At 70.3% G+C, this 55,646-nt stretch carries 53 protein-coding genes and 1 pseudogene (1 of these 54 running past the window's edge); 23 read left to right on the forward strand and 31 right to left on the reverse strand.

Annotated features, from left to right (window positions below; all coding sequences use genetic code 11):
- Window positions 1-103: 103 nt before the first annotated feature.
- A complete protein-coding gene (locus AB0I10_RS24525; RefSeq protein WP_363154750.1) occupies window positions 104-1,030 on the reverse strand; it encodes an NYN domain-containing protein in 927 nt (308 codons plus the stop codon).
- A 204-nt stretch (window positions 1,031-1,234) separates the two neighbouring features.
- Between AB0I10_RS24525 and AB0I10_RS24530 the strand changes: the two genes are divergently transcribed.
- Window positions 1,235-1,387 (forward strand): hypothetical protein, encoded by a 153-nt coding sequence (locus AB0I10_RS24530; RefSeq protein WP_099871903.1) that lies wholly within the window; start codon window positions 1,235-1,237, stop codon window positions 1,385-1,387.
- Between the two features lie 108 nt (window positions 1,388-1,495).
- Here AB0I10_RS24530 and AB0I10_RS24535 read toward each other — a convergent pair whose 3' ends face one another.
- The 4 genes from AB0I10_RS24535 to AB0I10_RS24550 form a co-directional block, all read right to left on the reverse strand.
- Complete coding sequence (locus AB0I10_RS24535) at window positions 1,496-2,101, reverse strand: MarC family protein (protein ID WP_363154803.1); 606 nt, start codon at window positions 2,099-2,101, stop codon at window positions 1,496-1,498.
- A gap of 170 nt (window positions 2,102-2,271) precedes the next feature.
- Window positions 2,272-3,126 (reverse strand): PHP domain-containing protein, encoded by an 855-nt coding sequence (locus AB0I10_RS24540; protein WP_363154751.1) that lies wholly within the window; start codon window positions 3,124-3,126, stop codon window positions 2,272-2,274.
- Window positions 3,127-3,270: 144 nt separating this feature from the next.
- Entirely contained in the window at window positions 3,271-3,909 is a 639-nt protein-coding gene (locus AB0I10_RS24545; RefSeq protein ID WP_363154752.1) for a DUF6758 family protein, read from the reverse strand.
- Window positions 3,910-4,292: 383 nt separating this feature from the next.
- Window positions 4,293-4,880 carry a suppressor of fused domain protein gene (locus AB0I10_RS24550; protein ID WP_363154753.1) on the reverse strand — a complete coding sequence of 196 codons (588 nt, stop codon included), beginning with the start codon at window positions 4,878-4,880 and terminating at the stop codon, window positions 4,293-4,295.
- A 529-nt stretch (window positions 4,881-5,409) separates the two neighbouring features.
- Between AB0I10_RS24550 and AB0I10_RS24555 the strand changes: the two genes are divergently transcribed.
- The 3 genes from AB0I10_RS24555 to AB0I10_RS24565 all read left to right on the forward strand — a co-directional run bounded on the left by AB0I10_RS24555 (window position 5,410) and on the right by AB0I10_RS24565 (window position 7,493).
- Window positions 5,410-6,534, forward strand: a complete 1,125-nt coding sequence (locus AB0I10_RS24555; protein ID WP_363154754.1) for a magnesium and cobalt transport protein CorA — start codon at window positions 5,410-5,412, stop codon at window positions 6,532-6,534.
- Window positions 6,535-6,652: 118 nt separating this feature from the next.
- Window positions 6,653-6,901 carry a hypothetical protein gene (locus tag AB0I10_RS24560; protein ID WP_363154755.1) on the forward strand — a complete coding sequence of 83 codons (249 nt, stop codon included), beginning with the start codon at window positions 6,653-6,655 and terminating at the stop codon, window positions 6,899-6,901.
- 52 nt (window positions 6,902-6,953) lie between these two features.
- Window positions 6,954-7,493, forward strand: coding sequence for a hypothetical protein (locus AB0I10_RS24565; RefSeq protein ID WP_363154756.1), 540 nt, complete (start codon window positions 6,954-6,956; stop codon window positions 7,491-7,493).
- A gap of 43 nt (window positions 7,494-7,536) precedes the next feature.
- Here the strand turns inward: AB0I10_RS24565 and AB0I10_RS24570 are convergent, their stop codons facing one another.
- Window positions 7,537-8,286, reverse strand: a complete 750-nt coding sequence (locus AB0I10_RS24570) for a hypothetical protein (protein ID WP_363154757.1) — start codon at window positions 8,284-8,286, stop codon at window positions 7,537-7,539.
- 247 nt (window positions 8,287-8,533) lie between these two features.
- Here AB0I10_RS24570 and AB0I10_RS24575 point away from each other — a divergent pair, with 247 nt between their 5' ends.
- Genes AB0I10_RS24575 through AB0I10_RS24585 form a run of 3 tightly spaced genes read left to right on the forward strand, consistent with a single transcriptional unit; the run spans window position 8,534 to window position 11,612 of the window.
- Entirely contained in the window at window positions 8,534-9,838 is a 1,305-nt protein-coding gene (locus tag AB0I10_RS24575) for a CBS domain-containing protein (protein ID WP_363154758.1), read from the forward strand.
- Entirely contained in the window at window positions 9,828-10,409 is a 582-nt protein-coding gene (locus tag AB0I10_RS24580; RefSeq protein WP_363154759.1) for a DUF1003 domain-containing protein, read from the forward strand. Before AB0I10_RS24575 ends, AB0I10_RS24580 begins: the two co-directional genes overlap by 11 nt.
- Window positions 10,410-10,451: 42 nt before the next feature.
- A complete protein-coding gene (locus tag AB0I10_RS24585) occupies window positions 10,452-11,612 on the forward strand; it encodes an Mrp/NBP35 family ATP-binding protein (RefSeq protein ID WP_363154760.1) in 1,161 nt (386 codons plus the stop codon).
- A 244-nt stretch (window positions 11,613-11,856) separates the two neighbouring features.
- Here the strand turns inward: AB0I10_RS24585 and AB0I10_RS24590 are convergent, their stop codons facing one another.
- The 5 genes from AB0I10_RS24590 to sigE all read right to left on the reverse strand — a co-directional run bounded on the left by AB0I10_RS24590 (window position 11,857) and on the right by sigE (window position 17,523).
- Window positions 11,857-12,504 (reverse strand): hypothetical protein, encoded by a 648-nt coding sequence (locus AB0I10_RS24590; protein WP_363154761.1) that lies wholly within the window; start codon window positions 12,502-12,504, stop codon window positions 11,857-11,859.
- A 117-nt stretch (window positions 12,505-12,621) separates the two neighbouring features.
- Entirely contained in the window at window positions 12,622-13,107 is a 486-nt protein-coding gene (locus AB0I10_RS24595; protein ID WP_363154762.1) for a sec-independent translocase, read from the reverse strand.
- Between the two features lie 131 nt (window positions 13,108-13,238).
- Window positions 13,239-15,110 (reverse strand): trypsin-like peptidase domain-containing protein, encoded by a 1,872-nt coding sequence (locus tag AB0I10_RS24600; RefSeq protein WP_363154804.1) that lies wholly within the window; start codon window positions 15,108-15,110, stop codon window positions 13,239-13,241.
- A gap of 701 nt (window positions 15,111-15,811) precedes the next feature.
- Entirely contained in the window at window positions 15,812-16,759 is a 948-nt protein-coding gene (locus tag AB0I10_RS24605) for a zf-HC2 domain-containing protein (protein ID WP_363154763.1), read from the reverse strand.
- The gene (gene sigE / locus AB0I10_RS24610) at window positions 16,756-17,523 is read right to left on the reverse strand and encodes an RNA polymerase sigma factor SigE (protein ID WP_363154764.1); all 768 of its coding nucleotides are present in this window, start codon (window positions 17,521-17,523) and stop codon (window positions 16,756-16,758) included. Before sigE ends, AB0I10_RS24605 begins: the two co-directional genes overlap by 4 nt.
- 176 nt (window positions 17,524-17,699) lie before the next feature.
- On the opposite strand from sigE, the gene AB0I10_RS24615 reads away from it, so the two are divergent.
- Complete coding sequence (locus tag AB0I10_RS24615) at window positions 17,700-18,383, forward strand: O-methyltransferase (protein ID WP_363154765.1); 684 nt, start codon at window positions 17,700-17,702, stop codon at window positions 18,381-18,383.
- Between the two features lie 153 nt (window positions 18,384-18,536).
- Here AB0I10_RS24615 and AB0I10_RS24620 read toward each other — a convergent pair whose 3' ends face one another.
- The gene (locus tag AB0I10_RS24620; protein ID WP_003985072.1) at window positions 18,537-18,704 is read right to left on the reverse strand and encodes a DUF3117 domain-containing protein; all 168 of its coding nucleotides are present in this window, start codon (window positions 18,702-18,704) and stop codon (window positions 18,537-18,539) included.
- 315 nt (window positions 18,705-19,019) lie between these two features.
- Between AB0I10_RS24620 and AB0I10_RS24625 the strand changes: the two genes are divergently transcribed.
- A complete protein-coding gene (locus AB0I10_RS24625; protein ID WP_363154766.1) occupies window positions 19,020-19,820 on the forward strand; it encodes an enoyl-CoA hydratase-related protein in 801 nt (266 codons plus the stop codon).
- Between the two features lie 395 nt (window positions 19,821-20,215).
- On the opposite strand, the gene AB0I10_RS24630 is transcribed toward AB0I10_RS24625, so the two are convergent.
- Window positions 20,216-20,821, reverse strand: a complete 606-nt coding sequence (locus AB0I10_RS24630; RefSeq protein ID WP_363154767.1) for a DNA-3-methyladenine glycosylase I — start codon at window positions 20,819-20,821, stop codon at window positions 20,216-20,218.
- Window positions 20,818-21,273 carry a DivIVA domain-containing protein gene (locus tag AB0I10_RS24635; protein WP_363154768.1) on the reverse strand — a complete coding sequence of 152 codons (456 nt, stop codon included), beginning with the start codon at window positions 21,271-21,273 and terminating at the stop codon, window positions 20,818-20,820. The genes AB0I10_RS24630 and AB0I10_RS24635 overlap by 4 nt, the downstream gene beginning before the upstream one ends.
- Window positions 21,274-21,365: 92 nt before the next feature.
- On the opposite strand from AB0I10_RS24635, the gene folP reads away from it, so the two are divergent.
- A complete protein-coding gene (gene folP / locus AB0I10_RS24640; protein ID WP_363154769.1) occupies window positions 21,366-22,226 on the forward strand; it encodes a dihydropteroate synthase in 861 nt (286 codons plus the stop codon).
- A gap of 48 nt (window positions 22,227-22,274) precedes the next feature.
- On the opposite strand, the gene AB0I10_RS24645 is transcribed toward folP, so the two are convergent.
- Together AB0I10_RS24645 and dapE are read right to left on the reverse strand one after the other, a co-directional pair.
- Window positions 22,275-23,024 (reverse strand): TIGR00730 family Rossman fold protein, encoded by a 750-nt coding sequence (locus tag AB0I10_RS24645; protein ID WP_363154770.1) that lies wholly within the window; start codon window positions 23,022-23,024, stop codon window positions 22,275-22,277.
- Window positions 23,025-23,149: 125 nt separating this feature from the next.
- Window positions 23,150-24,241: a succinyl-diaminopimelate desuccinylase gene (gene dapE / locus AB0I10_RS24650; protein ID WP_363154771.1), complete on the reverse strand. Its 1,092-nt coding sequence runs from the start codon at window positions 24,239-24,241 to the stop codon at window positions 23,150-23,152.
- Between the two features lie 40 nt (window positions 24,242-24,281).
- Here dapE and AB0I10_RS24655 point away from each other — a divergent pair, with 40 nt between their 5' ends.
- Window positions 24,282-25,232: a heavy metal transporter gene (locus tag AB0I10_RS24655; protein ID WP_363154772.1), complete on the forward strand. Its 951-nt coding sequence runs from the start codon at window positions 24,282-24,284 to the stop codon at window positions 25,230-25,232.
- Window positions 25,233-25,547: 315 nt separating this feature from the next.
- A complete protein-coding gene (locus AB0I10_RS24660) occupies window positions 25,548-26,021 on the forward strand; it encodes an ATP-binding protein (protein WP_363154773.1) in 474 nt (157 codons plus the stop codon).
- A gap of 91 nt (window positions 26,022-26,112) precedes the next feature.
- On the opposite strand, the gene dapC is transcribed toward AB0I10_RS24660, so the two are convergent.
- On the reverse strand, window positions 26,113-27,210 hold the full coding sequence (gene dapC, locus AB0I10_RS24665) for a succinyldiaminopimelate transaminase (RefSeq protein ID WP_363154774.1): 1,098 nt from the start codon (window positions 27,208-27,210) through the stop codon (window positions 26,113-26,115).
- A 180-nt stretch (window positions 27,211-27,390) separates the two neighbouring features.
- Window positions 27,391-27,711, reverse strand: coding sequence for a ferredoxin (gene fdxA, locus AB0I10_RS24670; RefSeq protein ID WP_033319951.1), 321 nt, complete (start codon window positions 27,709-27,711; stop codon window positions 27,391-27,393).
- A 140-nt stretch (window positions 27,712-27,851) separates the two neighbouring features.
- Here fdxA and AB0I10_RS24675 point away from each other — a divergent pair, with 140 nt between their 5' ends.
- Both AB0I10_RS24675 and AB0I10_RS24680 read left to right on the forward strand, forming a co-directional pair.
- Window positions 27,852-28,913, forward strand: coding sequence for a GNAT family N-acetyltransferase (locus AB0I10_RS24675; RefSeq protein ID WP_363154775.1), 1,062 nt, complete (start codon window positions 27,852-27,854; stop codon window positions 28,911-28,913).
- 17 nt (window positions 28,914-28,930) lie between these two features.
- Entirely contained in the window at window positions 28,931-29,791 is an 861-nt protein-coding gene (locus tag AB0I10_RS24680) for a transglutaminase-like domain-containing protein (protein WP_363154776.1), read from the forward strand.
- A 20-nt stretch (window positions 29,792-29,811) separates the two neighbouring features.
- Here the strand turns inward: AB0I10_RS24680 and AB0I10_RS24685 are convergent, their stop codons facing one another.
- From AB0I10_RS24685 to AB0I10_RS24720, 8 genes and pseudogenes are all read right to left on the reverse strand, one after another.
- Entirely contained in the window at window positions 29,812-31,008 is a 1,197-nt protein-coding gene (locus AB0I10_RS24685) for a PP2C family protein-serine/threonine phosphatase (RefSeq protein ID WP_363154777.1), read from the reverse strand.
- Between the two features lie 142 nt (window positions 31,009-31,150).
- The gene (locus tag AB0I10_RS24690) at window positions 31,151-31,756 is read right to left on the reverse strand and encodes a response regulator transcription factor (protein WP_363154778.1); all 606 of its coding nucleotides are present in this window, start codon (window positions 31,754-31,756) and stop codon (window positions 31,151-31,153) included.
- A 10-nt stretch (window positions 31,757-31,766) separates the two neighbouring features.
- Window positions 31,767-33,005 (reverse strand): sensor histidine kinase, encoded by a 1,239-nt coding sequence (locus AB0I10_RS24695; RefSeq protein WP_363154779.1) that lies wholly within the window; start codon window positions 33,003-33,005, stop codon window positions 31,767-31,769.
- Window positions 33,002-33,271 (reverse strand): annotated as a pseudogene (locus AB0I10_RS24700) (ABC transporter permease); the annotation flags it as partial. The gene AB0I10_RS24695 and the pseudogene AB0I10_RS24700, both read right to left, overlap by 4 nt.
- A gap of 220 nt (window positions 33,272-33,491) precedes the next feature.
- Window positions 33,492-35,777, reverse strand: a complete 2,286-nt coding sequence (locus AB0I10_RS24705) for a hypothetical protein (RefSeq protein ID WP_363154780.1) — start codon at window positions 35,775-35,777, stop codon at window positions 33,492-33,494.
- Window positions 35,778-35,981: 204 nt separating this feature from the next.
- On the reverse strand, window positions 35,982-36,491 hold the full coding sequence (locus AB0I10_RS24710) for a DUF6113 family protein (RefSeq protein ID WP_363154781.1): 510 nt from the start codon (window positions 36,489-36,491) through the stop codon (window positions 35,982-35,984).
- Complete coding sequence (gene mshB, locus AB0I10_RS24715) at window positions 36,488-37,471, reverse strand: N-acetyl-1-D-myo-inositol-2-amino-2-deoxy-alpha-D-glucopyranoside deacetylase (RefSeq protein ID WP_363154782.1); 984 nt, start codon at window positions 37,469-37,471, stop codon at window positions 36,488-36,490. The genes AB0I10_RS24710 and mshB overlap by 4 nt, the downstream gene beginning before the upstream one ends.
- 149 nt (window positions 37,472-37,620) lie before the next feature.
- Entirely contained in the window at window positions 37,621-37,815 is a 195-nt protein-coding gene (locus tag AB0I10_RS24720; protein ID WP_363154783.1) for a hypothetical protein, read from the reverse strand.
- Between the two features lie 232 nt (window positions 37,816-38,047).
- On the opposite strand from AB0I10_RS24720, the gene AB0I10_RS24725 reads away from it, so the two are divergent.
- From AB0I10_RS24725 to AB0I10_RS24750, 6 genes are all read left to right on the forward strand, one after another.
- Complete coding sequence (locus AB0I10_RS24725) at window positions 38,048-40,252, forward strand: prolyl oligopeptidase family serine peptidase (RefSeq protein WP_363154784.1); 2,205 nt, start codon at window positions 38,048-38,050, stop codon at window positions 40,250-40,252.
- A gap of 734 nt (window positions 40,253-40,986) precedes the next feature.
- Entirely contained in the window at window positions 40,987-42,018 is a 1,032-nt protein-coding gene (locus tag AB0I10_RS24730; RefSeq protein WP_363154805.1) for an ABC transporter permease, read from the forward strand.
- Window positions 42,019-42,107: 89 nt separating this feature from the next.
- The gene (locus AB0I10_RS24735) at window positions 42,108-43,904 is read left to right on the forward strand and encodes an ABC transporter substrate-binding protein (protein WP_363154785.1); all 1,797 of its coding nucleotides are present in this window, start codon (window positions 42,108-42,110) and stop codon (window positions 43,902-43,904) included.
- A gap of 115 nt (window positions 43,905-44,019) precedes the next feature.
- On the forward strand, window positions 44,020-44,997 hold the full coding sequence (locus AB0I10_RS24740) for an ABC transporter permease (RefSeq protein WP_363154786.1): 978 nt from the start codon (window positions 44,020-44,022) through the stop codon (window positions 44,995-44,997).
- Between the two features lie 10 nt (window positions 44,998-45,007).
- Entirely contained in the window at window positions 45,008-46,069 is a 1,062-nt protein-coding gene (locus tag AB0I10_RS24745) for an ABC transporter ATP-binding protein (RefSeq protein ID WP_363154787.1), read from the forward strand.
- Window positions 46,070-46,085: 16 nt separating this feature from the next.
- Window positions 46,086-47,255, forward strand: a complete 1,170-nt coding sequence (locus AB0I10_RS24750) for a dipeptide ABC transporter ATP-binding protein (RefSeq protein ID WP_363154788.1) — start codon at window positions 46,086-46,088, stop codon at window positions 47,253-47,255.
- A gap of 321 nt (window positions 47,256-47,576) precedes the next feature.
- Here AB0I10_RS24750 and AB0I10_RS24755 read toward each other — a convergent pair whose 3' ends face one another.
- Genes AB0I10_RS24755 through AB0I10_RS24775 form a run of 5 tightly spaced genes read right to left on the reverse strand, consistent with a single transcriptional unit; the run spans window position 47,577 to window position 53,396 of the window.
- The gene (locus tag AB0I10_RS24755) at window positions 47,577-48,674 is read right to left on the reverse strand and encodes a dipeptide ABC transporter ATP-binding protein (protein ID WP_363154789.1); all 1,098 of its coding nucleotides are present in this window, start codon (window positions 48,672-48,674) and stop codon (window positions 47,577-47,579) included.
- A complete protein-coding gene (locus AB0I10_RS24760) occupies window positions 48,658-49,830 on the reverse strand; it encodes an ABC transporter ATP-binding protein (RefSeq protein WP_363154790.1) in 1,173 nt (390 codons plus the stop codon). The genes AB0I10_RS24755 and AB0I10_RS24760 overlap by 17 nt, the downstream gene beginning before the upstream one ends.
- 11 nt (window positions 49,831-49,841) lie before the next feature.
- Window positions 49,842-50,819, reverse strand: coding sequence for an ABC transporter permease (locus AB0I10_RS24765; RefSeq protein WP_363154791.1), 978 nt, complete (start codon window positions 50,817-50,819; stop codon window positions 49,842-49,844).
- On the reverse strand, window positions 50,812-51,735 hold the full coding sequence (locus tag AB0I10_RS24770; protein ID WP_363154792.1) for an ABC transporter permease: 924 nt from the start codon (window positions 51,733-51,735) through the stop codon (window positions 50,812-50,814). The genes AB0I10_RS24765 and AB0I10_RS24770 overlap by 8 nt, the downstream gene beginning before the upstream one ends.
- A 29-nt stretch (window positions 51,736-51,764) precedes the next feature.
- Window positions 51,765-53,396 carry an ABC transporter substrate-binding protein gene (locus tag AB0I10_RS24775; RefSeq protein WP_363154793.1) on the reverse strand — a complete coding sequence of 544 codons (1,632 nt, stop codon included), beginning with the start codon at window positions 53,394-53,396 and terminating at the stop codon, window positions 51,765-51,767.
- Window positions 53,397-53,650: 254 nt separating this feature from the next.
- On the opposite strand from AB0I10_RS24775, the gene AB0I10_RS24780 reads away from it, so the two are divergent.
- The 3 genes in view from AB0I10_RS24780 to AB0I10_RS24790 are tightly spaced (each overlapping or abutting the next) and all read left to right on the forward strand, a layout consistent with a single transcriptional unit that may run on beyond the window.
- Window positions 53,651-54,007 (forward strand): hypothetical protein, encoded by a 357-nt coding sequence (locus tag AB0I10_RS24780; protein WP_363154794.1) that lies wholly within the window; start codon window positions 53,651-53,653, stop codon window positions 54,005-54,007.
- A complete protein-coding gene (locus AB0I10_RS24785) occupies window positions 54,004-55,341 on the forward strand; it encodes a hypothetical protein (protein ID WP_363154795.1) in 1,338 nt (445 codons plus the stop codon). The genes AB0I10_RS24780 and AB0I10_RS24785 overlap by 4 nt, the downstream gene beginning before the upstream one ends.
- A protein-coding gene (locus AB0I10_RS24790; protein ID WP_363154796.1) for a hypothetical protein crosses the window boundary here: on the forward strand, window positions 55,338-55,646 show its 5' portion. The gene runs 15 nt beyond the window's last position; only the first 309 of its 324 coding nucleotides appear in the window; it begins with the start codon at window positions 55,338-55,340; the stop codon falls past the right edge of the window. Before AB0I10_RS24785 ends, AB0I10_RS24790 begins: the two co-directional genes overlap by 4 nt.

The raw sequence follows: 55,646 nt of genomic DNA on the forward strand, positions 1-55,646 counted from the left end.
TCCTCCACACCTACAACCACCACCGCTGCCACACCGCACTGGACGGCAAGCCACCCATCAGCCGTGTGAACAACGCTCCAGGTCAATACACCTAGGGCCTGTCCTAGTACTGCCCCTGGACGTGCTCCCAGAAGCCGTCCCGCAGCACCCGCCGCAAGTCGGCGTGGCCGCGCAGGGAGTGCCGGAGCATCGCCTCCGCGGCGGTCAGCAGCTCCTGGTCGACGGTTCCCGGCAGGTACGGGTGGCCCGGCAGCAGCTCGGCCACCCACTCGCGGCCGTGTTCGGCCAGCCACTGGGCGGCCACCCGCGCACCCACGAACCGGACCTCGTCGCGGGTGGGCACCGGCCCCTCGGCCGCCGCCGGGTCGGTGTACTCGACGCCGGCCCGCCGGGTGACGTACGGCTTGCAGAATTCCAGGTCGAAGGTGCGCTGGCTGTCGACCTCCCACAGCAGCGGCTCGGCCTGATTGCGGCCGCCGGCGGCCTCGATGCCCCACAGGTGCACGCGCGCGCCGTACCCCTGCGCCGCCTCCACCGCGGAGACCAGGTCCTCGTCGCCGCCGATGAGCACCGCGTCGCTGATCGCGCGGTGCCGGGCCAGCGACTCCAGGTCCGTGCGGATGAGGGAGTCGACGCCCTTCTGCTGGTTGTTGGCGTTGAGGTTGCCGAGTCTGACCTTGACGTCCGGCAGTTCGGCGATGCGCTGCTGCTCCTGGGTGTGGATACGGCGGCGCGCGCCGTCGTACCAGTAGACGCGCAGCAGCCGGCTGTCCGGGAAGATCATCCGCGCCTTGTCGATGAACGCCTCGATGATCCCCTCGGCGTCCAGGTCGAACGCCCTGCGGTCCTCCGTACCGCTGACCAGCCGCCCCGCCGCGGCGTACACATAGCCCGCGTCGACGAAGGCCGCGTGGGTGGACGGCGTGGTGGCGACCTCCGCGAGCACACGCGTCAGCAGCTCATTGGTGCGCTCGATACCGGCGGCGAGCGCGGCGAGGTCGGTGGGGCCCGTGGGCTGGATGTTGCTCATACCGGATCCATTGTCCGGGCGGTCACTCTCTGAGCACAACCGCTCTCCTACCAGCGAGTATTTAGCCCGTCGAAAAATTTCTTTAGCGTAGGGAATGATTGGGGAAGGCATGTGGTTGTACCCGTACGGAACGCCCGGCAAGGAAGCCGGGCAAGCCCTACCAAAGAGTTCTCCGCAGGAGGATCAGACGAAGGGAGAAGCCGTATGCGCTTCGAGATCATGCGCCTGGACGACGTCGACGGCACCGCCGTGGACAGCACCGTCGTGGACGCCGCCTCCGTCAACCGGATCGTGCAGCAGGCCGCCGCCATAGGCCAGCGCATCTACATCCGCCCGGCCGACACCGCCGCCCGTTAACGGCTGTTCCGCGGCCCGCTGAGACCGGCCGCGACAAGACGCGCCGGCGCCCCCGTACGAACACGTCGTACGGGGGCGCTTCGTGTATCCGGGGCCGGCCGCGGGCCGTCAGGCGCCCTGGATCACCTGCGTGACGCCGTTGATGATCTGCTGCACGGCCAGCGCGGAGAGCATCATGCCCGCGAGCCGCGTCACCAGCACCACCCCGCCGTCCTTGATCACGCGGATGATCACCAGCGAGAACCGCATCACCAGGTAGAGCACCACATGGATCGCGACGATCGCCACCCAGACGGACAGCTGCGCGCTGAAGCCGTGCGCATGCTGCACCGCGAGGATCACCGACACGATCGCGCCGGGCCCCGCCAGCAGCGGCATGCCCAGCGGCACCAACGCCACATTGACGTCCTTGGTCTGGGTCGGCTCCTCCGACTTGCCGGTCAGCAGATCCAGCGCGACCAGCAGGAGCAGCAGGCCGCCCGCGATCATCAGCGCGGGCGTCGAGATGTGCAGCCGCCCGAGGATCTGCCGGCCGAAGATGCCGAAGACGGCGATGACGCAGAAGGCGACGGTGGCGGCCTGCCAGGCCATCCGGCGCTGCACCTTGGCCGGCCGGCCGGAGGTCAGGGCCAGAAAGATCGGGGTGATCCCCGGCGGGTCCATGATCACAAAAAGCGTGACAAAGAGGGTACTGAAGACGGCGACGTCGAACACGGTGATGGCCTTGCAGGAGGTGGTACGGGACGAACGGGACGCGGGCACGCGGGAGGCGGAGGCCCGTAAGGGGGGATGTCAGAGAGCGGCGCGGGGACCGGGGCGACCCGGAGACCCCTCAGGGGCACGCCATGGGCGCGGTACGGCCGCGGCGGTCCCCCGAAGCGGGCTCAGCCGCCCGCGCCGGGAACGGGGAAGGCACCGGTCGCACGGCGCACGATCTCGCCGTAGATCTCGGGGTCGGTGGTGCAGTCACCGAGGCGGCAGGTCTTGCGGCTGCCGTGGTAGTCGCTGGAGCCGGTGGTCAGCAGCCCGAGGTCGGCGGCCAGTCCACGCAGCCGTGCGCGGGTCGGCTCGTCGTGGTCCATGTGGTCGACCTCGATGCCGTCCAGGCCCGCCGCGGCCAGCTCCGCTATCGCGCTCTCCGGTACGCAGCTGCCGCGCTTGACGGCCAGCGGATGCGCGAAGACGGTGACCCCTCCGGCGGCCTTGACCAGCCGGATCGCGTCGAACGGGTCGAGCTCGTGCTTCTCCGCGTACGCCCGGCCGTTGTTGGCCAGCCACTGCGGGGTGAAGGCGTCGGAGACGGACGCGATGACGCCCAGGTCGACGAGGGCGGTGGCGATATGCGGCCGCCCCACGGCGCCGTCCCCGGCGATCCGCGCCACCTGCCCCCAGGTGATGGGCACCCCGAGGTCGCGCAGCTTGCCGACCATGGCCTGGGCCCGCGGCACCCGGTCGTCCCGGACCAGCTCCCGCTCACGCGCGAGCTCGGGCTCCTCGGGGTCGAAGAGGTAGCCGAGCATGTGCAAGCTCACACCGTCGATCCGGCACGAGAACTCGGTGCCGGTGACCAGCGTCAGCCCCTCGGGCAGTGCGGCGCGCGCCTCGGCATGGCCGCCGACGGTGTCATGGTCGGTCAGCGCCACCACGTCAAGACCGGCGGCCGCGGCGTTCCGTACCAGCTCAGCGGGGGTGTCCGTACCGTCGGACGCCGTGGAGTGGGTGTGCAGATCGATACGCACGACACGAACTCCAGACTGCTGCGGGACGGACAAGGGGCACACGGCGAGGCCGTAGGGGGGTCCTCAGAAGGATACCGGCCGGGCGGACATGCCCCCGTCAGGCGGCGAACCGATGGGCCCCGCGGGCGCCCGTCGCCCCTGCGCTCAGCTCAGAATGCGCGGCGACAGCGCACCGCACGGCAGCAGATCCACCTCGGCGCCCGCCTCGCGCAGATCGGTCAGCACCATCTCGTCGTACAGCAGCATGCCCGCCTGCTCGGGCCAGGCGATCGCCCACAGCCACAGTCCGCGGGCCTCACCCGCGAAAACCGCGCGGTCCGAGGGCGCTCCCTCGACATGCCACATCGGGGTCGGCCGCCCCGCGGCCAGCACCTTGGCGTGCGCCGCCTTCTCCGTGCACAGATGGGGGCCGGGGTCGGGGCCGTCGATGCCGGCATAGCGCGAGCCGAGTCCGACACCCAGCTCCTCGGCGATCAGCAGCAGTTCACCGGGCCCGCCGAGCGGCCCAGGGCCCGAGCAGGCCACCGCGGTCGCGCGGCCCCCGCTGCGGTCGTCGCCGGCACAGGCCACACCGGTGAACAGCCAGCCGACGGGCAGCGGCCAAGGCATCCACACGGGCACCTGCGCACGGTGCACGACAACGCCGAGCGCATCGACGCTCGGCGGGACGACTGGCTGGAGTGGGTGCACGGTACCGTGCACGGCGCACTGCCAGGAGTCGGAAAAGAGACCGGGCGCCCGCACCCGGCCACCGCACTTCGGGCAACTGGGTTCGCCCCTCATAAGGACCAACGGTCCTCCAGGGCTGCCGTCGCGTCAAGGACGATCACCCGTCCGGTGTGCCCCACAACACGCCCCCGCGCGCGCCCTCGGCCAACTCTCACCCCTATTCCCCAAGTATTCCCCAACGAATTACTAGGTGCGACTAGCACCATTTAGCCCAGCTAACTTGCCATGCGCGAACACCAACGGCCTTGGGGATCACACAGGGACGGATCCCGATCAGGGGTACGGAAGCGGCAACGGGAAGGGGACCCAGCAGCATGCGGCGCAGCGGCACCGGCACCGGCACCGAAGTCGACCCGTTCCAGTTGGGCGAGGCCTCCGCCCGCCGGCCGAAAGGGCCGTACGGGCGAACGTGTCTGACGCGTCACCAGGGGCGCCGCTCAGTCGTCGAGCGGTACGCCCTTGCGCAGCGGGTCGCGCAGATCCGTGCCGTGCTGGAGCCAGCGCGCCTCCAGCGCGTCGGCGCCGTGCACCCGCTTCCATGCGGCCTCATTGGGCGTCATCGGCAGCAGCGGCAGAAAGCGGACCGGCTCCATCGGCTCGTCCAGCTCCAGGTCCTCCACCAGGCCACCGGACGCGGCGACCAGCACCGAGGTGAACGGCGCCCCCGGCCACAGCGGCTCACCCACGTCCAGCGCGGCTCCCGGTGCCACGATCAGGCCCTCGACCTGCGGGGACGCGGCGAGCACGGCGAGCGGCCGCAGCACCTTGTCGGTGTCCGCGCGGCCACCGCGTACGGACAGCAGGAGCTCGGCGCGCGGGCCGCGGAGCGGGTCGGCCAGTACGACCGTGGGGTCGGCCATCGGCTGGGCGGACATCCCGAGCGTGGCGTAGCGGATGACCCCGTTGCCCTCGAAGCGGAGCACCTCGATACGGTCGGTCCCGAGGAACGTGACGGCAGCGCGCGCGTCCGGCTCGCCCAGGGCCATACGCAACCGGGCTTCAACCAGCTCAAGAACGTCAGACATGCCGCGAGCATAAGGCCGGCCCCTCGCCCGGCCACTGCCCCTCAACGAGCCTCCCCCGGACTCCGTCCGGGAGGACCGCGAGCGGCGCGCTCATTGTTCGTATCGAACAGGCAAAACGGCGCCGTAACGCTTCAGACGGCTGATAGCCTTGCCGTCTGGTCAGGGAATGACGTCGTCCCCCAACGGGGACCGGCCGGAGGAGGTGGGGCTGCGGTGGATCCGAGTCGACCGTGCAGTACCGATAGTTCTCCCGTCATCCCCCTCGCGCAGCGAATCTCCTGATCCGAGAGCTTCCGTACCCCGCCGCTGAGCGGCGAAACCCGTGAAGCGCCTTTGCGCCGGATGTAGATGACGGAAGAGCGCCTTCGACTCTTTGTTCCGTGTTTTCTGCGAACTGCCGTCAGTATCACCGCACGGAGCGCCGCCCGCTTTGCGGACGTACGGCCAACGACGCCTCGTACGTCCACGTTCCGGGCAGCGCTGCGCCCCGCGCCCGCAGCTGACGGCCGGCCCGTGAAGGAGCCTGCCCATGTCGATGATCCGCGACCTGCGCGCCGCCGTCCGCCCGTCCCGGCGGCGCGGCGTCTCCCCGTACCGCTACGAAACCTCCGCACCGGCCTGCCCGAACAGCGCCATCGTCGACTGCGGCGTCTACCGCGACGGCCGCCGGGTCCGCGAGCACGTCACCCCGGCCGAGGCGATGGCCAGTGCGCGGGCCGAGGGCGGCTTCGCCTGGATCGGGCTGCACGAGCCGACCGAGGCCGAATTCGCCGGTATCGCCCAGGAGTTCGGGCTGCACCCACTGGCCGTCGAGGACGCCGTGCACGCCCACCAGCGGCCCAAGCTGGAGCGCTACGACGACACCCTCTTCACCGTCTTCAAGACGGTCCACTACGTGGAGCACGCCGAGCTGACCGCGACCAGTGAGGTGGTGGAGACCGGCGAGGTGATGTGCTTCACCGGCCGGGACTTCATCGTGACGGTGCGGCACGGCGGACAGGGCTCGCTGCGCGCCCTGCGGCACCGGCTCCAGGACGACCCGGAACTCCTGGCCAAGGGCCCGTCCGCGGTGCTGCACGCCATCGCCGACCAGGTGGTCGACAGCTATATCGCGGTTGCCGGTGCGGTCCAGGACGACATCGACGAGGTGGAGATCGACGTCTTCAGCTCGGGCAGCAACGGCAAGAGCCCCGGGACCAAGGGCGCCAAGGGCGGCGACGCCGGGCGGATCTACCAACTCAAGCGCGAGGTACTGGAGTTCAAGCGCGCGGTGTCGCCGCTGCTGCGGCCGATGCAGCTGCTGAGCGAGCGGCCGATGCGGCTGGTCGACTCCGACATCCAGAAGTACTTCCGGGACGTCGCCGACCACCTGGCGCGGGTCAATGAGCAGGTGCTGTCCTTCGACGACCTGCTCAACTCCATCCTGCAGGCCAATCTCGCGCAGGCGACCGTCGCGCAGAACGAGGACATGCGCAAGATCACGGCATGGGCGGCGATCTTCGCCGTACCGACGATGATCGCCGGCGTCTACGGCATGAACTTCGACTACATGCCGGAACTCCGGTGGAAGTACGGCTACCCGGCGGTGCTGCTGATGACGGCGGCCATCTGCTTCGGGATCCACCGCGGGTTCAAGCGCAACGGGTGGCTGTGACGCCGGGAGCGGTGGCGGAGTCGGCTCGGGAAGCGACCTGCGTTACCTGATGGAGCGTCAGGGATGGTTGCCCGGAGGCGTTGTCGGACCCTCGTGCCATCCTCGGAGCAAGGACAGCGTGGAACAGGGATCGCGGCCGGTAGCGCACGTCGTCTGGGCCCGCCCGGACGCGGCGGCGGAGGCCCGGGTGGTGGAGGTGCCGGCCGGGGTCGAGCGTGCCGTCGGGGGCGCCCCCTGCGAGCACGCGCGGCATCCGGGCGTCGAGGACGAGGAGTGGCGGCGATCTCGGCACGAAGGCCGGTTCAACCGTGAGATACGGGCCTGCCCGCGGAAGATCGCCGGATTCGCGCGCGCCGTCAGCCGCTGAGCGACCCGCACCGCCCCGGGCCGTGCCGGCGCCGCCCATTAGGCTGAGCCGTATGACGGAGACCGTGTCGCAGGCCCTGCAGGATCGGGCGCTCATCGAAGAGGCCACGAAGAAGTCCGGCCTTATCTGGGTGCGGGGCGCTTCGGGCCCGTCGCGTGCGCTGTGGCATCTGTGGCATGACGGCGCCGCCTGCCTGGTCGGGGACGGTGCCGGGGAGCAGCCGCTCGCCGACCTCGGGCTCACCGACGGCGGCCTGGCGACGGTCACCGTACGCAGCAAGGACAAGGGCGGCCGGCTGATCGCCTGGCAGGCCCGGGTCAGCGAGCTGGCGCCGGAGGGCGAGGCCTGGCGGGCCGCGGTCGACGAGCTGAAGGGCAAGCGGCTCAACGCGCCGGACGCGGACACCATCACCGAGCGCTGGGCGCGCGAGTGCCGGGTACTGCGGCTGGAGCCGACCGGCGCGGCCGAGCAGCGCCCGGGTGCCATGCCGGACGGCTCACACGCCGTACCGCCGCTGCCGACGCCCGCCACCACCCGGCGGCCCGCCCCCGCCGCGCTGCCGAAGCTGCTGCGTCGGGGCCGCAAGGGCTGAAGGACCGAAGGGCCGTACGGGTCGAGGCAGGCGCCCGGCGCCGCTACCCGTTGCCCGAGATCTTCTGCCCGTAGTCGACGACCTGGTCCTTGGCCGGGGCCTTGAGGTCCACGGACTTGCCCCAGTCGTCGAGCCGGACCACGCCCGCGCCACCTGCGCGCTTGAACCGCAGCGGGTACGGCGTGCCCTCCAGGGAGACATCCAGGGTGCCGCCGGAGCCCGCGCCCCCGGAGAGCCGGACGGTGCGGACTCCGTCGACGTCGCCGCGCCCGCCGGCCGTCAGCTTGCCGTGCAGTCCGAGCAGGCTGCTGAGCAGCACGTCCTTGTCCGTGAAGCCGCTGAAGCGCTTGTAGACGGGGTCCGCGGAGGGCACCTTGACGTACTTGCCGCCGAGTTTCGCCGCGGCGGCCTCGTCGGGCGTGCCGGACTTGCCGCCCTTCTCGCCGGCCCAGAAGGCCGCGTCCGCCTTCAGGTAGAGCGCGTTGCCGACCCGCAGCAGCTGGAACGCGGCCGCCTTCGTGGTCAGCTCGCCCTTCGCGCCGTCCTTCGCGAGCCGCATGTCGAGCTTGTAGGTGCGGCCCTGGCTGACGACATTGCCGGAGAGCCGGACCGTTTCAGCACGCTTCGCCGCCGCCATCGCCTTGGCCTCGATCTTCTTGGCCGGCAGCTTTCCCACCCCGTTGGTGCCGGCGTCCGGGTCCTCCTCGGCGCCACAGCCCGCCAGTACCGCGGCCAGCGCCGCGCACACCGCCCCCACAAGCGCCGCCCGTCCCGTGCGACGGGGTCCGGCCAAGGGTCGGGGGCTCGTCCCCGAGGGGATTGCAGTCACGTCGGCTCTGCCTCCTGATGCGGGTGACCTCGTCAGCAGTACGGCAGCGTACCCGGGCACGTGCCCGGTTTCCGGCGGGGCGTGCAGCGGACGCCATACGGCCGTTCTCCCCGAAGCGGCGCCGACCCCGGCGCGTTAGCCTGAACCCGGATCGAGGCCGTATTCAGGGCAGAACAGGACAAGCGGAACGGTGTAAAGGGAGGCGCTCTGCATGGCAGTGGTGACCCCCCGGGTGTTCGTCTCCCATCTCTCCGGCATCGCCGTCTTCGACCCCAACGGCGACCAGGTCGGCCGCCTCCGGGACCTCGTCGCGATGCTCCGGGTCGGCGCCCGCCCGCCGCGGCTGCTCGGCCTCGTCGTCGAGGTGGTCAGCAGACGCCGGATCTTTCTGCCCATGACACGGGTGACCGGCGTGGAGTCCGGCCAGGTCATCACCACCGGCGTGGTCAACATGCGGCGCTTCGAACAGCGGGCGTCCGAGACCCTGGTGCTCGGCGAGCTGCTGGACCGGCGGGTGCGACTGGTGGAGACCGGCGAGGAGGTCACCGTCCTCGACATCGGCATCACCCAGCTGCCGGCCCGCCGCGACTGGGAGATCGACAAGGTCTTCGTCCGCAAGGGCAAGGGCGGCGCGCTGCGCCGCAAGGGGGAGGCCCTGACCGTGGAGTGGTCGGCGGTGACCGGCTTCTCCCGGGAGGAGCACGGCCAGGGCGCGGAGAATCTGCTGGCCACCTTCGAACAGCTGCGGCCGGCCGACCTCGCGGGCGTACTGCACCACCTCTCCCCCAAGCGGCGTGCCGAGGTCGCCGCTGCGCTCGCCGACGACCGGCTCGCGGACGTCCTGGAGGAGCTGCCGGAGGACGACCAGATCGAGATCATCGGCAAGCTGAAGGAGGAGCGGGCCGCCGACGTCCTGGAGGCGATGGACCCGGACGACGCCGCCGATCTGCTCTCGGAGCTGCCGGAGGAGGAGAAGGAGCGGCTGCTGGCCCTGATGCGGCCGGAGGAGGCCGCGGACGTCCGGCGGCTGATGGCCTACGAGGAGCGCACGGCGGGCGGTCTGATGACCACCGAGCCGATCGTGCTGCGCCCGGACGCGACGGTCGCGGACGCGCTGGCCCGGGTCCGCGACCCGGACCTGTCCCCCTCGCTCGCCGCCCAGGTGTATGTCTGCCGGCCGCCCGACGAGACCCCCACCGGCAAGTACCTGGGCCTGGTGCACTTCCAACGGCTGCTGCGCGACCCGCCGTTCACTCTCGTCAGCTCGATCGCCGACACCGATCTGCCGGCCCTGCGGCCGGACACCCCGCTGCCCGAGCTGACCAGCTATCTGGCGACGTACAACATGGTCTCCGCGCCCGTCGTGGACGAGAGCGGGTCACTGCTCGGCGCGGTCACCGTCGATGACGTGCTGGACCATCTGCTGCCGGACGACTGGCGGGAGCGGGAGATGCTCGGCGAGGCCACGGCCGGGGTGAGCGCGGGGTACCCCGGGAAGGCCGGTCATGGGCGCTGAGGAGCGGGAGAGCGGCAGGGACCGGTCACGGGCCCATGGCTCCACGGCACTGCGTCACGGCGCCTCCGAGCGGCCCCGGGTGCGCCTCGACCAGCCGCGCGCACCGCGCCGCTCGTTCTGGCCGGAGTACGACCCGGAGGCGTTCGGGCGGCTGTCGGAGAAGATCGCCCGCTTCCTGGGGACCGGCCGGTTCATCGTCTGGATGACGTTCACGATCATCGTGTGGATCGGCTGGAACATCTTCGCGCCCAGCAGCGTGAAGTTCGACGACTACCCGTTCATCTTCCTGACGCTGGCGCTGTCGCTGCAGGCGTCGTACGCGGCGCCGCTGATCCTGCTGGCGCAGAACCGGCAGGCCGACCGCGACCGGGTCACCCAGGAGCAGGAGCGCAAGCAGAACGAGCGCTCCATCGCGGACACCGAGTATCTGACCCGGGAGATCGCGGCGCTGCGGATGGGCCTGGGCGAGGTCGCCACCCGCGACTGGATCCGCTCCGAGCTGGAGGATCTGATGCGGGACCTGGAGCTGCGGCACATGGTCGAAGCGGAGAGTGACGAACGCGACCGCTGACGACCTTTCCGGAGGCCGCCTCATCAGCCGTACCATCGGGTCATGGCTACCGACACGCCCCAAGGCACCTCGCCGAGCGAGGACGCGATCCGCGCCGCGCTCGCGACGGTGAACGACCCCGAGATCCACCGCCCCATCACCGACCTGGGGATGGTCAAATCGGTGGACATCGCGGCGGACGGCGCGGTGGCGGTCGTGGTCTACCTCACCGTCTCCGGCTGCCCGATGCGCGAGACGATCACCAACAGCGTGCGCGAGGCCGTCTCCCGGGTCGAGGGCGTGACCGGCGTCAAGGTCGACCTCGACGTGATGAGCGACGAGCAGCGCAAGGAGCTGGCGACGTCACTGCGCGGCGGCACGGCCGAGCGCGAGGTGCCGTTCGCCCAGCCCGGTTCGCTGACCCGGGTGTACGCCGTCGCGTCCGGCAAGGGCGGCGTCGGCAAGTCGTCGGTGACGGTCAACCTCGCCGCGGCGATGGCGGCGGACGGCCTGAAGGTCGGTGTCGTGGACGCCGACATCTACGGCCACTCCGTCCCCCGGATGCTGGGCGCCTACGGCAAGCCCACCCAGGTCGAGAACATGATCATGCCGCCGTCGGCGAACGGCGTGAAGGTCATCTCGATCGGCATGTTCACCCCCGGCAACGCGCCCGTCGTCTGGCGCGGCCCGATGCTGCACCGCGCGCTCCAGCAGTTCCTCGCCGACGTCTACTGGGGCGACCTGGACGTCCTCCTCCTGGACCTGCCCCCGGGCACCGGCGATATCGCGATCTCCGTTGCCCAGCTGGTGCCGAACGCCGAGATCCTGGTCGTCACCACCCCGCAGCAGGCCGCTGCCGAGGTCGCCGAGCGGGCCGGTTCGATCGCCGTGCAGACTCACCAGAAGATCGTCGGCGTGGTGGAGAACATGTCCGGGCTGCCCTGCCCGCACTGCGACGAGATGGTCGATGTCTTCGGCACGGGTGGCGGCGAGCGGGTCGCCGAGGGCCTGACGAAGACGACCGGCGCGCAGGTCCCGGTGCTCGGCCAGATCCCGATCGACGTCCGCCTCCGCGAGGGCGGCGACGAGGGCAAGCCGGTCGTGCTCACCGACCCCGACTCCCCCGCCGGCTCGGCGATCCGCGCCATCGCGGGCAAGCTCGGCGGCCGCCAGCGCGGCCTGTCGGGCATGTCGCTGGGGATCACACCGCGCAACAAGTTCTGAGGGACGGGGAGCCGGTCTCCCTGAAGACGTCGAGGGGGCGGGCCCGTAACGGGTCCGCCCCCTCGACGTTTCTACGGCGCTTTTTACGCGCATGGCGGTGGTGCCGGGTACGCGGATGACGGAGCTCGCCGGGTCTCCCGCGCCGGTCGGCCCTCATACGCCGCGCGGTCCTCGACCACCGAGAAGCCCAGGCTGTGTAGGCGAGGCCGGTGCCCTGATCTCCGGCACCGGCCGACAGCGCCGGTCAGGTCTCGTACGCGGTGATGTCCTTGACGACGGCAAAGCCCAGGCCGTAGGCGCTCATACCGCGCCCGTACGCGCCGATGTGCACGCCGTCGGGCCCTTCGCTCGCCGAACCGGCCAGCACCCAGCCGTACTCGGACTCGCGGTAGCGGAACGGCGTCGGCACGCCGTCCACCGGCAGCGTCAGCTCGCTCCAGCTCTCGCCGTCGAGATCGTCCGCCAGCTCCCAGGCCAGCATGGTCTGCTGGTCCAGCCAGTCCTGGCGCAGCGACCGGTCCATCTGGGACGGCCAGGTCTGCGAGAGCAGCCCGGCCCCGGCGAGCCAGGCGGCCGTCGAGACCGAGGTGGCCTCCAGTACTCCGGTGCCGTCGGCGCTACGCCGTACGGGGCGGCTGGCGACCGTCACCACGACCGCGAAGCGGTCGGTGCCCTGGGCCGTCTCCACCTTTATCGTGGGCTCCTCGCCATGCCCCGTGGCACCGTGCTCGACGGTTCCATCCGCGGCCGTGCCGACCTGCATCAACCAGCGTGATCCGGTGAACGCCTCATCGAGGCCGTACCACGGGAACGCTGCCAGCAGATAGCCGTCGACCTTCCGGCCGACGCCGGCGGACACACCTCGTTCCACTGTCGGACTCGTCGTCTCCATCTGCGCGGAGCCTCCTCATTGCCCTGCGTCGTGGGCGGCCCGCCCCCCTCGGACGACCTCACCCCGGACACCGGGAGCATAGCCCTAGGGCGCAACACAGCCGGGCATATGGGAATATCAGGTGGCGTCGGCGTCGAACGGCGGACGATCACCGGACGCCGTACCGCCGGTCTTCTTGACCAGGTCGGGGCCGCCGGAGGCGGCGGGGGACTCCTTGGAGAGATTCGGCGACGCCGAGCCGTCCGAGGACCCGGCGGACGAGACGCTGTCGCGGCCGTGCACGGCGTCCGTGACCTCGGCCATCTCCTTCTTCAGGTCGAAGCCGTCCCGGATCTCCTGCAGGTCCTTGAGGCCGTACTCGTCCTTCTCCAGGACGTGCTTGCGCACGAAGTTCTTCGGCTTGAGGTCATCGAACTCGAAGTCCTTGAACTCCGGGCCCAGCTCGCTCCGGATGTCCTCCTTGGCGCTGTCCGAGAAAGCCCGCACCTTGCGGATGAAGCCCATCACGTCCTGGATGACCTTGGGCAGCTTGTCCGGACCGAAGATGAGCACGGCAAGGATCACTAGCGCGACCAGCTCTAGGGGTCCTATGTCGAAGAACACCTTGCAGCTCCTTGGATATCCGCGGCCGGGTCAGGTCAGGTCCTGGATGGATAAAGGGGCCAGGCCGACTATCACGGTACCTGGCCCGATACGTCGGGTGGGAGTCACCCGCGCCAACACCGTGCAAACGATCAGCCCGTGCTGGACGAGCCCAGTGTGAGCCGCAGGGTGCGCTCCTTCCCGTCCCGTCGGAGGGTCACCTGAAGGCTGTCACCCGGCCGGTGGCTGCGGATCTTCACAATCAGCTCCTCGCCGCTGTGCACCGGAACGCCGTCCACCTTGGTGATCACATCGCCGGCCTTGATCCCGGCCTTCGCGCCCGCGCCCCCGGGAGTGACCGGCGACGCGCCGCCCTTGCTGCGCTCGCTGACCCGCGCGCCGTCGCCGGCGTACTCCATCTCCAGGCTGACGCCTATCACCGGATGCGTCGCCCGACCGGTGTTGATCAGCTCCTCGGCCACCCGCTTGGCCTGGTTGATCGGGATGGCGAAGCCCAGCCCTATGCTGCCGCCCTGGCTGCCGCCGCCCTCGTCGAGTCCGCTGCCGCTGTCGGCCGCCCGGATGGCGCTGTTGATGCCGATCACCCGGGCCTTGCCGTCCACCAGGGGGCCACCGGAATTGCCCGGGTTGATGGGCGCGTCGGTCTGCAGCGCGTCCACATACGACACATCGCTGCCGTCGCCCTTCTCGCCGCCCGCGGTGATCGGGCGCTGCTTGGCGCTGATGATGCCGGCGGTGACGGTGTTGGCGAGGTCGTACGGTGCGCCGATCGCCACGACCGGGTCGCCGACCCGTACCGCGTCGGAGTTGCCGAGGGTGAGCGGCCGCAGGCCCGTGACGCCCTCGACCTGGATGACCGCGAGGTCATAGCCGCCGTCGCGGCCGACGACCTTCGCCTTGGCTGTCTGGCCGCCGCTGAACGTCACCGAGATCTCGCCGCCGTCACCGGCCGGTTCGACGACATGGTTGTTGGTGAGGATGTGGCCCTGCCGGTCGAGGACGAAGCCGGTGCCGGTGCCCTGTTCGGCGTTGCCGCGTACGTGGATGGTGACCACACCGGGCAGCGCGGTCTGCGCGATCCCGGCGACGCTCTCGGGGTTTCGGTTCCCCTGCTCGCCGTCGGCCTGCGGCAGCCTGATGTCGCTGAGGCCGCCGTTGCGTTCGATGTACGCGCCGATCCCGCCGCCTACGCCGCCCGCGAGCAGCGCGAGCACCACCGCACCGACCACCAGCGGACCACGGCGGCCGCCCCGCTCGGTGGACGGCGCGGGCACGACGGGGCCGCCGTGCTGGGGCGCGCTCCAGGGGTCGTACTGCTGCCATGCACCGTGGGGGGCAGGGGCGTTTCCGGGGCCGCTTCCGGGGGTGGGCATACCGGAGTGGGTCTGCGGCTGTGCCTGTGGCTGCGTGGCGAACGACGCCGTGCGCGTGCCGGCGGACCGGGGGCCGCCGGCACCCGGGTGCGGGACGAACGCACCGTCCGCGGCGTCTTGGGCGGTGGCCTGTGTGTCGTCCGGCTTCCGCAGATCCGGCTGGTGGGAGCCGGTCTGCTCGGTCGGCCGGGGGTGCGCCGTACCGGCCGGGTGCTGCTGGTCGCCGCCGTGCGGGGCCGGGGAACGGTCGTCGGGGCGCGGCGCGGGAACAGCCGGTGGTGCGAGGGGGCCGCCGACGATGCCGTCCGAGCCCTGCGGGCCGGCCGGCGGCTGCGGCGGGCTCGGATAGGGCGCGCCGGGCATCGGCGCCTGCGGGGGCATGGCGCCCGGCGCGGCCGGGGCCGGTGCGCCGTAAGCGGGCATCTGTCCGGCGGACTGGGGGCACCTCCCAGCGGTAGCTGGGGGAGGGAGCCTGGTGCCATGTGCGGGGGTCGGCACCGGCCGCTGTACCGGCGGTGCGGGCGCCCACGGGCCGGGGCCGCCGTACGGAGGCGTGCCGTACGGGTCCTCGGGATGCAGCGGCTGCCGGGGCGGTGCCCCACCGGACGCCTCGGCCCGCGGACCGGTCATGGCCTCGTCCCGTGCGCCGACGGCCACCTGGCCGAGCGTCACCGTCGAAGCGGCGACGCGATCGGCGGCCGGTGCCGCGGCAACGGCCTCGGAGCGCGCCGCCTCCGGGGCGCCGCCCGATATCCCGTCCTGCCGCTCAACGATGCGATCGGCCACGTCAGTTGCTGCAGGTGCTGTGCTTGCTTCGGCCGCTTCGGTCGTCATGGTCGCCGTGCTCGCTTCGACTGCTCCGGTGGCGTCGGACGTCCCGGCCGCACCGTACGGCTCGGCCGCACCGGACGCCCCCGCCACCGCGCCCTCGCTCGGCCTCCGCTCCGGCGGACGAACCGTCCAGTCACCCGAGTCATCCGCCTCATCCGGCCGGGCCGGGTCGATCGGCCCGGCCGACGCATCCTGCCCAGCTGCGCCGTTCACCCCCTGCATGGCGGAGATACCGGGCGCCGGGCCGTCTGCCGTGGTGTCCGCGGGGGGCACTGGTGCGTGCGGGCCGGCCTCGGCGGACGGTTCGGTGCCCGGGGTACGTCCCGGGCGGCTCCACCACTTCAGCTTCGGCCCGGCGGCCTTACCGTCGTCCATGCTCTCCCCATATTTCGCCCGCGGTCACACGCGGGCCACCGCCACCTCGCGGCCCGCGCCCCCGCACAGGGGTGCGCCGCCCACTGCGATTCAATCAGTTCGGCGCGGGCCTGCGCAGGGGCCGGTCAGCGCGAGGCCGAGGTTGTGCCCTGGCCGGCGGCGCCGGACGGGGCCACGGAGCCGGCCAGCGGCCGCTTGGGCTCCAGCGGGGGGAGCGGGGGAAGGTGGTGGCCGGTGGGATTCCTGCCCGCCTCGGCGGCCACCGGCGTGAAGCGATACCCCGGTGCCGGGCCGGTCACGGCTATCAAGGGCGACAGGCCGAAACGTGCTGCGGCCGGGTTGAGCGCCGAAGCCGAGCGCGGCGGTGTCGCCGCGCCGGGTGCGTACGGACCCATCGCGCCGGGGGCCGCCGCCGGGCCGCCGGTCAGCGGTCCGGGCCGGGAGTTCGACGACGCGAGGAAGTCGTTGACGTGGGGCAGCGAACCGCTGCCGGCCGCCGGGGTGGCGCCGAGCGGGGTGACGGCGGTGCCGGTACCTTCGCCGCGCCCGCCGGGCGTCTCGACCGCGGCTTCCAGCGGGAGGGCGCCGCCGAGCGCGAAGGCCGCGAGGGAGACCGCGCCGGCCGCCGCGAAGGCCAGCCTGCGCCGCTGCGTCGCGGGCCGCTCGGCCTCATGGACCCGGAAGCCACGCGGCCGCGGCTGCACGGGGACACCGGACATGGCGTGGGCGCCGTGGTTGCCGGAGGGGACATAGCCGAAGGGGCCACCGCCGCGGACATAGTCACCGTGCCCGAAGCCGCCGTTGCCGAGCCGGCTGCCGGGACCGTCCGGATCACCGCCGGGCAGCCCTTGGAGGCGCGCCAGCAGCCCCTCGGAGGGACCGGGAGGCGCCGTTTCGGCGAACATGCTCTTCAGCCGGCGCTGGGCGTCGGCCTCTGCCTTGCATTTTCCGCACGTCGCGAGATGCGCGAGCACCCGCTCGCGCGCATCATGCCCCAACTCGCCGTCGACCAGGGCCGCGAGGCGGTCGCCGAGATGCTGCTCGGCGGGGGACACACCGCCCATACCGCTCACGCGATTCCTACCTCCCCGGTGGACATCACAAGCGACCGCTGCTGCTCGCGCTCTTCGGCGCGCGCCGCCGGGGAACGGTGCTTGAGCGCCTTGCGCAGATGCGACCGGCCGCGGTGGATCCGGCTGCGGACCGTGCCGAGCTTGACACCGAGGGTGGCGGCGATCTCTTCGTACGACAGGCCCTCGATGTCGCAGAGGACGACGGCGGCGCGGAACTCGGGCGCGAGACCGTCCAGCGCCTGCTGCACATCGGCGTCGAAGTGGGTGTCGTCGAAGTGTTCCTGCGGTTCCGGCTCGTTGCTGGGCAGCTTCTCGTCCGCGTCGTCACCGAGCGCGTCGAAGCGGATGCGCTGGCGGCGGCGGACCATGTCCAGGAAGAGGTTGGTCGTGATGCGGTGCAGCCAGCCCTCGAAGGTGCCGGGGGTGTAGGACGACAGCGACCTGAAGACGCGGACGAAGACCTCTTGGGTGATGTCCTCGGCGTCGTGCTGATTGCCGCTGAGGCGGTAGGCGAGACGGTAGACCCGTGCACTGTGGGTGCTGACGATCTCCTCCCAGGTGGGCGGAGTCCACGCCTGGGCATCCGCGTCTGAGGCGAAGGTCGCGGTCGTTGCGGAGTTGGTGGTGCGGAGACTGTCAGCGGTGTTTGTCACGGATTTCGGCTCAGCGGACGACCTTCTCAAGCGCCTGCGCGCTCTTCGGTCACCTGCCGCAGCCGCACCTCCCCTGGTGGCTCTGGTGGTGTCCAGTAGAGCCCCTACCATATCCACCTCGCCCGTTAGCTCCGGATAAGCAGTTTTGACCTGCATTTGGTGCTGCTTCTGGTCTTGCCGCATGTCTCGCGCGGTCTTCACCGGTGCATCCCCCCGCTCTTCCCCCTACCCCTTATTAACGCCCGGTCCCATCTGCGGGTTCCCGCAGACAGCGGATACAGTCACGGTTGCGTCAACTACGGGGACAGGAGAGGGCCATTACCGGCAACCGGCAGACGAGCTTGGCATTCGCCGAGGCGTACGGCGCCGGGCCCATCGACGGCACCACCGACGTCGCCCTGCGCTGGTCCCGGGACCGCGCCCGGGAGGCGGGCATCCGTACGGTGTCGACCGGCACCGGCGCCGCCCTGCGCCTGCTCGCCGCCACCGCGGACGCCAAAGCGGTCGCCGAGATCGGCACCGGCACGGGCGTGTCGGGCATCTACCTCCTGCACGGAATGCGGCCCGACGGGGTGCTGACCACCGTCGATCTCGAACCGGAGCGGCAGGCCTTCGCCCGGCAGGCGTTCCGCGAGGCGGGCTTCGCCGGCAACCGGGCGCGCTTCATCCCCGGCCGGGCGCTGGACGTACTCCCCCGGCTCGCCGACGGCGGTTACGACCTCGTCTTCTGCGACGGGGACCTGATGGAGTGCCTGGAGTACCTCGCTGAATCGTTGCGTCTGCTACGACCCGGCGGCCTGGTGTGCTTCGAGGGCGTCTTCGCGGACGGCCGTACGGTCGACTCCGCGGTGCAGCCGGCGGAGGTGCTGCGGCTGCGGGAACTGCTGCGGGCCATACGGGAGAGCACCGCACTGGTGCCGTCCCTGCTGCCGGTCGGCGACGGGCTGCTCTGCGCGGTCAAGCGCGGCTGACCCACACGACCTGCAACCCCACACGACCTGCAACGAAACGGCCCCGGCACACGGCGCGCAGATTCTGCGCGCCGCCTGCCGGGGCCGGGGTACTCGGCTGGGGGGTACCGGGGATCAGTCCCCGGGAAACCGCAGCGGTTGTTCCGCCCTCGTTTAGACGGTGACCTTTTCCAGGGCCTCACCCAGGGCCTTGGCTTCGTCGGGTGTCAGCTCGACGACCAGTCGCCCGCCGCCTTCGAGCGGAACGCGCATGACGATGCCCCGCCCCTCCTTGGTCACCTCGAGCGGGCCGTCGCCCGTCCGCGGCTTCATGGCCGCCATGCTCGTTCCCCTTCCTGAAACCAGCTCATCGCAGCCGACAACCCAGGTGTCACCGGCATCGAACACATTGCTTCCAAGCCATTATCCCGCATCGAACGACCCGATGACCAACATCGGACGGCATCCCTTCTGCAACGCGCTCTCCCAAAACCACTCAATTCGGGGAGCGGGCTGCGATACTTCGCCACTCGCACACTCCCGCCCCACCCTCATTCTTTGATGTACGTCACATGCCGGCGGCTGATGATCTCCGGCATCCTGAGCGCTGGCTGCCATTACCGGGCAGTCGGAGCTGCGACGGAGGGGACCCTCACTATGGCCGACACCGTGCTCTACGACCTGACCGACGGACTCGCGACGATCACCCTGAACCGCCCGGACGCGATGAACGCGCTGAACATCGAGGCGAAGGTGGCGCTGCGGGACACGCTTCAGGAGGCCGCCGCCGATCCGGCCGTACGCGCCGTTCTGTTGACCGCCACCGGGCGCGCCTTCTGCGTCGGACAAGACCTCAAGGAGCACATCGGCCTGCTGGCCGAGGACCGGGCGAACGGCTCGGGCAGCACGATGACCACCGTGCGCGAGCACTACAACCCCATCGTCACGGCGCTGACCGAGATGCCCAAGCCGGTGGTCGCGGGCGTCAACGGTGTCGCCGCGGGCGCCGGTGCGGGCTTCGCCCTGGCCGCCGACTACCGGGTCGTCGCCGACTCCGCGTCCTTCAACACCTCGTTCGCCGGTGTCGCGCTGACCGCCGACTCCGGGGTGTCCTGGACGCTGCCCCGGCTGATCGGCCACGGCCGGGCCGCCGATCTGCTGCTCTTCCCGCGCAATGTCAGCGCCCAGGAGGCGTACGACCTCGGGATCGCCAACAAGGTCGTCCCGGCGGACGAGCTGGCCGAGACGGCCGCGGCCGTCGCCCGCAAGCTGGCGCAGGGCCCGACCGCCGCCTACGCCGCGATCAAGGAGTCGCTCGCCCACGGTGCGGGGCACTCGCTCGCCGAGACCCTCGGCAAGGAGGACGAGTTGCAGGCGCGGGCCGGGGCGTCGGAGGACCACCACATCGCGGTGGAGGCGTTCGTGAAGAAGGAGAGGCCGGTCTTCCTCGGGCGCTGAGCGAGTTCGCTGCGCTTTGCCTGAGCCGACTTGGTGCTCGCCGTTTTCGGCTGTCCCGCCGGTCCGCTGCGCTTTGCCTGAGCCGCGTTTCCGGCTGTCCCACCGTTGCGCCTGCGGCGGGCCGGTCCGCTGCGCTTTGCCTGAGCCGCGTCTTTGGCTGTCCCGCCGTGGGGGTTTGTCGCCGTTGCGCCTGCGGCGGGCCGTCCGCTGCGCTTTGCCTGAGCCGCGTTTTCCGGCTGTCCCACCGTTGCGCCTGCGGCGGGCTGTTGCCGCTGCGCGGGGCTGTCGGGTGCGGTTCCGGACCTCCGGACTCCGTCCTGCGGTCCGGCCCCTCCCGTTGTGTGTGGGGAAGACCGGTGGGGGTGCACGTAAGCGATCACGCGCGCCTCGCGCACCTACGCCGCCGCGGCCTCCACCGCATCGCGCACATGACAGTCCGCGAGATGGTCGTTGACCAGGCCGCACGCCTGCATCATGGCGTACGCCGTCGTCGGGCCGACGAAGCGGAAGCCGCGCTTCTTGAGGTCCTTGGCGAGCGCCGTCGACTCCGCCGTGACCGGCTGGAGATCGCTGAGGGCGCGCGGCACCGGGCGGGCGGCCCGGTCCGGGGCGTAGGACCAGATCAGGTCGTCGAGCTCACCCGGGGCCAGCGCGGCGGCGACCTTGGCGTTGTTGATCGTCGCGGCGATCTTGGCGCGGTTGCGGATGATGCCGGGGTCGCCGAGCAGCCGCTCGGCGTCCGCGTCCGTGAACCGGGCCACCTCCGGGATCCGGAACCCGGCGAACGCGGCGCGGAAGCCGGGGCGGCGCCGCAGGATCGTGATCCAGGACAGCCCGGACTGGAACGCCTCCAGGCTCATCCGCTCGAAGAGGGCGTCGTCGCCATGGACCGGCAGGCCCCATTCGGTGTCGTGGTACGCCCGGTAGTCGGCCATCTGCGCCGACTCCATCCCCCAGGGGCAGCGGGGGACGCCGTCGGGAGCCGTTGACACGCCGCTCATGCCGGCCCCTCGCCTTCGCGCTTGTCGGACGCCTCCGGGGCACCGGGCCGCGCGTCTTCCACGGGGCCGGTCGCGGGCCTGACATCGTCCGCTGGAGCGGGGCCCGGCCGGGTGTCCTGGAGGAGACCCGGGGCACCCATGGCCGCCGCATGCGCCCCTGCCAGCGCCGCCTCCAGCTCCGCGATCCGGGAATCCCGCTCGGCCAGTTCGGCGCCCAGCCGGTCCAGGACATCGTCGACCTCGACCATCCGATAGCCGCGGACGGCCACCGGGAAGCGGACGGCGTCCAGATCGGCGCGCCCCAGCGGGCGGTCGTCGGGCAGCGGGTCGTACAGCCGGTCCGGCTGGGAGTCCCGCAGTCCGCCGCCGTCAACGCCGTCGCCGCCGCCGACGACAACGAGCGTGACCGCGGCCACGACCACGACCATCGCGATCAGCAAGAACCAGAACACGACCAACTCCCCGAACTATGCGTCTGCACTGATCGTGCCATGAGGGTGTGACAGTTAGGGTCGCTGGCGGAACACGGAGAGGGAGTCAAGGAATGCTGCGGCTGGGGAATCGCGAGTTCGGTGCACACGAGCCGGTGATCATGGCGATCGTCAACAGGACCCCGGACTCCTTCTACGACCAGGGCGCCACATTCCGCGACGAGCCGGCGCTCGCCCGCGTCGAGCAGGCGGTGGCCGAGGGCGCCGCGATCATCGACGTCGGCGGGGTCAAGGCCGGTCCCGGCGAGGAGGTCAGCGCCGAGGAGGAGGCGCGCCGCACGGTCGGGTTCGTGGCCGAGGTGCGCCGGCGCCACCCCGATGTGGTGATCAGCGTCGACACCTGGCGGCACGACGTCGGCGAGGCGGTCTGCGAGGCCGGCGCGGATCTGCTCAACGACGCCTGGGGCGGGGTCGATCCGCGGCTGGCCGAGGTGGCGGCGCGGTACGGCGCCGGCCTGGTGTGTACGCATGCGGGCGGCGCCGAGCCGCGCACCCGCCCGCACCGGGTGACGTACGAGGACGTGATGGCCGACATTCTGCGGGTGACGCTCGGGCTGGCGGAGCGGGCGGTGGAGTTGGGCGTCCGGCGCGACGCGATCATGATCGATCCGGGGCATGACTTCGGGAAGAACACCCGGCACAGCCTGGAGGCGACCCGCCGGCTCGGCGAGATGACGGCCACCGGATGGCCGGTGCTGGTCTCGCTGTCCAACAAGGACTTCGTCGGCGAGACCCTCGACAAGCCGGTCAAGGAACGGGTGCTGGGCACCCTCGCGACCACCGCCGTATCGGCCTGGCTGGGCGCGCAGGTCTACCGCGTCCACGAGGTCGCCGAGACCCGGCAGGTGCTGGACATGGTGGCCTCGATCGCCGGCCACCGGCCCCCGGCGGTAGCCCGCCGGGGGCTGGCCTGAGGCCCGGCGCGGCCAGGGCCTTTCCGACCCTGACCCATCGGACAGGCCCTACACCCCGGTCTCCTTGGTCACCAGCGCGACCGCCTCGTCGACGTCATCGCTGAGGTGGAAGAGTTCCAGGTCGTGCGGGGATGCCTTGCCCTCGGCGATGAGGGTGTCGCGCAGCCAGTCGACCAGTCCGCTCCAGTAGGACGTGCCGAACAGCACGATCGGGAAGCGGGTGACCTTGCGGGTCTGGACGAGGGTGAGCGCCTCGAAGAGCTCGTCCAGGGTGCCGAGCCCGCCGGGCAGCACCACGAACCCGCGGGCGTACTTCACGAAGCAGGTCTTGCGGACGAAGAAGTAGCGGAAGTCGACGCCGAGGTTCACATACTCGTTGATGCCCTGCTCGAAGGGCAGCTCGATGCCGAGGCCGACGGAGACCCCGCCGGCCTCGTTGGCGCCCTTGTTGGCGGCCTCCATGGCGCCGGGACCGCCACCGGTGATCACCGCGAACCCGGCGTCGACCAGGGCGTGTCCGAGCCGCACCCCGACGTCGTACTCCTTGGAGTCCCGCGGGGTACGGGCCGAGCCGAAGACGCTGACGGCCGGGCCCAGCTCGGCGAGCGCCCCGAAGCCCTCGACGAACTCCGCCTGGATGCGCATCACGCGCCAGGGGTCGGTGTGCACCCACTCGGAGGGACCTTCGGTGTCCAGCAGCCGCTGGTCCGTCGTGCCTGCCTGCACCTGGTCGTGACGGCGCAGTACGGGGCCCAGCCGCTGCTCCTCCATGGCCGGCTCACCCTCGGGGTTGACCATGATGTGCTCCCTCCGCAGACAGATCGCTTGCCGGTTCAGCCTAGATCTACGGACGTGAAGCGCAGGAGAATTCGGCCCGTATGCGATCGGTCGGCGGCCGGTCCCGCGGCCGGCGCCCGCCCGGGTCAGGCCGTCAGCCAGGAGCGCAGCCGCTCCTCGCAGTGCAGGATGCGGTCGACCTCGACCCGCTCGTCCTTCTTGTGCGCGAGCAGGGAGTAACCGGGACCGTAGTTGACGGCCGGGACGCCGAGGGCGCTGAAGCGGGAGACATCGGTCCAGCCGAACTTGGGCATCGCGGTGCCGCCGACGGACTCCATGAAGGCCTTGGCCGCCGGGTGGGAGAGCCCCGGCAGCGCGCCCGGCGAGTGGTCGTCGACGATGAACTCGTCCACCGGGCAGTCCGCGAAGACCTCGCGGACGTGGGCGATCGCCTCCTCGGGGGTGCGGTCGGGCGCGTAGCGGAAGTTGACGGTGACCGTGCAGGCGTCCGGGATGACGTTGTTGGCGACGCCGCCCTCGATGCGCACGGCGTTCAACCCCTCGCGGTATTCGAGGCCGTCGATCACCGGGCGGCGCGGCTCGTACGCGGCGAGCTTCGCCAGGATCGGGGCGGCGGCGTGGATCGCGTTGGCGCCCATCCAGCTGCGGGCGGAGTGCGCGCGCTCCCCGGTGGTGCGCAGCAGGACCCGCAGGGTGCCCTGGCAGCCGCCCTCCACCTGGCCGTCGGAGGGCTCCAGGAGGACGGCGAAGTCGCCGGTGAGCCAGTCGGGGTGCGCGTCCGCGACATGGCCGAGGCCGTTGAGGTGCGCGGCGACCTCTTCGTTGTCGTAGAACACGAAGGTCAGGTCCCGGTTGGGCGCGGGGACGGTGGCGGCCATCCGCAGCTGGATGGCGACCCCGGACTTCATGTCGCAGGTGCCGCAGCCCCACAGGACGCCGTTCTCGTCGAGCCGGGACGGCACGTTGTCGGCGATCGGCACGGTGTCGAGGTGCCCGGCGAGCACCACCCGCTCGGCGCGGCCCAGGTGCGTACGGGCCACGACGTTGTTGCCGTACCGGTCGACGGTCAGATGCGGCAGCGCACGCAGGGCGTGCTCGACGGCGTCGGCGAGGTCCTTCTCGTTGCCGCTCTCGGAGGGGAAGTCGACAAGCTGCGCGGTGAGCTCGGCGGCATCCAGCGACAGGTCCAGGGCGGTGTGATGTGCGGAGCGCTCCATGGATCCGACCCTATCGGCAGCACTCCAGTACGGTGGGCTCGTGTCCGCCCAGCCCACTGCCCTCGCCCGCCGCAAGCGCCTCTGGCGCATCAGCGCGGCCTTCGCCGTGCTCATCGGGCTGGCCGTCTATCTGGTCGTGCAGTACGTCACCGGCGGCCCGGGGGCACCGCGCTGCACGGTGCAAGCCGAGGGTGCCGAGGGCAATACAGAGGCCTACGAAATGACCCCCGAGCAGGCCGCGAACGCCGCGACGATCTCGGCCGTGGCGTCCTCGCGCGGGCTGCCGGAGCGGGCGGTGACCATCGCGATCGCGACCGCGATGCAGGAGTCGGGTCTGCGCAACATCGACTTCGGCGACCGGGATTCGGTCGGCCTTTTCCAGCAGCGGCCGTCCCAGGACTGGGGCACCGTCAAGCAGATCATGGACCCGGTCTATTCGGCCGGGGAGTTCTACCGGCATCTGGCCAAGGTGCCCGGCTATTCCCGGCTGCCGCTGACGGTCGCCGCGCAGAAGGTGCAGCGCAGCGGCTATCCGCAGGCGTACGCGAAGCACGAGGCGAACGCCGCGCGGCTGACCGGGGCCCTCACCGGCCGCGACGGGGCCGCACTGACCTGTACCCAGAGCCGTCCGGTGGACGATCAGACGGGCGGCGGCGCGACGGTGCGGGAGAAGCTGGTCCGGGAGTTCGGGCCCGAGGTGCTGCCGCGGACGACCGGCGCCGGCGGGCGGGACGCGGCGGGCGCGCGGAGCGTGACGGTGCCGGTGCGGCCGGCCGGGCCGGGGACCGCGGGAACCACCGCGCAGCGCGGCTGGGAGCTGGCGACCTGGGCGATGGCGCACTCCGCCGATCTCCGTATCGAACAGATCTCTTACGCCGGCCGGACGTGGACGGCGGCCGATTCGGGGAAGGGCTGGCAGAAGAAGCCGACCGGCTCCGACGCCGCCGCAGGGCGCTCCGCGGGTGACGTTCGTATCATCACCGCGCAATAGTCCGCAGGGCCCTTCGAAAGGGCCGCCGACAGCAATTCCCTTTTTCGATACGGGAGTTCACGTCCGGGCGAGTACGCGAGAACTCTGCATTTTCCCCAATTCCCTTTCCCCTTAAGGGCCGTGACGTTTCCGCACGCCACCGCCGGTACTCATATTGCCATTCTTTATCCAGGGCCGATTATGTACCGCGTTACCAATTCTTTACCTTAGTTCACCGCAACTTTCAGGGATCTGACGCGGTATTCAGGGCGTCCGCCTGGCGGACATGGCACGTCTGTCAGAAGTTACGAGTTTCCTCTCCGTACAAGGAGCACCATGTCCCTCCCCGTTACGCGTCGGATCGCCCGAGCCGCTCTGCTCGTCGCAGCAGGCACGGCTCCTGTGGTCGGTGCGGCCGGCTCCGCGAGCGCCCTGGAACTGCCCGCCAAGGCACCCGGACTGAGCAACCAGGACACCAGCGAGACCGCCAACAACGCCGCCGAGGCCACGGTCGGCGCGACGAACGAGCTCGCCAAGGGGACCGTCACAAAGATCGTGCCGGCGGCCGCCGGCACCCTCGTCCCGACGCTTCTGGAGCTTGCGCCGCTCACGCAGGGGAGCGCCGGCACCACGGGGAAGGTCGTCAAGCAGGCCGCCAACCAGACCGCCAAGCAGGCTGCCAAGCCCACCCTCAAGAAGGGTGTGTCGGCCGGCAAGACCGCCGGAGCGGCCAAGGGCCTGCTCGGCGGAGCGAACAATGCGAACAAGGGCGGCGGCATCATGCTCGGCGGCCTGCCGCTCGGCGGCTGATCTTCCGCTCGCCACAGCACGCGCAGGGCCCGGGGATTCCTCTCCCCGGGCCCTGCGCGTTGCGTGCGATCAGTGCACCACGGTCAGCAGGTCACTCCGCCAGGCGGCGCACCGCGGCGTCCACCCGCTCGTCGGTGGCGGTGAAGGCGATCCGCACGAACCGCTCCCCCGCGGCGCCGTAGAACTCGCCGGGGGCGACCAGGATGCCGCGCTTGGCGAGATCGCCGACGGTGTCCCAGCAGGGTTCGTCGCGGGTCGCCCAGAGGTAGAGCGACGCCTCGCTGTGCTCGATGCGGAAGCCGGCGGCCTCGAAGGCGGTGCGCAGGGCGGCACGGCGGCGGGCGTAGCGCTCCCGCTGCTCGGCGACGTGGGCGGAGTCGCCCAGCGCCGCGACCGTGGCGGCCTGGACGGGCGCCGCGACCATCATCCCGCCGTGCTTGCGGATCAGCAGCAGCTCGCCGAGGACGGCGGCGTCGCCGGCCAGGAACGCGGCGCGGTAGCCGGCGAGGTTGGAGCGCTTGGAGAGCGAGTGGACGGCGACGATGCCGTCCAGGGAGCCGCCGCAGACGTCCGGGTGCAGCACCGAGACCGGGTCGGCCTCCCAGCCCAGTTCGAGGTAGCACTCGTCGCTGAAGACCAGGATGTCGTGCTCGCGGGCCCAGGCGACGGTGCGGCGCAGCTCGTCGGCGCTCAGCACACGGCCGGTGGGGTTGGACGGCGAGTTGAGCCAGAGCAGCTTGATGCCGCTGGGGTCGAGCTCCATGGGATCGTCGTAGACGACCGGCTCGGCGCCGGCCAGTCGCGCGCCGACCTCGTACGTCGGGTAGGCCAGCCGCGGGTAGGCCACCTTGTCGCCGGCGCCGAGGCCGAGCTGGGTGGGCAGCCAGGCGACCAGTTCCTTGGAGCCGACGATCGGCAGCACGTTGGCGTGCTCCAGGCCGCGGGCGCCCAGGCGGTCGGCGGCCCAGCCGGTGAGCGCGTCGCGAAGCGCGGGCGTCCCCCACACCGTCGGGTAGCCGGGGCTGTCGGCCGCGGCGGTCAGGGCCTGCTGGATCACTGCGGGCACCGGGTCGACGGGGGTGCCGACGGACAGGTCCACGATGCCGTCGGCGTGCGCCGCGGCGGTGGTCTTGTACGGCTCCAGCCGGTCCCAGGGGAAGACGGGGAGACGGGATGAGACTGGACCCACGGTGCTCTCTTTCTCGTACGGGGCGACGCCTTCCCGGACGGGGCGACGTCGGGGACGTCGGCGCAAACACCTCGGCCCCGTACAGCGGACAGGCCGTACGGGACCGGGCAGCGCCGCGCGACCGGTGGCGACCTCAAGGACAAGAGGGAGCGGTCAGACTCCCTCCCGATCCCCGGATCGTTACTGGTTCTGCGGCGGCAGCTCTGCGATGAAGGGGTGGTCGCGCTCGATCAGGCCGAGCTTACTGGCGCCACCGGGCGAACCGAGCTCGTCGAAGAACTCGACATTCGCCTTGTAGTAGTCCTTCCACTCTTCCGGAGTGTCATCCTCGTAGAAGATCGCCTCGACGGGGCAGACCGGCTCACAAGCACCACAGTCGACACATTCGTCCGGGTGGATGTACAAGGACCGGGAGCCCTCGTAGATGCAATCGACGGGGCACTCCTCGATGCATGCCTTGTCCTTGACGTCGACACAAGGCTGCGCGATGACGTAGGTCACGCTGTCGTTCCTCCTCGGTAGGGCCGGCGGACCGATTGGCAGTACCGCCGCAGGGCGCGCGGGAGCGCGGCGTCGTCGATGCCCACCACCTAGTATCTCCGTTCCCGGGCGCGAGACGAACAAGAGGGGCGGATAGAGCGATGGAATTCATGACCGGTGGTCGCGCGGAAGTCCGTATCACCCCTGCTGACGTGGGCAAAAGGGTATCGGTCCGGCGCCGGACGGGCGGCGGCCCGGGGTCGGCCGCGTTCACCGACACGGTCGGTGTGCTCACATCCTGGGACGCGGGTGTGCTGAGCATCACACGCCGCAACGGAGAGTGCGTGGAGATCGACGAATCGTTGCTGGTCGCGGCCAAGGTCGTGCCCGCGGAGCCGGCCCGGAGGCGGGGTCCGGCAGCCGATGCGCGCGAGCTCCAGGAGGTCGCGGCCCGCGGCTGGCCGGCCCTTGAGACGGAGCGTCTCGGGGATTGGGCGCTGAGGGCGGCCGGAGGATTTACCCGGCGCGCGAATTCGGTACTGCCCCTCGGCGAACCCGGTGTCCCCCTGGATACGGCGCTGGAGCGGATCACCCGGTGGTACGGCGAGCGCGGGCTGCCGGCGCTCATCGTGGTCGCCACCGGGCGCGCGGACACCGGCGAGCAGCTGGCGGCGGAGCTGGACCGGCGCGGCTGGACGGCCGAGCGGCACACCTCGGTCCGGATCGCGGCGCTGGCACCGCTCGCCGATACGGGGGCGGACACCATGGGGGTCCCCCCTGGTCGAGCGAAGCCGAGAGCTTGGGGGATGGCCGCCCTGGCCCGTGAGCCGGACGCGGAGTGGCTCGGCATGTACAACCGGACCGGCGAGCCCACGCCCGACGCGCTGAAGGTGCTGACCGGCGGTCCCTCGGTGTGGTTCGCGACGGTGCCGTCCGCCGGTCCGCACGCCGGCCGACCGGCGGCCATCGGGCGCGTGGTCGTCGACGGCCGCTGGGCGGGGTTCTCGGCCATCGAGGTGGACCCGGCGCAGCGGCGGCAGGGGCTGGCCACGCTCGTCATGGCGGCGCTCGCCGAGCGGGCGCTCCAGGAGGGCGCCTCGGCCGCGTATCTCCAGGTCGAGGACGACAACATCGATGGCCGCGCGCTCTACGACCGGCTCGGCTTCACCGAACACCACGGCTATCACTACCGGCGCGCCCTTCCGGGCGACGGCGCACGCTGAGCGGGTATCCCTTTCGTATGTCCCAGGAACCCGAGCCGAAGCCGGACGGCGCCCGCGCCGAGCAGCGGCGGCAGTTCGCCGAGGCCGCGCGCGAGGAGCGGCCGGATCTGGCGCTGCTGTGCCTCCTGATAGCCACCGAGGCGGATCCCGCGCTGGACAAAGCGGGCATTGACGCCGCACAGATCGAGCTGGACCGGCTGGCCGGGCTGCTGCCGTACAGACCTGCCGGGGGCCCCGGCGCATGGGCGCGCAATCTCGCCGAGCTGCTCGGCTCGCGCTGCGGCTTCGGTGGCTCGCCCGCCGACTACCGGCGGCTGGAGTCGTCGCTGCTGCATACCGTGCTGCAGCGCCGCCGGGGCCTGCCGATCCTGCTGTCGGTGGTGTGGACGGAGGTCGCACGGCGGGCCGGCGCACCGGTGTACGGGGTGGCGCTGCCCGGCCATTTCGTCGTCGGCTTCGGGGACCCCTACGGGGAACATGTGCTGGCCGATCCGTTCGCCGGCGGCCGGCTGCTCGGCGATGACGACGCGGCGCTGCTGGTCGCGGGCGCGACCGGCGGGGGGCTGACCGCGCGGATGCTGTCGCCCGCCGACCCGCTGGACATCGTGCTGCGGATCCTCAACAACATCCGGGCTTGGGCGCAGGCGCGCCCGGAGCAGAGCGCGGTGCAGCTGTGGGCGGTGGAGCTGTCGCTGCTGCTGCCCAGCCATCCGGCGCGACTGCGGCACGAACGGGCCCAACTGCTCGTCCAGCGTGGTGAGTTCATGACCGGGGCGGCCGAGCTGGAGGAGTACGCGCGGGTGGTGGAGGCCGTCGATCCGGGCACCGCGGACACGGTCCGCCGGCAGGCCGCGGCGGCCCGCGCCCTGCTCAACTGATCTGCGGGCCCGCGCCCCGCTCAACTGGTCCGACGGGTGGCGGACCGGTCGGCCCGCAGGTCCGCGACCGGCTGCGCGCTCACGGCATCGGCGGCATCGGCAGGTGCGGCGGGTTCGACGGGTTCGACGGGTTCGGCGGCGGGGGTGCGGCGGATGATCAGCGCGGTCGCGTCGTCCTTGAGCTCGCCGCCGGTGAACCGTTCCAGGTCGGCGCGGAGCGTACGGGCCAGTTCGGCGGGCTCCAGGTCCGTCCAGCCCGCCAGCCGGTCGCACAGGGGGTAGAACTCCCCGTCCGTACCGCGCGCCTCGGTCACCCCGTCCGTACACAGCACGACCCAGTCGTCCGCGGCGGGGCGGACGCGTGCGCTCAGCCTCGGCTCGGCGCTCAGCGTGCCGAGGCCCAGCGGCAGCCCGCCCTCGCCGTCGCTGCGCTCGGAGACCCGGCCGTCGCGCACCAGGTAGTAGGGGATGTGGCCGCAGGACAGCACCCGGCCCTCGCGCATGTCGCGCACCTCCACCAGCAGCGCCGTGACGAAACGCTCGTCGGTGCCCTGCTCGGCCGAGCGGGTGTTGTAGCGGGTCAACGCCTGCTCCATCCGCTCGGCCACCGACTCCAGGGAGTCCTGGTAATAGGCGGCCTCCCGGAAGGACGCCAGCACCTCAAGTCCCGCCTCGATCGCCGGCATGCCCTTGCCCTGGACGTCGCCGATCATCAGCCGCAGCCCGTGCGGGGTCTCGACGGCCTCGTAGATGTCACCGCCGACCCGGGCGCCCTCCTGGGCGGAGACATAGAAGCCGAACGCCTCGACCGGGCCCGCCCGGAGCGGCAGCTCGCGCAGCATGGCCCGCTGCACGGTGTCGGCGACCAGGCTCGTACGGGCGTGCAGTGCCTCGCGCTCCAGGCGGGTGCGGCACAGCACCAGGGAGAAGACCGCCACCAGGAACGCCCCGAAGACACCGACGACCCTGCTGGCCGGGGCCCAGTCGGGCACCGTCAGGAGGTCGACGTAGGTGAGGCAGACGACGTAGACGACGGCGACGACGAGGGTGGGGCGGTAGGGGCAGCGCAGTGCGGCGAACAACGGGGCGACGCCCATGAAGGAGGAGATGTGCAGTTCCGGACCGGTCGTCGCGTCCAGGATCACGACGGCCACGATGGCCGCGATCAGCAACGCCGCGGTGAGGCGGCCGCTGTCCGGAGGTCGGTTGGCAGGCATAACACTTCAAGCCTGCGGGACGTCGCGCGACACCGCACAGGGGCCGAAGGTCCCACGGGGAGCCAAGGGGGCGTGGGGTGCGTCTCAGGGCCGCCGTGGCCGGTCCGGGGCCGGGGCCGAGTGCCCAGGGCCCGCAGAGGGGCTACAGCCAGCCTTTGTCGCGAGCCGTGCGGGCCGCCTCGGCGCGGTTGCGGGCACCCGTCTTCTGGATGGCGGTGGAGAGGTAGTTGCGGACCGTGCCCTGGGACAGGTGCAGGGCGTGCGCGATCTCGGCGTTGGTGGATCCGTCGGCGGCCACCCGCAGCACCTCGCGCTCGCGCTCGGTGAGCGGGCTGGCCCCGTCGGCGAGCGCGGCCGCCGCCAGCGCCGGATCGATGACCCGCTCGCCGCGCAGCACCCGCCGTACGGCATCCGCGAGCCGGGCCGCCGGGGCGTCCTTGACCAGGAAGGCATCGGCCCCCGACTCCATGGCGCGGCGCAGATAGCCGGGGCGCCCGAACGTGGTGAGGATGACGACCTTCACGCCCGGCAGCTCGTCGCGCAGCACGGCCGCCGCGTCAAGCCCGGTGATCCCGGGCATCTCGATGTCCAGCAGGGCCACGTCCACGTCGTGCGCCCGCGCCGCCGCAAGCACCTCGTCGCCGCGCGCCGCCTGGGCGACGACCTCCAGGTCCGGCTCCAGCGACAACAGCGCCGCCAGCGCTTCCCGGACCATCGACTGGTCCTCCGCCAGCAGCACTCTGATCATGCGGGCCAGCTTAGAACCGCTGGGATATCTCGGGGCCGGGGGCCGCGGCGGCGGGGGCGCCCAGGGGGACGTAGGCGCGCAGGGCGAAGCCGCGGCCACGGGGGGCGGGGCCGGTTTCCAGGCGGCCGTCGGCCAGGGCGAGGCGTTCGCGCAGGCCGCTGAGGCCGTTGCCGTCGTGCTGGGCGCGGGGCGGGCCGGCGCCGTCGTCGAGGACGCTGAGGCAGAGGTAGCGGCGTTCGTCGGACTCCCGTTCCTCGGTGAGGAGGAGTTCGCAGTGGTGGGCGCCGCTGTGCCGTACGACGTTGGTGACGGCCTCGCGCAGCGCCCAGGCCAGCGCGCTCTCCTCGTCGGCCGCGAGCGCGGGGTGCTCGCCCTCCAGCGCCGGGTCGACGGTGGCCTTGACCCCGGCGGTGCGCAGCACGGCCCGCACCCCGGCCAGCTCGACGGGGAGCCGGGGTCTGCGATAGCCGGTGACGGCCTCCCGGACGTCGACCAGCGCCTGCCGGCTGACCCGCTCGATGTCGGCGACCTGCCGGGCGGCGTCCGCCGGCCGGTCGGGCAGCATCCGGCCGGCCAGCTCGCTCTTGAGCGTGATCAGCGAGAGGGAGTGGCCGAGGAGGTCGTGCAGATCGCGTGCGAGCCGGAGCCGCTCCTCGCCGGCGGCGAGGCGGGCGACCTCCTCGCGGGCGGCGCGCAGCTCCGTGGTCGTACGGATCAGATACTGCACCCCGACCATCATGAAGCCGCTGCCGAGGCAGGGCAGGGCGTAGGCGGTGAGGTAGTAGTTACGGATCTCCGGGTAGCACGCCCCGACGGCGAGCAGCATCGCGGTGATCAGCGGGATGGTCCAGCGGGACTGCGGCCAGGGCAGCACCACTCCGGAGGCCACGCTGGTGAAGATGAACAGCACCAGCCAGGGGAAGCCCAGCGTCATCGAGAGTGCGCTGGACAGCGCCAGCATCAGGGCCAGCGAGCCGTACATCAGCCGGTGGGCCAGGGCCCGCCACATGTGGCGGAACACCAGCAGGAAGTAGGTGAGAACGAAGAGCGCGAGCCCCAGGCCGCCCCAGATCCGCGCGGCGGTGGAGGTGCCGGGCTCCAGCAGCCCGCCCACCGGCCCGCCCAGATACAGCAGCCAGACGGCGATCCACATCGTCTTGCCGAGCGCCTGGCGGCGGTTGCGGGGCTCCTGCCCGATCAGTACGGGGTTGCGGTCGTCGGGCTCGCTCCTCGTCTCCACCGGTCTCATGCCTTCCGGGTGTCCTTGCGGTACAGCCAGGCCGCGCCGGCGGCGAACACCAGCAGATAGCCGGCCAGGATCGCCATGTCCTTGATGTGCGGCGCGCCACCGGCCTCGACGGCGGTGCCGAGGGCCGCGTAGGCGTGCGTCGGGAGCCACTCCGCGATGTTCTGCACCCACTGCGGCAGGATCGTCAGCGGCATCCACAGGCAGCCGAGGAACGCCAGCCCGAAGTAGAAGAGCATGGAGATCGGGCGGACCGCGTCGCCGGTTGCTGTGGTGGTAGCTGTCGTCGTCATGCCATTCAGCGTCACGGATCCGCGGTCCGCCCGGCAGTGTCAGCTGTACTCAGCCTCCCATGACAGATGTCATGGGTGAGGCCCCCTGGGGGATTCCCTGAGGAATCCCCCCGCGGGGGCCTCTACCTGCGCTTTCCCGTACTGCGGCAGTCGTCGGCCGCCAGCAGTGGCGACGGCCGGCCGACCGTCGCGATGGTCAGCCGTCCGCGCCGATTTCCTGGATCCGCTCGGCGGGGGCCCGGCCGAGCAGCGCCTTGCCCACCGCGCTCGCGACCTCCTTCACACTGACTGGCTTCTTGGAGCCATCGCCCTTGGTGAGCAGGATGCCGTTGAACGTGTCGCCGTAGAGCTGCTTCAGGGCCGGCAGGTCGTAGTACGGCACGAGTTCGCCGTTGTTGATGGTGAACGACAGGAACTTGGGGATGGACTTCTGCGGGCTGAAGGACACCGTGTGCGTCGGGTCCGTACGGACCGTGACCAGGCCCGACATCGCGGGCTGCGCGTACTGCTTGAGCGCCTTGTCCACCGCGGCCTTGCTGACCTTCGGCTGCTGAGTGCCGGCGGCCAGCACCACGGGGGTGTCGGTGCCGCTGGTGGCGCGGTCGAGGTACGCCTCGGAGACCTTGGACTTGGACGCCTCGACGTCGACGGACTTGTACGGAGTGCCGTAGTGCGGCACCGCCTTGCCGTTCTCGAAGGTGATCCCGCCGTCCTTGGCGGCGCTCGCGGGCCCCGCCACGTTCTGCAGCGCGACGCCCAGCTTCTCGTTGTCGACGATCATCTTCGGCTCGGCCGTACGGGTACCGCCGAACAGCGAGCCGATGACGGAGACCGGGTTGTAGTCCCGGCCGGCCGCGTTGCGGACGGTGGCCTGGACGTCGACGTCCAGGCCCGCCTTGGCGGGCTGGAGGGTTGCGGGCTTGCCGTCGACGGTGAGCTTCAGCGGCGCGGTGCGACGGTCCTTGAGCGCCGTCTCCAGCTTCTGGACGGCCTCTTCCTTGCTGGTGCCGCCGATGTCCACGCCGAGAGCGGTGGTGCCGTTGGGCACATCCGCATGGTCGAGCAGCAGGCCCGCGCCGTAGGCGAGACCGGCCACGACCACGATGCCGACACCCGCGAGGACGATCTTGTTGCGGCCCTTCTTGGGCGGGTTGATCGGCTCGGGGATCTTCGGGCGTGCCGGGGCGGCGCTGTCGCCGCTGCCGGACGTGCCGGGCTTGGCGGACGAGAAGGGCGAGGGGGGCGACGGGCTGTCCGCCCCGGGCGTCGCCGGGATGCCGCTGACCAGGGTGTCGCCGGACACCCTGCCGCGGGGACCGCCCCCACCGGGCGCACCACCGCTCACACCGCCGGGCGCGCCGGAACGCTCACCGGGGGCGCCGCCCGTCGGGCCGCCCGCCGGACCGCCCTTGGGGCCGCTCGTCGCGCCGCCGGGCAGACCGCCCGAGATGCCGCCGGTGACGCCGAGGCCGCTGCCCGGGCCCGCCAGCGGGGGCGCCGGGGGCTGCGGGGTGAGCGGGGCGGTGTCGTCGCGCAGTTGGCGGGTGCCGCCGGTGCCCGGCCCGGGGTCGCTGAAGCCGGGCGGGAGGTTGAGTGCGCTGTCGCCGCGCGCGGGTCCTGCCGTAGGGCCGCTCGGGCCGACGGGGCCTCCCCCACTCCCGGCTCCGCTGGAGCGGGAGGTTCCCCCGGCCCGGGGAGCGTCGAACGGGCTGGCCTCACGCGGGGCGCCGTCGAAGGGAGAGCCGCCGCCCCGTGGGGTGTCGAACGGGGAGCCGCCCAGCGGGTCGGTCAACGGGTCACTCAGCGGGTCACCGCCCTCGAACGGCGAACCTCCGGGGGTACCCCCGCCGTGCGGCGCACCGCTGTCGAACACGGGCCCGCCCTGCGAAGCCGAGGCCGGAGCCGGGCTGTCCGAGAAGAACGGCAGGTCGGGTCGGTGCGGGGACGTCGCGCCGGCCGGGCCGCGCGGCGCCGGGGACGGCCCGCCCGGGGCGGGCGGGACCGCATGGGAGCCGGTGGTCGACGTCTGGCCGGTGGGCCCGGCCTGCGCCTTGCGTGGCGCGAACCAGTCGCTGGTCTTGTCGGCCGGGCCGCCCACGGGTGCCTCGTCCGCCGCAGCGGCGGACGAGGTACCCGTGGGGGTGTTCGCCGTGCGCTCCGCGTCCCGCTCGGTTCCCCGGGCGGGACGGGGCGCACCCCGGGATCCGGCGGAACCGCCGGATGCAGCCGATCCGTTCATGCCGGGCTCCTCACCGACGGGCTTGCGCACGACGACCGGCGGGATGGGGCGCGACCCCGGAATGTTGATCTTGATCCGCGTCGTCAGTGTGGTCTCGGTCTTCTGCTCCTCCGGCTGCGCGCCAGAGGCCAGCGCCTCGTCGCCATCTCCCCTGGGCGAGCCGTACGGCGGCGTCCCCGACGGGTACGCGGCTCCGCCACGACCCTGAGGGCCGGAGGACGAACTGTCAGATTCACGACTCAAAGCAGGTTCTCCCGGTTGGCTCCGCCGCTCGTCAGAGATGATCCCCGGCCTCGGGCCGAGAGGTGCCCCCAGGGCGTCGCGGCGGCGCGCACCACCATACTGTCCGTCGCCGACGGGCACCTGAAGAGCGTACGAACACCGCCGTCACGGGCGAACCCCCGACACAGCGGTTTCCGCGCGGCATCCGTCCTGGTATGGACCACGTCATCCGCCAACTCGGCCGCGGGTGACGCCCGTAGCGCGCATCTGGACGACGGTGGCACAGATCACACCCACCAGGATGCCGCCCAGCAGGAAGATGTACGAGCCGAGCCCCGCCGGGAAGAGGAAGTCACCCTCCGGCCGGGCGTCGCTGAGCAGCAGAAACACGGTCACCAGCCAGGCCGCGCCCGGCACCAGGACACCGGCCGCGGTGCGGGTCGCCGTGACGCCGCCGTAGAAGAGGCCGCCGGTTCCGGCCAGCGCGAGCAGCAACCCGCCCGGGGCCCACGCCCCTTGGACGAGCGTCCCGGCGAGCGCGACCAGCACTCCCCCGACGAGCAGCAGCACATACATGGCGATGCGGCCCGCGGTCAGCGGCGCGCTCAGGGCCGAGGCCGGGCCGGGAGGCCGTCCCGCCGGGCCCCCGGGCCGCGCGCCGGACGATCCGCCGGTGCCCGCCCGCGCCCGCCGGCCACCGTTGTCGGCGGCCCCGCCGCCCTTGGCCGCGGTCATTCCGCCGCCTCCTCGATCCGGGCGCTCCGCGCCACGCCCGCCGGCCCGCCGACCCCCACGAAGAGATCGTCCTCGCGCCCGCCCGTCGCCGGACCACCACTCCGGCCCGAAGCGTCCGCGGCACCCGGGAACCCGTGCACCAGTTGATAGTGCTCGGTGCGGAACAGCGGCTGGCCCAAGTCGTTGGAGAGCGCGAAGAACGGCCCGTCGACGGCGATCTGGGTGTAATGGGCGCGCATCGCCTCGGTCTTCGCGGCCGTGTACGCCTCGCTCCCGGTGATCGACACCGCGACATCGGCGTCCGGCACCACGCCCGGCACATCGTCGGCCGAGGCGATCCCGGGGAAGGCGTGGCCGGCCGCGCGCAGCCGCTCCAGGCCCTCCTCGACCTCGGAGCGGGGGTTGCAGTTCCAGTAGATCTTCCCGATCGCGTGCGCCGAGCCCAGATCCGGCCGGAACTCCGCCTGCGCGGCGAGCTCGGCGGCCCGCATCGCGACGCGGTGCGCCTGGATGTGATCGGGGTGGCCGTATCCGCCGTTCGGGTCATACGTGACCAGAACCTGTGGTCCGACCTCTCTGATGACGGCCACGAGATGGGTGGCCGCCTCGTCGACGTCGGCCTGCCAGAAGGCGGTCGGCCGGTCGTTCTGGGGGGCGCCCATCATCCCGGAGTCGCGGTAGCGGCCGGCGCCGCCGAGGAAGCGGTGGTCGGTGACGCCCAGGGCCCGCATCGCGGCGGCCAGCTCGCCGACGCGGTGCGGGCCCAGGGTGTCGTCGCGGTCGGGGGCGAGGTGGGCGAGCTCGGCCGGGATGACCTCGCCCTCCTCGCCGAGGGTGCAGGTCACCAGGGTGACCAGCGCGCCCTCGGCCGCGTACTTGGCCATGGTGACGCCGTTGTTGATCGACTCGTCGTCCGGGTGCGCGTGCACCAGCAGCAGACGGCGGGCGCCAGCGGTGGCTGGGGGAGGGTGGGCGGTCATGCGAACAGCCTACGAGCCGCCCGCCTCGCCTTCAGCACGCGATCCCAGCCGCCGCACATACGCCCGATCGGAGTACCGGGCCACGGCGGGGAGAGGACAGACGGGACAGGGCGGGCAGGACCGGACGGACAGGACCCGGCCCCGGCGGGTCAGAACTTGATGCCCCCGATCATCCCGGCGACATTCGTCGTCAACGACTTGACCGTCGGAGCGATGGACGAGCTGGCCAGATAGAAGCCCAGCAGCATGCAGACAAATGCATGCGCGGCCTTCAGCCCGGACTTCTTGACGAGCAAGAAGACGATGATCGCCAGCAGCACCACCGCCGAAATTGAGAGTGCCACGGCGGCTCACCTCCAAGTACACACGGACCGGACAGAGTTGACGGTGCACGGACCTCATGGACGGAACCGCGTACCGGCGTATGCCAAGGGCTCTTTACCCCGTACTCACGACGCGCAAGGGATCATAACTTTCCGTCCGCGCGCATATGTCGGTGCACGGGAGCAGAGTGGGGGCGCACGGGCCGTTCGCGAGCGCGACCAGGCGAGCCTCTGCACCCGTAGTCTCGGCCATATGACCGGACAGCTTTCCTTTCCCCGGCAACACGCCCGTACACAGCGCTTCACGCTGGGCGCTCCGCGCGGCTATGCCATTTCCCCGGACGGCGCGCGCGTCGTCTTCCTCCGCTCCCTCACGGGGACCGATCGCACCCAGCAGCTGTGGGTCCTCGACCTCGCCGAGGGACGGGAGTTCGCGGCCGCCGATCCGCGGGCCCTGCTCGCCGGCGCGGACGAGCGGCTCTCGCCCGAGGAACGGGCACGCCGCGAGCGTACCCGTGAGGGCTCGGCGGGCATCGTCGGCTACGCGGTGGACACGGCCGTCGAGTTGGCGGCGTTCACGCTGTCCGGCCGGCTGTTCGTCTCCGAGCTGCGGGCCGGCACCACACGTGAACTTCCGGTCCAGGGGCCGGTGGTGGACCCGCGGCCGTCTCCGGACGGCCGGCATATCGCCTTTGTGGCGCAGGGCCGGCTGCGGGTGGTCGCGGTGGACGGTGCCAACACGGCGGACGACGGCGGGCCCGGTACCGGCAGCGGATCGGCTCGCGCGGGCGCCGACCGGGTGCTCGCGGAGCCCGACGGTCCCGAGGTCACCTGGGGCCTCGCCGAGTTCATCGCGGCCGAGGAGATGGGCCGTTACCGGGGCTTCTGGTGGTCGCCGGACAGCGACCGGGTGCTGGCCGCGCGGGTCGACGAGTCACCGGTGCGGCGCTGGTGGATCTCCGACCCCGCGCATCCGGACCGCGAGCCCGCGCAGATCCCCTACCCGGCGGCCGGCACCCCCAACGCCAAGGTCACGCTTGCCCTGTTCGGCCTGGACGGCGCGCGGACGGACGTCACCTGGGACACCGAGCGCTACCCGTATCTCGCGCGCGTCCACTGGTCCGCGGCCGGTCCGCCACTGCTCCTGGTCCAGTCCCGGGACCAGCGCGACCAGCGCTATCTGACCGTCGACACCGGGACGGGCGCGACCCGCACGGTGCACGAGGAGGAGGACGAGGCGTGGGTCGAGCCGTTCCCCGGGGTGCCGGCCTGGACGCCGGACGGCCGGCTGGTGCGGATCGCGGACGAGGGCGGCGCGCGCAAGCTGTTCGTCGGCGACCGTCCGCTGACCGCCGCACCGCTGCACGTCCGGGCGGTGCTGGACATCGGCGAGGACGATGTCCTGTTCTCCGCGAGCGGCACCGAGATGCATGACATCGGCGTCTACCGCGCCTGGTTCCGCGGCAGCGGCGACCAGGGCGGCTGGGAGCGGGTGGGCGACCGCCCGTATCCGACCGTCTCCTCCGCGGTGCGCGGCGGCGGCGGGTCGGCCACCGTCGTGCTGTCCCAGGCGTCGCTGGAGCGGCCCGGCGCCCAGGTGGAGGTGGTCCGGCTGGCCGCGGACGGCGGCGAGAAGCCCCTGGCCGCGATCGGTTCGTACGCCGAGGAGCCGATGCTCACCGCCCGGCCCCGCCTCGTCCTCGCGGGCGAGCGGGAGATCCCGTGCGCGGTGCTGCTGCCGGACGGCTATGCGGAGGGCGACGGTCCGCTGCCGGTGCTGCTGGATCCGTACGGCGGCCCGCACGGTCAGCGGGTGGTCGCGGCACACAACGCCCATCTGACCTCCCAGTGGTTCGCCGACCAGGGGTTCGCGGTGATCGTCGCGGACGGCCGGGGCACCCCGGGCCGCTCCCCCGCGTGGGAGAAGGCGGTCTCCCGGAACCTCGCGGAGGTCGTCCTTGAGGACCAGGTGCACGCCCTCCAGGCGCTGGCCGGATCCTTCCCCCTGGACCTGGAGCGGGTCGCCATCCGCGGCTGGTCCTTCGGCGGTTATCTCGCCGGGCTCGCGGCGCTGCGCCGGCCCGATGTGTTCCACGCGGCCGTGGTGGGCGCTCCGGTCACCGATCTCCGTCTGTACGACACCCATTACCAGGAGCGGCATCTCGGCCACCCGGACGAGGAGCCGGAGATCTACGCCGCCAACTCGCTGATCACGGACGAGGGTCTGTCGGGAGCGGCGGAGCAGCACCGTCCGATGCTGATCGTGCACGGTCTGGCCGACGACAACGTGGTGGTGGCGCATTCGCTGCGGCTGTCGTCGGCGCTCCTCGCGGCGGGCCGCCCGCATGAGGTGCTGCCGCTTTCCGGGGTGACCCATATGACGCCACAGGAGCAGGTCGCCGAAAACCTGCTGCTGCTCCAGGTCGACTTCCTCAAGCGGTCTTTGGGGATGGCGTAGGGAACGGACAGCGACGCCGGCGCCCAACGCGCCGAGCACCAGGAGCGGATCGAGCACCGACGTGGCCCAGGCCGTGAACTCCCGCGGCCGCCGCGCCTCATCCAGCCACGTCCACCAGACATCCGCGGGCCGGCCGGCGATGCCCACATCCCGGACGATCCAGATCACGCTCAGCAACGCCGTCAGGAGACAGGCCAGTCGGGCGATGCCTCGCGCGCCACGTCTGAGAGCGCTTACCTGCAGTGTGGACACGGCCCGTCCCCGTCCGCGTCGATCACGTGTCACCCCGACGCCCTCTATACGCGGCGCTTACCGCACGTCTACTCCCGTCCCGGCATATGGACACCAGAGGCGAGGGCGAGCGGGTGTCGAAAGCGGACAAAGCAGTAACCGGCCGGGGCGCCGAATGGCATCCCCGGCCGGTCTACGGCACCCGCACGGCCGTACGTTCTGAAGCATGGCGCGTCCGTATATCGGTGTTGCGACACTGAAGTTGCCTTCTTGTTAAAGAAGTTGGGCGCGATATGTCCCCCATGCCGTACATCTCGACTTCATGTCAAGCACGCCCGTGCGTCAATCTGCGCAATCTTCGCTCAAGAAGCGGACGACCTGCACACCAGCACACCCGATCCCCTTGACTCCGCCGTAAATCACTTGCGAAAGTCCGCTCATCCAGCGGTGCAGACCGGCGCCGCTTCATGTTCCAAGAGAACTCGGCGCGGGGGCACTTCGCGATGACTAGTCCATCCCAGGCCACGGTGACTGAGACCGACACCCCAGGTCTTGGCCCCGAAGGTCTGAACTCGAAGGAAAAGCGCAAGACCAGCGCTCTTACGGGTCGTTCACCCGGCCAGCTCATGTGGGCACGCTTCAAGCGCGACCGCACCGGTGTCGTCAGCGCCTGCGTCGTGTTGTTCTTCTTCGCGGTCGGACTTCTCGCGCCGGTCATCTCCAAGATCTACGGCAAGGACCCCTACACCCGGTACGGGCAGGACACCCCGGGTCTGCTGATCAACGGGTACCCGGCGGCGCCCAACGGCGGCATTTCCAGCGAGTTCTGGTTCGGTCTTGAACCAGAACTGGGCCGCGATGTCATGATGCAGCTGTTCTACGGCATCCGGAACACACTCGGCCTGGCCGTCGCCATCACCCTCGTCGCGGTGCTCACCGCAATCCTCCTGGGCGTTGCGGCCGGCTATTTCGGCGGGCGTATCGACTACTTCATCGGCCGTTTCATCGACCTGCTGATGGCCTTCCCGAACCAGCTTTTCTACGTCGCGTTCGTGCCGATCGTGGGCGCCATCCTGGTGGCTCCCGAGGACGAGATGCCCGAATGGCTGCGCGCCGTGATCATCATCCTGGTGATGTGGTTCCTGGGCTGGATGAGCCTGGCCCGGCTGCTGCGCGGCCAGGTTCTGTCGCTGCGCGAGCGGGAGTTCGTCGAGGCGGCGAAGGTCAGCGGGGCGTCTCCCGGGCGCATCATCCGGCGCGAGCTGGTGCCGAACGTGATGACCCCGATCCTGGTGCAGACGACCTACATGCTGCCGAACTTCGTGACCTCGATCGCCGGGCTCTCGTTCCTCGGTGTCGGTCTGGTCGAGCCCACCCCGGACTGGGGCCGGATGTTCCATTACGCGGCCGACTACTACCGGAACGACATCACGTACTTGTTCTTCCCCGGCCTCGCGATGGTCATCTTCATCGTCGCGTTCAACCTGCTGGGGGACTCGGTCCGGGACGCCTTCGACCCGAAGAGGGCTCGATGACGCCGTTCCGCGGGGGGGTGCTGCCACCCCAGCACCGCATCAGTCAGGCAGCAGCATCGGATCAACGACAGGCAGGTGCTTCCAACACTATGAGCAACGTCCGCAAGCGCAGAGCGCACGCCGCGATCGTCGCCCTCACCGCGGGGGCACTCGCCCTCACCGCGTGCAGCAGTGGCGCGAGCCAGGGTGCGGCCGACGACGACGCGCGCAAGCACGCCGAGAAGCAGCGCGCACAGATCACCTTCGGCGACGCGGCGGCTTCCAAGGGGCCGGCCGAGCCGGTGCCCGGCGCCCGAAACGGCGGCACCATCAAGGTCTACCAGCGCGACACCTTCGCCCACCTGGACCCGGCGCAGATCTACGTCTCCGACCAGGGCGCCGTGTCGACCCTGCTCTTCCGCAGGCTCACCACGTACCACCTGGACAACGACGGCAAGTACACCGTCGTCGGCGACCTCGCCACGGACAGCGGCCAGAAGTCCGACGGCGGCAAGACGTGGACGTACAAGCTCAAGGACGGCATCAAGTTCGAGGACGGCAAGCCGATCACCTCGGCCGACATCCGGCACACCGTCGAGCGGACGTTCGCGGACTACATCTCCAGCGGCCCGACGTACCTCCAGCGCTGGCTCGCCGACTCGACGGACTACCGCAAGCTCCTCAAGGGCGGCCCGTACGAGGGCAAGCACCTGCCCAAGGACGTCCTGGACACACCGGACGACAAAACCATCGTCTTCCACTTCAAGAAGCCGGTCAGCGACCTGCCCTACGCGCTCGCCATGGCGGGCTACGGCGCGGTCGAGAAGAGCAAGGACACCAAGGAGAAGTACGACAAGGCCCCGGTCTCCTCGGGCCCGTACAAGATCCAGCCCGGCTCGTTCAAGAACGGCAAGGGCATCACGCTGGTCAAGAACACCCACTGGGACCCGAAGTCCGACATCTCGCGGCACCAATACGTCGACAAGTTCGACGTCCAGTTCAGCGTGTCCTTCGCCGACTCCACCCAGCGTCTGATGGCCGACAACCCGGACAACCAGACGGCGATCAGCTTCACCAACCAGGTCGACGCGCCCAGCATGCAGCAGGTCGCCACCGACCCGAAGATCAAGAAGCGTTCGACCTCCGGCTACCAGCCCTACGTCGGCGTGATGAACTTCAACATGCGCCGCCTGAAGGACAAGAAGGTCCGCGAGGCCATCGCCCACGCGCTGCCGACGCAGCACATTCTCGACGCGTACGGCACCCCGGGCGGCGGCGAGCTGGCGGGCAGCTACATCAGCCCGACGCTGACCGGCTACAAGGACATCGACCCCTACGGCAAGCTCAAGAAGCCGCGGGGCGACATCGAAAAGGCCAAGAAGCTCCTCAAGGAAGCCGGCAAGACCGGCATGAAGCTGACCTACGCCCACAACACGGCGGCCGAGCCCACGAAGTACTCGGTCGCGGTGGTGGACAACCTGAAGAAGGCCGGCTTCGACGTCCAGAACAAGGAACTGCCCTCAGACACGTACTACGACGTCATCGGCAAGGTGGACAACCAGTTCGACATCTACCCCTCGGCCTGGGGTGCGGACTGGCCCAGCGCGCTGACGGTACTCCCGTCGGTCTACGACGGCCGCCAGATCCAGGACGGCGGCACGAACTACTCGCTGTACAACAGCCCCGCGACCAACAAGGAAATCGACCGCATCGAGGGGATCACGGACCAGAAGAAGGCCGCGGACGAATGGTTCGCACTCGGTGAGAAGATCCTCAAGGAGGACCTGCCGCAGATCCCGACCTTCTACTACAAGCAGATCCAGCTGCACGGTTCGAAGGTCGGCGGCGTCGTGAACAACGACATCACCAGCTCCGTCGACGCGACCAAGCTGTACCTCAAGAAGTAACCGCGCACTCGCACCGGTTACTCAGGCGCTCGGTGTGCCCGTCCCATAGGACGGGCACACCGGCGCCCCTCATCTCCCCCACAATTCCGCTGCCCCACGAGAGCTGCGATCTGCCATGCTTCGATTCCTCTTCCGCCGGTCTCTCGGCGCGATCGTGATTCTGCTGCTCATCAGCGCCTTCACGTTCTTCCTCTTCTTCGCCGCCCCAAGGGACCCCGCGCTGCTGGCCTGCGGAAGGAACTGCGGCCCCGACGCACTCGCGATCATTCACAAGAACCTGGGCCTGGACCAGCCCATTCCGGTGCAGTACTGGAACTTCATGTCCGGCATCATCACCGGCCGCGATTTCGCCCAAGGGCCCTGCCCGGCACCGTGCTTCGGCTATTCCTTCGCCACCGGCGACGCGGTCTGGACCACCATCGTCGACCGCTTCCCGATCACCCTCTCGCTCACCATCGGCGGCGCCGTCGTCTTCCTGCTCGTCGGTCTGAGCACCGGAATGCTCGCCGCCTGGAAGCAGGGCACGGTCATCGACAAGGTCCTCAGCTCCGCCTCGCTGGTGCTGAGTTCCATGCAGATCTATTTCATCGGCCCGATCGTGCTGGCATTGCTCGTCTACAACACCAACCTGCTGGGGCAGCCGAAATACGTGCCCATCACCGAGGACCCGGCAGGATGGTTCATGGGGCTGCTGATCCCCTGGTGTGTGCTGTCCATCATCTTCACCGCGCAATACACCCGTATGGCGCGCTCCGCGATGATCGAACAGCTCCAGGAGGAACATGTCCGTACGGCACGCGCCAAGGGCATGTCGGCCCGTACGGTCTTCTTCCGCTACGCCTGGCGCGGCTCGCTCATCCCCATCGTCACCATCTTCGGCATCGACCTGGGAACGCTCTTCGGCGGCGCCATGATCACCGAGGTGACGTTCTCCCTGCCGGGCCTGGGCACCCTCTCGATGCAGTCGGTGCTCAACACCGACCTGCCGACGGTCATGGGCGTGATGCTCTTCGCGGCGGCCTTCATCATCCTCTTCAACATCGTTGTGGACGCCTGCTACGCGTTCATCGACCCGCGCGTGCGTCTGTCCTAGGGAGCCACCAGTGACCACACTCACCAAAACCGAGGGTGCACCGGTCCCGACCGGATCGGACGCCTTTCTCTCCGTACGCGACCTGCATGTGCGGTTCTCCACCGAGGACGGCATCGTCAAGGCGGTGGACGGTCTCTCCTTCGACCTGGAACGCGGCCGGACGCTCGGCATCGTCGGCGAGTCCGGCTCCGGCAAGTCCGTCACCAACCTCGCCGTCCTGGGACTGCACAACCCCAAGTCCACCGACATCGGCGGCGAAATCCTGCTGGACGGCCAGGAGTTGACCGGGGCCAAGGAGCGGACCCTGGAGAAGCTCCGCGGCAACAAGATGGCGATGATCTTCCAGGACCCGCTGACGGCGCTGTCGCCGTACTACACCGTGGGCCGCCAGATCGCCGAGCCGTTCATCAAGCACACCGGCGCCAGCAAGCGCGAGGGCCGGCAGCGCGCCATCGAGATGCTGACCAAGGTCGGCATCCCGCAGCCCAACCTGCGGGTGGACGACTATCCGCACCAGTTCTCCGGCGGTATGCGTCAGCGCGCGATGATCGCCATGGCGCTGGCCTGCAACCCCGAGCTGCTGATCGCGGACGAGCCCACCACCGCCCTCGACGTGACCGTCCAGGCACAGATCCTGGACCTGCTCAAGGACCTCCAGCAGGAGTTCGGCTCCGCGATCATCCTGATCACCCATGACCTGGGTGTGGTCGCCAACACCGCCGACGACCTGCTGGTGATGTACGCCGGCCGGGCCGTCGAGCGCGGCTCCGTCAAGGAGATCCTCACCCGGCCCCAGCACCCGTACACCTGGGGCCTGCTGGGCTCCATGCCGCGGCTGACGGCGAGCGTCGACGAGCCGCTGATCCCGATCCCAGGCTCCCCGCCGAGCCTGCTCGACCCGCCGTCCGGCTGCCCGTTCCACAGCCGCTGTGCCTTCGTGAGCGAGGTCGGCGGCACCCGCTGCCAGGACGAGCGTCCGCCGCTGCCCGCCGGGCGCGGCGCCGCCTGCCACCTGAGCGCCGAGCAGAAGCAGACCTTCTTCACCGAGCAGATCAAGCCCCGGCTGGGCTAGGGAGCGACCAGACATCATGAACGCAACCGAGAGTGTCACCCTCCCCCAGCCCCGCGATGCCGCGCCGGGCGAACCGCTCCTGGTCGCCGACGGGCTGACCAAGCACTTCCCGATCCACGCGGGCTTTCCGTTCAAGCGGAAGGTCGGCGCGGTGCAGGCGGTCGACGGCATCGACCTCACCGTGCACGCCGGCGAGACCTTCGGCCTGGTCGGCGAGTCGGGCTGCGGCAAGTCCACGACCGGACGGCTGCTGACCCGGCTGATGGACCCGACCTCCGGCACCATCACGTATCAGGGCCAGGACATCACCCACGCGAACCGCAAGCAGCTCGCGCCGGTGCGCTCCGAGATCCAGATGATCTTCCAGGACCCGTACTCCTCGCTGAACCCGAGGCAGACGGTCGGCACGATCATCGGCGGCCCGATGGAGATCAACGGGATCAACCCGCCCGGCGGCCGCGAGAAGCGGGTCCGCGAGCTCCTGGAGACCGTCGGCCTCACCCCGGAGCACTACAACCGCTTCCCGCACGAATTCTCCGGCGGCCAGCGGCAGCGCATCGGCGTGGCCCGTGCGCTCGCCCTGGAGCCGAAGCTGATCGTCGCGGACGAGCCGGTCTCCGCGCTCGATGTGTCCATCCAGGCGCAGGTCGTCAATCTGCTGCAGGAGCTCCAGCGCGAGCTGGGCATCGCGTTCCTGTTCATCGCGCACGACCTGGCGATCGTGCGGCACTTCAGCCAGCGCGTCGCGGTGATGTACCTCGGCAAGATCGTCGAGGTGGGCGACCGCGACGAGATCTACGGCCGGCCGCGCCACCCGTACACCCACGCCCTGCTGTCGGCCGTGCCCGAGGCCCGGCTGGTGGAGTCCGACGAGGAGGGGCGCGAGCGCATCCGCCTCGCCGGTGACGTCCCCTCCCCCGTCAACCCGCCCTCCGGCTGCCGGTTCCGTACCCGCTGCTGGAAGGCGCAGGACAAGTGCGCGACGCAGGAGCCGCCGCTCGTCCAGCTCACCGGGAGCACGGCGGGGCATCTCACCGCCTGCCACTTCCCCGAGGAGCCGACGACCGCGGCCCGGGGCGAGGACATCGTGCTCGACCCGGCGCTGGCGGCTATCGAGGAGGGCGCGGCGGAGGCCGACAAGGGCGGCAACGGCGGCAGTACCGGCAAGACCGGCAAGACGCTTTGACCTGGTGTCGCTAAGCGGCTTGACCTGGCGTAGCCAGGCGGCTTGACCTGGCGTCGCTAAGCGGCTTGACCTGGTGTCGCCAGGCGGCGACTTACCGATCACGTGGTGAGTCATGGGAATACCGCCTGGTGACCCCGCGTTGTGGCCCCGCAGGGGGCCTCTGCATCCCCTACGGGATGCGTTCGCCCACGCCTTAGGGGGTGTCCGGTCCATCAGGCCGGACACCCCCTTTGCTCGTACGGCTGCCCCTCGGCTCGTACGGCTACTCGGCTCGTACGGCTGCCTCCTCGGCTCGTACGGCCGCCCCCTCGGCTCGTGCGCCTACTCGCTGGCCACCACGTCCCGCTCCTCCGCGAAGTGGCAGGCCGAATCGTGCTTGTCCGGCCGGTCGCTGTCGCGGAACTTCTCGGGGACGGCAAGCGGCGGGACCACCTCCGCACACAGCGGCTGCGCCTTCCAGCAGCGCGTACGGAAGCGGCAGCCCGACGGCGGATCGGCGGGCGACGGGACATCCCCCACCAGCAGAATGCGCTCCCGCCGCTCGCGGGCCTCCGGATCAGGTACTGGCACGGCGGACAGCAGCGCCTGGGTGTACGGGTGAGTGGGATGCTCGTAGATCTGCTCATCCGTCCCGATCTCGGCGAGCCGCCCGAGGTACATCACCGCGACCCGGTCGGAGATATGGCGGACGACGGACAGATCGTGCGCGATGAAGACGTAGGACAGGTCGAATTCGTTCTGCAGCTGCTCCAGCAGATTGACCACCTGCGCCTGGACGGAGACATCGAGCGCCGAGACCGGCTCGTCGGCGACGATGATCTCGGGGCGCAGCGCGAGGCCGCGGGCGATACCGATGCGCTGACGCTGGCCGCCGGAGAACTGGTGCGGGTAGCGGTTGATGTACTCGGGGTTGAGCCCTACGACGTCCAGGAGATCCTGCACCTTCTTCCGGCGGTCTCCCTTAGGGGCCACCTCGGGGTGGATCTCATACGGTTCGCCGATGATGTCGCCGACCGTCATCCGGGGGTTCAGGGACGTGTAGGGGTCCTGGAAGACCATCTGGATGTTGCGGCGTACGGCCTTCATCGCGCGGCCGGAGAGCCTGCTGATGTCCTCGCCCTGGTAGAGGATCTGACCGGCCGTCGGCTGCTCCAGGCCGACCAGCAGCTTCGCGACCGTCGACTTCCCGCAGCCCGATTCGCCGACGATGCCGAGCGTTTCGCCTTTGTGCAGGTCGAAGGAGACCCCGTCCACGGCCTTGACCGCGCCGATCTGCTTGCGGATCACGATGCCCCGGGTGAGCGGGTAGTGCTTGACCAGGTCGCGGATCTCCAGGATCGGCTCGCCGACGGCTGCGCGCCCGCCGGTACCGGCGCCGCCCCCGGCACCGCCCCCGGCACCGTCATCGACGTGCTCCATCGAGCGTCTCCTTCCAGAAGTGGCAGGCGCTGGCCCGGCCGGGCCCCACCTCGTAGAGCGGCGGGAGATCGGTGCGGCAGACGTCCCGGGCCATCGGGCAGCGCGGGTTGAAGGGGCAGCCCGGCGGGATGGCGGTCAGGTTGGGCGGCAGGCCCTTGATCGCGTACAGCTCCTGGCCCTTGAGGTCCACCCGGGGGATGGAGTCCAGCAGGCCGCGGGTGTACGGGTGCGCGGGTGCCTTGTAGAGCTGGTGGACGGGGGCGGTCTCGACGATCCGGCCCGCGTACATCACCGCGATGGTGTCGGCGACATCGGCGACCACCCCCAGGTCGTGGGTGATCAGGATCAGTCCCATGGTGAACTCGCGCTGGAGTTCCGCGAGCAGGTCCATGACCTGGGCCTGGACGGTGACGTCGAGGGCCGTGGTCGGCTCGTCGGCGATGATCAGGTCGGGTTCCAGTGCCAGCGCCATCGCGATCATGATGCGCTGCCGCATTCCGCCGGAGAACTGGTGCGGATAGTCGCCTACCCGCGCTCTGGCGGCCGGGATACCGACCCGTTCCATCAGCTCCACGGCCTTGCCGCGGGCCGCCTTGCGCGACAGACCCTCGTGGACGATGTACATCTCCCCGAGCTGCGCGCCGACGCTGAGCACCGGGTTCAGCGAGGACAGCGCGTCCTGGAAGATCATCGCCATCTTCGCGCCGCGGACCTTACGGCGTTCCTCGTTGCTCAGCTTGAGCAGATCGCGGCCCTGGAAGAGGATCTCGCCGCCGGTCACGAAGCCCGGCGGCGAGTCGAGAATGCCCATGATCGCCTGGGCGGTGACGGACTTGCCGGAGCCGGACTCGCCCAGCACCGCCAGCGTCTGGCCCGCCGCCACGGTGCAGTCGACGCCGTTGACCGCCTTCGCGATGCCGTCCCGGGTGCGGAATTCGACCTGTAGGGCGCGTACGTCGAGGAGGGGTGGCTTGCCGGTGGCGGGCGGGGGTTCGCTGGTGGCCGGCTTGTGTTCGCCGGTGGTCAGCCGGGGTTCACCAGTGGTCAGTCGGGGTTTGCCGGTGGTCAGTCGGGGTTCGCCGGTGGTCGACTCGGGTTGGTCGGTGGTCGGCCCGGGGTCGCCGCCCGTCGGCCGCCGGTCGTCGTTGTCCGTCATCTCCCCGCTCCTCAGCGCAACTTGGGATCGAGGGCGTCGCGCACCGCGTCGCCGAGCATGATGAACGCCAGCACCGTGATGCTCAGGGCGCCCGCGGGCCACAGCAGCATGTGCGGGGCATTGCGGATGTACGTGGACGCCGCGGAGATGTCGATGCCCCAGGAGATGGTGGGCGGCTTGAGGCCCGCGCCGAGGTAGGACAGCGTCGCCTCCAGCGCGATGTATGTGCCCAGTGCGATGGTGGCGACGACGATGACCGGCGCGATGGCGTTGGGCGCGATATGCCGCAGCAGCATCCGCCCGTTGCCGGCGCCCAGCGCCCGTGCGGCCTGTACGTAGTCGTTGTGCTTGGCGGTGACGACGGAGCCGCGTGCGATACGGGCGACCTGCGGCCAGCCCAGCAGCACGATGAAGCCGACCACGGGCCAGACGGTGGAGTTGGTGATGACGGAGAGGAACACGAGGCCGCCGAGGATCACCGGGATGCCGAAGAAGATGTCGGCGACCCGGGAGAGCAGGTTGTCGCCCCAGCCGCCGTAGAAGCCCGCCAGCCCGCCCAGCAGGCAGCCCAGGAGGGCGGCGCCCGCGGTCGCGCAGGTGCCGACGGTGATGGAGGCGCGGGCGCCGTAGACGACCCGGGTGTAGACGTCCCGGCCCTGGGTGTCGAAGCCGAAGGGGTGGCCGGGCTCGGCGCCCGCCTGCGCCTTGGCCAGATCCGCGCGGTACGGGTTGCCGGTGGCGATCAGCTGCGGCCAGATCGCGATGACCACCAGGAAGACGATGACCAGCCCGGAGACCACAAAGACCGGGTTGCGGCGCAGATCGTGCCAGGCATCGCTCCAGAGGCTGCGCGGTTTGCCGGTGGACACGCCGCCGGGCGGTCCCGCTCCCGGGGGCCTCTCCAGCGACTCCGCCTCCCCCATGGCCAGTGCGGCGGTGCCGCCGTCGCCGTGGGTGATGGCCTCTTTCGGTACGTACGACTCAGACATAGCGGATCCTCGGGTCGAGGACGGCGTACAGAAGGTCGACGAGGAGGTTCGCGACGAGGAATACCAGCACCAGGATCGTCACAAAGCCCACCACGGTCGGCGAATTCTGCCGGAGGATGCCCTGGTAGAGCTGGAATCCGACGCCGTGGATATTGAAGATCCGCTCGGTGACGATGGCGCCGCCCATCAGCGCGCCGATGTCGGTACCGATGAAGGTGATGACCGGGATCAGCGAGTTGCGCAGCAGATGCCGGGAGATGACCCGGTGTCTCGGCAGCCCTTTCGCGATGGCCGTACGGACGTAGTCGGCGCGGGCGTTCTCGGCGATGGAGGTCCGGCTCAGCCGGGTCACATAGGCGAGTGAGACGAGTGCCAACACCAGCCCTGGCAGCAGGAGTTCACCCAGCGGCGCATCCGTGGAGACGCTCGGCTTGACCCATTCCCATTGCACCCCGAACAGGAATTGCAGCACATAGCCGCTGACGAACGTCGGAATGGACACCACGACCAGGGTGAAGACCAGCACCGAGGTGTCCAGGGTCCGGCCGCGCCGCAGTCCGCTGAACACGCCGAGCACAATGCCCACGATCATCTCGATCAGGATGGCGACGATGGTGAGCCGCAGCGTGATGGGAAAGGAGGAGGCCATCAGCTCGGTGACCGGCTGGCCGTTGAACGCGGTACCGAAATTCCCCTGGAAGATCTGCCCCATGTAGTGCAGATACTGCTTCCACAGCGGCTGATCGAGATAGAGGTCGTGGCGGATCTGGGCGACGGTGGCGGGGTCGGGTGCCTTGTCGCCGAACATCGCGGCGACCGGGTCACCCAGCGCGTACACCATGAAGAAGATCAGGAACGTGCTGCCGATGAACACCGGGATCATCTGGAGCAGCCGCCGGATCACATAGCGTCCCATGAGGGCTCCGGGTTCTGTGGAACGACGGCTCAGCTGACGGTGATCTCGTTGTAAACGGGCACACTGAACGGATTCAGCGTCACATTGCTGATCCGGTCTGTGTATCCGCCGCTGCCGTTCTGGTACCACAGGGGAATGGCCGGCATCTGTTCGGCGAGGATCTTCTCCGCGTCCTGGAACGTCGACACGGCATCTGCGATGTCCGTCTCGGCATTCGCCTCGTTGACGAGCTTGTCGAACTCGGCGTTGCTGAACTTGCCGTCGTTGGACGAGGCGCCGGTGTAGTACAGCGGCTGCAGGAAGTTCTGGATCAGCGGGTAGTCCATCTGCCAGCCGGCGCGGAACGGGCCGGTCAGCTGCTTCGCCGAGATCTTGTTACGGAAGTCCGCGAAGGTACCGACCGGGGCGCTGACGCACGCGTTGTCGTTGCCCAGCGAGTTGTTGATGCTGTTGCAGATCGCGTCGACCCAGTCCTTGTGCGACCCGGTGTCGGCGTTGTAGGTAATGGTCATCTTCCCTCCGGGAAGCCCGCCGCCCTCCTTGATCAGCTGCTTCGCCTTGCCCGGGTTGAATTCGCACGCCTCCCCGCACAGCCCCTCCTTGTACCCCCCGTCGGTCTTCAGTACCGGCGAGGTCCAGTCCGTCGCCGGCGTCCGCGTCTTCTGGAAGATCTCGTTGGTGATCTGCTCACGGTTGATCGCCATCGAGATTCCCTGCCGCACCTTCTCCTTGCCCTTTGCGCTCCAATTTGCTTGGTACATGGGGAAGGCGAGGGTCTGGATGATCCCGGCCGGCTGATTGATGTACCGGTCTCCCAGGTCCGCCTTCACATTCTTGAGCTGCGAGGCCGGCACATCATCGACAAGGTCAAGGTTCCCCGCCTGAAGATCCGTATAGGCGGTGTTGCTGTCGGTGTACACCCGCAGATCGATGCCGCCGTTCTTCGCCGCATCGTCCCCCGGGTACTTGTCCCACTTCCGCAGCTTCATCACGGAACCCTTGTCGTACGCGTCCACGGCATACGGACCGTTCCCGACCGGCTTCTCCAGCCATGCGTCGTGGTCGGTGTAGAACGCCTGCGGCAGCGGCATGAAGGCCGCGTATCCGAGTGTGTCCGGCCAGCTGGAGAACTTCTGGTTCAGCTTGACGGTGAAGGTCTTGTCGTCCTTCACGACGAGCCCCGACATTTTTTTGGCGGTCGGTGTGCCCTGCTCCGGGTGCACCTTGTCGAACCCGTCGATGTACTGGAAGAAAGAAGCGTTCTTCTGCTTGTTGTCCAGCAGGGCACCGTAATTCCACGCATCCACAAACGACTTCGCGGTGACCTTCTCCCCGTTACTGAAGGTCCAGCCGTCCTTCAGCGTCACGGTGTAATTCTTCGAGTCGGTCGTCTCGATTTTCTCCGCGATGACATTCTCCGCGGCCGCGGTCTTCGGGTTGTACCGCTTGAGCCCCCGGAAGAGCATCTCCAGGACCTTGCCGCCCTGGACCTCATTGGTGTTCGCCGGCTCCAGCGGGTTCTGCGGATCCCCCCAGGAGGAACTGACCACCCCGGCACTGTCCGAACCACCGCCGCCTCCACAGGCCGTCGCCGTGAAGGCGACGGCGACGGCGACGGCGACGGCGCATACGGCCCACTTGGCGCGCGTGGCTCCACGCATGGGGTGCCTCCTCAGGTCCTTAGTCGCACTTAGGCGACATGAGAGCGCACACGCGGACGCATCGCACTCCGGCAGGGACCGTCACTGCTCCGAAAACCTGAGAAAACCCCCGTATGGACTCACCTGCACGCCGCCGACTCCGCCCGTCACCACGGTGGCGCGCGGGGCCGCCCGGAGCGGCGCGGCGGGTGGCAGGCATAATCACCTGCCACGGTTGCACGTCACACGGGGGAATGGTGAGTGACATAAGCGGCATGAGTGGCATGAGTGGCATGAGTCATGGATACGGGGCGAATACCGCTTCCATAGACGGAAGCGCGAATCTTCTCGTGGAAATTGCCGGCCTGCTCCAAGAAGGCCGCCTCGACAAAGACCTCGGCACCTTGGCGCGCGTGCCGCACTCCCACCACGAAGTAGGCACCGAGGTCGACCACTTCGCACGCTTCGCCGCCGACCAGCATCAAGACCTGGTCCTGCTCCTCACCGCACTCTCCACCGCGCTGAAAACCACCGGCAACAACTACACCGCAGTCGACGAAAGAACACGCGACGATTTCCGAGCCTTTCTCGACTCCGCCAGGTGCGAGGCGCCGAAGGGAACCCACACGTGACGTACCACTCCGACGTCAAGTTCCTGGACGACTGCAATCCCGCGCTGATCGAGCGCAATGCCGCCGAGTTCAAGCGGATGTACGACCTGCTGCATTCCGTGGTCCCATCCGTCAAAAAGGCGGAGAATCTCGACTGGACGAGCGCGTCCCGCACCCATTACGACGCCCGGCTCCGTGACGTCGACGGACTCACCACCGGCCTGATGGACGGTTACCACAACGCCTGGAAGGCGCTCCTCACCTACGCGGAAGCCGTCGAACGGGCCAAACGCCACCTCGAAACCGGCGAGGAATGCCAATCCGCCCTGTCGGACCTCCTCTCCCGGTCAGGACGCCCCCTCACCCCCAAGGCCAAAGCCGCGGAGCCCATGCGCCAGTGGGAGGATCTGCGCGAGACGACCGGTTTCCTGGACTGGCTCAGCGAGCTGACCACCGACGCGGACGCCATCCGCGACAAGGCCGACCACTGGCACAGCCAGGCGTCCGACGCCTTCCGTGCCGCGTTGGAGACCGAGCAATCGGCCAGGAAGGCCTGCACGTTCAGCCTCCGCTCGGCCCGCGACCGTATCCCTGAATTCCGTACGGACTTCAAGGACGCAGCCGGCCTGATGGAACGCGTCGGTGCCTTGCAGTCCGAAGCGGACCAGGCCCGCCGTGATCCCCACACCCATCTCGCCGGCAGCGGCGAGAAGGCCGACTTCTTCCCGGGCGCGACCGGCTCCGACGCCGCCGAGACCCCCGCCCTGCGCCGTATCCGGCAACTCTGTGCCGACCTGCCCGAGGGAAAGGGGATCAACTACCTCCTCCCCTCCGACTCGGACGAGCACCGCAAGGAATGGATCGGCGCCAACCGGGAGATCCTCAACGCCGCAGCCGCGGAGAACGGACTGCCTCCCGAGATGCTCGCCGGCATCGCCTGGCAGGAGGTCGAAGGTGACCCGGCCGTCGTCGATGACGTTGCCAATTGGGCTCGCCGGCACGGCGTGGGAAAGGACGCGGACCAGACATCCATGGGCCCGATGTCCATCCAGATCCGGCGTGCGGCCGAAGTGCTGGGCTACGACCCCGCACATCTCACGGATGCGCAGCGGTCCCAGGTCACGGAATCCGTCAAGGACCCCGCCCAGAACGCCTTCATCGTCTCCGAGTACCTGTCCCAGCTGAAAGCGGAAAGTTCATTCGCCGAAGTACCGGCGGACAGAATGACCCCCGAGCAATACCAGGAACTCGCCGCGCGCTACAACGGCGGCCCGTACTGGGAAAGCGACGCCGCGCAGGGTTACGGCCGACGCTTCATGAGGACCTTCAACGACTCCAGCCAGGCGCTGAAGTGACCGATCCCCGCACCCGCCGCACACCCGGCGACCTCGCCGGGGCCGCCATCAGCGCCACACTTCTCCTGGCGTCAAACGGCCTCACCCTCTATCTCACCTTCCTCGCCGCCCTCCTCATCACCCCCGACGGCTCATGGGACGCCCGCGAGACGGCAGACACCGTCCAAGTCCTGTGTGTCGTTTCCGGCGCAATGGCCGCCACGGTGCTGGCGCTCACCACGTTCATCCGGGCAACCCGCTGGCTCCGCAGCAGGTGGTGGCTCGCCCCGCCGGCTCTCTTCTTGCTCTGCTCGGTGGCCCGTTGG

The sequence above is a fragment of the Streptomyces sp. NPDC050636 genome (assembly GCF_040654775.1).
In the GTDB taxonomy this organism is placed as follows: domain Bacteria; phylum Actinomycetota; class Actinomycetes; order Streptomycetales; family Streptomycetaceae; genus Streptomyces.

Bases quoted from the DNA above. Each gene is read 5' to 3' on its own strand.
- AB0I10_RS24525 (WP_363154750.1), bottom strand. From the start codon at position 1,030: ATGAGCAACATCCAGCCCACGGGCCCCACCGACCTCGCCGCGCTCGCC.
- AB0I10_RS24530 (WP_099871903.1), top strand. From the start codon at position 1,235: ATGCGCTTCGAGATCATGCGCCTGGACGACGTCGACGGCACCGCCGTG.
- AB0I10_RS24545 (WP_363154752.1), bottom strand. From the start codon at position 3,909: ATGAGGGGCGAACCCAGTTGCCCGAAGTGCGGTGGCCGGGTGCGGGCG.
- AB0I10_RS24550 (WP_363154753.1), bottom strand. From the start codon at position 4,880: ATGTCTGACGTTCTTGAGCTGGTTGAAGCCCGGTTGCGTATGGCCCTG.
- AB0I10_RS24555 (WP_363154754.1), top strand. From the start codon at position 5,410: ATGTCGATGATCCGCGACCTGCGCGCCGCCGTCCGCCCGTCCCGGCGG.
- AB0I10_RS24565 (WP_363154756.1), top strand. From the start codon at position 6,954: ATGACGGAGACCGTGTCGCAGGCCCTGCAGGATCGGGCGCTCATCGAA.
- AB0I10_RS24575 (WP_363154758.1), top strand. From the start codon at position 8,534: ATGGCAGTGGTGACCCCCCGGGTGTTCGTCTCCCATCTCTCCGGCATC.
- AB0I10_RS24580 (WP_363154759.1), top strand. From the start codon at position 9,828: ATGGGCGCTGAGGAGCGGGAGAGCGGCAGGGACCGGTCACGGGCCCAT.
- AB0I10_RS24585 (WP_363154760.1), top strand. From the start codon at position 10,452: ATGGCTACCGACACGCCCCAAGGCACCTCGCCGAGCGAGGACGCGATC.
- AB0I10_RS24590 (WP_363154761.1), bottom strand. From the start codon at position 12,504: ATGGAGACGACGAGTCCGACAGTGGAACGAGGTGTGTCCGCCGGCGTC.
- AB0I10_RS24600 (WP_363154804.1), bottom strand. From the start codon at position 15,110: ATGACCGGTCCGCGGGCCGAGGCGTCCGGTGGGGCACCGCCCCGGCAG.
- sigE (WP_363154764.1), bottom strand. From the start codon at position 17,523: ATGGTAGGGGCTCTACTGGACACCACCAGAGCCACCAGGGGAGGTGCG.
- AB0I10_RS24620 (WP_003985072.1), bottom strand. From the start codon at position 18,704: ATGGCGGCCATGAAGCCGCGGACGGGCGACGGCCCGCTCGAGGTGACC.
- AB0I10_RS24625 (WP_363154766.1), top strand. From the start codon at position 19,020: ATGGCCGACACCGTGCTCTACGACCTGACCGACGGACTCGCGACGATC.
- AB0I10_RS24630 (WP_363154767.1), bottom strand. From the start codon at position 20,821: ATGAGCGGCGTGTCAACGGCTCCCGACGGCGTCCCCCGCTGCCCCTGG.
- folP (WP_363154769.1), top strand. From the start codon at position 21,366: ATGCTGCGGCTGGGGAATCGCGAGTTCGGTGCACACGAGCCGGTGATC.
- AB0I10_RS24645 (WP_363154770.1), bottom strand. From the start codon at position 23,024: ATGGTCAACCCCGAGGGTGAGCCGGCCATGGAGGAGCAGCGGCTGGGC.
- dapE (WP_363154771.1), bottom strand. From the start codon at position 24,241: ATGGAGCGCTCCGCACATCACACCGCCCTGGACCTGTCGCTGGATGCC.
- AB0I10_RS24660 (WP_363154773.1), top strand. From the start codon at position 25,548: ATGTCCCTCCCCGTTACGCGTCGGATCGCCCGAGCCGCTCTGCTCGTC.
- AB0I10_RS24675 (WP_363154775.1), top strand. From the start codon at position 27,852: ATGGAATTCATGACCGGTGGTCGCGCGGAAGTCCGTATCACCCCTGCT.
- AB0I10_RS24680 (WP_363154776.1), top strand. From the start codon at position 28,931: ATGTCCCAGGAACCCGAGCCGAAGCCGGACGGCGCCCGCGCCGAGCAG.
- AB0I10_RS24685 (WP_363154777.1), bottom strand. From the start codon at position 31,008: ATGCCTGCCAACCGACCTCCGGACAGCGGCCGCCTCACCGCGGCGTTG.
- AB0I10_RS24690 (WP_363154778.1), bottom strand. From the start codon at position 31,756: ATGATCAGAGTGCTGCTGGCGGAGGACCAGTCGATGGTCCGGGAAGCG.
- AB0I10_RS24695 (WP_363154779.1), bottom strand. From the start codon at position 33,005: ATGAGACCGGTGGAGACGAGGAGCGAGCCCGACGACCGCAACCCCGTA.
- AB0I10_RS24710 (WP_363154781.1), bottom strand. From the start codon at position 36,491: ATGACCGCGGCCAAGGGCGGCGGGGCCGCCGACAACGGTGGCCGGCGG.
- mshB (WP_363154782.1), bottom strand. From the start codon at position 37,471: ATGACCGCCCACCCTCCCCCAGCCACCGCTGGCGCCCGCCGTCTGCTG.
- AB0I10_RS24725 (WP_363154784.1), top strand. From the start codon at position 38,048: ATGACCGGACAGCTTTCCTTTCCCCGGCAACACGCCCGTACACAGCGC.
- AB0I10_RS24730 (WP_363154805.1), top strand. From the start codon at position 40,987: ATGACTAGTCCATCCCAGGCCACGGTGACTGAGACCGACACCCCAGGT.
- AB0I10_RS24735 (WP_363154785.1), top strand. From the start codon at position 42,108: ATGAGCAACGTCCGCAAGCGCAGAGCGCACGCCGCGATCGTCGCCCTC.
- AB0I10_RS24740 (WP_363154786.1), top strand. From the start codon at position 44,020: ATGCTTCGATTCCTCTTCCGCCGGTCTCTCGGCGCGATCGTGATTCTG.
- AB0I10_RS24750 (WP_363154788.1), top strand. From the start codon at position 46,086: ATGAACGCAACCGAGAGTGTCACCCTCCCCCAGCCCCGCGATGCCGCG.
- AB0I10_RS24755 (WP_363154789.1), bottom strand. From the start codon at position 48,674: ATGGAGCACGTCGATGACGGTGCCGGGGGCGGTGCCGGGGGCGGCGCC.
- AB0I10_RS24760 (WP_363154790.1), bottom strand. From the start codon at position 49,830: ATGACGGACAACGACGACCGGCGGCCGACGGGCGGCGACCCCGGGCCG.
- AB0I10_RS24765 (WP_363154791.1), bottom strand. From the start codon at position 50,819: ATGTCTGAGTCGTACGTACCGAAAGAGGCCATCACCCACGGCGACGGC.
- AB0I10_RS24770 (WP_363154792.1), bottom strand. From the start codon at position 51,735: ATGGGACGCTATGTGATCCGGCGGCTGCTCCAGATGATCCCGGTGTTC.
- AB0I10_RS24775 (WP_363154793.1), bottom strand. From the start codon at position 53,396: ATGCGTGGAGCCACGCGCGCCAAGTGGGCCGTATGCGCCGTCGCCGTC.
- AB0I10_RS24780 (WP_363154794.1), top strand. From the start codon at position 53,651: ATGAGTGGCATGAGTGGCATGAGTCATGGATACGGGGCGAATACCGCT.